General features: G+C 62.6%; 42 protein-coding genes and 1 pseudogene (2 of these 43 cut by a window edge). 35 read left to right on the top strand and 8 right to left on the bottom strand.

Going from position 1 to position 57,671, the window contains the following annotated elements; genetic code table 11:
• The 20 genes from HHL14_RS26345 to HHL14_RS26250 form a co-directional block, all read left to right on the top strand.
• Positions 1-5,528, top strand: the 3' portion of a protein-coding gene (locus HHL14_RS26345) for a type I polyketide synthase (protein ID WP_169500538.1). Its footprint begins 2,194 nt before the window's first position; the window shows 5,528 of its 7,722 coding nt (coding positions 2,195-7,722); its start codon lies off the left edge, out of view; its stop codon occupies positions 5,526-5,528.
• Positions 5,495-6,451, top strand: a complete 957-nt coding sequence (locus HHL14_RS26340) for a UDP-3-O-acyl N-acetylglycosamine deacetylase (RefSeq protein ID WP_169500518.1) — start codon at positions 5,495-5,497, stop codon at positions 6,449-6,451. Before HHL14_RS26345 ends, HHL14_RS26340 begins: the two co-directional genes overlap by 34 nt.
• A gap of 46 nt (positions 6,452-6,497) precedes the next feature.
• On the top strand, positions 6,498-7,829 hold the full coding sequence (locus HHL14_RS26335; RefSeq protein WP_169500517.1) for an aminotransferase class I/II-fold pyridoxal phosphate-dependent enzyme: 1,332 nt from the start codon (positions 6,498-6,500) through the stop codon (positions 7,827-7,829).
• A 24-nt stretch (positions 7,830-7,853) separates the two neighbouring features.
• Positions 7,854-9,035, top strand: a complete 1,182-nt coding sequence (locus HHL14_RS26330) for a polysaccharide biosynthesis/export family protein (RefSeq protein WP_169500516.1) — start codon at positions 7,854-7,856, stop codon at positions 9,033-9,035.
• A gap of 6 nt (positions 9,036-9,041) precedes the next feature.
• The gene (locus HHL14_RS26325) at positions 9,042-9,860 is read left to right on the top strand and encodes an ABC transporter permease (RefSeq protein WP_169500515.1); all 819 of its coding nucleotides are present in this window, start codon (positions 9,042-9,044) and stop codon (positions 9,858-9,860) included.
• Positions 9,857-10,519: an ABC transporter ATP-binding protein gene (locus HHL14_RS26320; RefSeq protein ID WP_169500514.1), complete on the top strand. Its 663-nt coding sequence runs from the start codon at positions 9,857-9,859 to the stop codon at positions 10,517-10,519. Before HHL14_RS26325 ends, HHL14_RS26320 begins: the two co-directional genes overlap by 4 nt.
• The gene (locus HHL14_RS26315) at positions 10,516-11,694 is read left to right on the top strand and encodes a chain-length determining protein (RefSeq protein ID WP_169500513.1); all 1,179 of its coding nucleotides are present in this window, start codon (positions 10,516-10,518) and stop codon (positions 11,692-11,694) included. The genes HHL14_RS26320 and HHL14_RS26315 overlap by 4 nt, the downstream gene beginning before the upstream one ends.
• A gap of 87 nt (positions 11,695-11,781) precedes the next feature.
• Complete coding sequence (gene wecC / locus HHL14_RS26310) at positions 11,782-13,041, top strand: UDP-N-acetyl-D-mannosamine dehydrogenase (protein WP_169500512.1); 1,260 nt, start codon at positions 11,782-11,784, stop codon at positions 13,039-13,041.
• Positions 13,042-13,046: 5 nt separating this feature from the next.
• Complete coding sequence (locus HHL14_RS26305) at positions 13,047-16,157, top strand: FkbM family methyltransferase (RefSeq protein WP_169500511.1); 3,111 nt, start codon at positions 13,047-13,049, stop codon at positions 16,155-16,157.
• 8 nt (positions 16,158-16,165) lie between these two features.
• Positions 16,166-18,271 carry a glycosyltransferase family 2 protein gene (locus HHL14_RS26300; protein WP_169500510.1) on the top strand — a complete coding sequence of 702 codons (2,106 nt, stop codon included), beginning with the start codon at positions 16,166-16,168 and terminating at the stop codon, positions 18,269-18,271.
• A 373-nt stretch (positions 18,272-18,644) separates the two neighbouring features.
• Positions 18,645-19,226 (top strand): class I SAM-dependent methyltransferase, encoded by a 582-nt coding sequence (locus HHL14_RS26295; protein ID WP_169500509.1) that lies wholly within the window; start codon positions 18,645-18,647, stop codon positions 19,224-19,226.
• Between the two features lie 111 nt (positions 19,227-19,337).
• On the top strand, positions 19,338-20,462 hold the full coding sequence (locus HHL14_RS26290) for a glycoside hydrolase family 5 protein (protein WP_169500508.1): 1,125 nt from the start codon (positions 19,338-19,340) through the stop codon (positions 20,460-20,462).
• 396 nt (positions 20,463-20,858) lie between these two features.
• Complete coding sequence (locus HHL14_RS26285; protein ID WP_169500507.1) at positions 20,859-22,028, top strand: nucleotide sugar dehydrogenase; 1,170 nt, start codon at positions 20,859-20,861, stop codon at positions 22,026-22,028.
• A gap of 260 nt (positions 22,029-22,288) precedes the next feature.
• Entirely contained in the window at positions 22,289-23,137 is an 849-nt protein-coding gene (locus HHL14_RS33850; RefSeq protein WP_206002520.1) for a glycosyltransferase, read from the top strand.
• Entirely contained in the window at positions 23,134-23,685 is a 552-nt protein-coding gene (locus tag HHL14_RS26275; protein WP_169500505.1) for a hypothetical protein, read from the top strand. Before HHL14_RS33850 ends, HHL14_RS26275 begins: the two co-directional genes overlap by 4 nt.
• 5 nt (positions 23,686-23,690) lie before the next feature.
• Positions 23,691-24,662: a polysaccharide deacetylase family protein gene (locus tag HHL14_RS26270; protein ID WP_230413204.1), complete on the top strand. Its 972-nt coding sequence runs from the start codon at positions 23,691-23,693 to the stop codon at positions 24,660-24,662.
• Positions 24,659-25,978, top strand: a complete 1,320-nt coding sequence (locus HHL14_RS26265) for a glycosyltransferase family 4 protein (RefSeq protein ID WP_169500504.1) — start codon at positions 24,659-24,661, stop codon at positions 25,976-25,978. Before HHL14_RS26270 ends, HHL14_RS26265 begins: the two co-directional genes overlap by 4 nt.
• Positions 25,979-25,983: 5 nt before the next feature.
• Entirely contained in the window at positions 25,984-27,069 is a 1,086-nt protein-coding gene (locus HHL14_RS26260; protein WP_169500503.1) for a CgeB family protein, read from the top strand.
• Between the two features lie 13 nt (positions 27,070-27,082).
• Positions 27,083-28,582: a glycosyltransferase gene (locus tag HHL14_RS26255; RefSeq protein WP_169500502.1), complete on the top strand. Its 1,500-nt coding sequence runs from the start codon at positions 27,083-27,085 to the stop codon at positions 28,580-28,582.
• 2 nt (positions 28,583-28,584) lie between these two features.
• On the top strand, positions 28,585-29,232 hold the full coding sequence (locus HHL14_RS26250) for a GNAT family N-acetyltransferase (RefSeq protein WP_169500536.1): 648 nt from the start codon (positions 28,585-28,587) through the stop codon (positions 29,230-29,232).
• A gap of 62 nt (positions 29,233-29,294) precedes the next feature.
• Here the strand turns inward: HHL14_RS26250 and HHL14_RS26245 are convergent, their stop codons facing one another.
• The 3 genes from HHL14_RS26245 to HHL14_RS26235 all read right to left on the bottom strand — a co-directional run bounded on the left by HHL14_RS26245 (position 29,295) and on the right by HHL14_RS26235 (position 31,714).
• A complete protein-coding gene (locus tag HHL14_RS26245) occupies positions 29,295-30,350 on the bottom strand; it encodes a glycosyltransferase (protein WP_169500501.1) in 1,056 nt (351 codons plus the stop codon).
• Positions 30,351-30,522: 172 nt separating this feature from the next.
• Positions 30,523-30,762 (bottom strand): hypothetical protein, encoded by a 240-nt coding sequence (locus HHL14_RS26240; protein ID WP_169500500.1) that lies wholly within the window; start codon positions 30,760-30,762, stop codon positions 30,523-30,525.
• A 265-nt stretch (positions 30,763-31,027) separates the two neighbouring features.
• A complete protein-coding gene (locus HHL14_RS26235) occupies positions 31,028-31,714 on the bottom strand; it encodes an HAD family hydrolase (protein ID WP_169500499.1) in 687 nt (228 codons plus the stop codon).
• 190 nt (positions 31,715-31,904) lie between these two features.
• Here HHL14_RS26235 and HHL14_RS26230 point away from each other — a divergent pair, with 190 nt between their 5' ends.
• The 7 genes and pseudogenes from HHL14_RS26230 to HHL14_RS26200 all read left to right on the top strand — a co-directional run bounded on the left by HHL14_RS26230 (position 31,905) and on the right by HHL14_RS26200 (position 37,242).
• Entirely contained in the window at positions 31,905-32,222 is a 318-nt protein-coding gene (locus HHL14_RS26230) for a YXWGXW repeat-containing protein (protein WP_169500498.1), read from the top strand.
• 371 nt (positions 32,223-32,593) lie between these two features.
• Positions 32,594-33,184 (top strand): annotated as a pseudogene (locus tag HHL14_RS26225) (RNA polymerase sigma factor); the annotation flags it as partial.
• Positions 33,181-33,600: a hypothetical protein gene (locus HHL14_RS26220; RefSeq protein ID WP_169500496.1), complete on the top strand. Its 420-nt coding sequence runs from the start codon at positions 33,181-33,183 to the stop codon at positions 33,598-33,600. The pseudogene HHL14_RS26225 and the gene HHL14_RS26220, both read left to right, overlap by 4 nt.
• The gene (locus HHL14_RS26215) at positions 33,597-34,151 is read left to right on the top strand and encodes a periplasmic heavy metal sensor (protein ID WP_169500495.1); all 555 of its coding nucleotides are present in this window, start codon (positions 33,597-33,599) and stop codon (positions 34,149-34,151) included. Before HHL14_RS26220 ends, HHL14_RS26215 begins: the two co-directional genes overlap by 4 nt.
• 96 nt (positions 34,152-34,247) lie before the next feature.
• Positions 34,248-35,792 carry a DUF1800 domain-containing protein gene (locus tag HHL14_RS26210; RefSeq protein ID WP_169500494.1) on the top strand — a complete coding sequence of 515 codons (1,545 nt, stop codon included), beginning with the start codon at positions 34,248-34,250 and terminating at the stop codon, positions 35,790-35,792.
• A gap of 5 nt (positions 35,793-35,797) precedes the next feature.
• Entirely contained in the window at positions 35,798-36,946 is a 1,149-nt protein-coding gene (locus HHL14_RS26205; protein WP_169500493.1) for a DUF1501 domain-containing protein, read from the top strand.
• Between the two features lie 47 nt (positions 36,947-36,993).
• Positions 36,994-37,242, top strand: a complete 249-nt coding sequence (locus tag HHL14_RS26200; RefSeq protein ID WP_169500492.1) for a hypothetical protein — start codon at positions 36,994-36,996, stop codon at positions 37,240-37,242.
• Between the two features lie 34 nt (positions 37,243-37,276).
• On the opposite strand, the gene HHL14_RS26195 is transcribed toward HHL14_RS26200, so the two are convergent.
• Together HHL14_RS26195 and HHL14_RS26190 are read right to left on the bottom strand one after the other, a co-directional pair.
• On the bottom strand, positions 37,277-37,792 hold the full coding sequence (locus HHL14_RS26195) for a flavin reductase (protein WP_169500491.1): 516 nt from the start codon (positions 37,790-37,792) through the stop codon (positions 37,277-37,279).
• Between the two features lie 143 nt (positions 37,793-37,935).
• Positions 37,936-39,330, bottom strand: coding sequence for an LLM class flavin-dependent oxidoreductase (locus HHL14_RS26190; RefSeq protein ID WP_169500490.1), 1,395 nt, complete (start codon positions 39,328-39,330; stop codon positions 37,936-37,938).
• A gap of 340 nt (positions 39,331-39,670) precedes the next feature.
• Here HHL14_RS26190 and HHL14_RS26185 point away from each other — a divergent pair, with 340 nt between their 5' ends.
• Positions 39,671-40,240, top strand: a complete 570-nt coding sequence (locus HHL14_RS26185; protein WP_169500489.1) for a helix-turn-helix domain-containing protein — start codon at positions 39,671-39,673, stop codon at positions 40,238-40,240.
• Positions 40,241-40,450: 210 nt separating this feature from the next.
• Here HHL14_RS26185 and HHL14_RS26180 read toward each other — a convergent pair whose 3' ends face one another.
• Complete coding sequence (locus tag HHL14_RS26180; protein ID WP_169500488.1) at positions 40,451-40,837, bottom strand: BON domain-containing protein; 387 nt, start codon at positions 40,835-40,837, stop codon at positions 40,451-40,453.
• A 567-nt stretch (positions 40,838-41,404) separates the two neighbouring features.
• On the opposite strand from HHL14_RS26180, the gene HHL14_RS26175 reads away from it, so the two are divergent.
• Together HHL14_RS26175 and HHL14_RS26165 are read left to right on the top strand one after the other, a co-directional pair.
• A complete protein-coding gene (locus HHL14_RS26175; protein WP_169500535.1) occupies positions 41,405-42,172 on the top strand; it encodes an IclR family transcriptional regulator in 768 nt (255 codons plus the stop codon).
• 642 nt (positions 42,173-42,814) lie between these two features.
• Positions 42,815-48,040, top strand: coding sequence for an autotransporter outer membrane beta-barrel domain-containing protein (locus HHL14_RS26165; RefSeq protein ID WP_169500486.1), 5,226 nt, complete (start codon positions 42,815-42,817; stop codon positions 48,038-48,040).
• 82 nt (positions 48,041-48,122) lie between these two features.
• Here the strand turns inward: HHL14_RS26165 and HHL14_RS26160 are convergent, their stop codons facing one another.
• Complete coding sequence (locus tag HHL14_RS26160) at positions 48,123-49,928, bottom strand: acyl-CoA dehydrogenase (protein WP_169500485.1); 1,806 nt, start codon at positions 49,926-49,928, stop codon at positions 48,123-48,125.
• Positions 49,929-50,218: 290 nt separating this feature from the next.
• Between HHL14_RS26160 and HHL14_RS26155 the strand changes: the two genes are divergently transcribed.
• From HHL14_RS26155 to HHL14_RS26135, 5 genes are all read left to right on the top strand, one after another.
• Positions 50,219-50,992 (top strand): SDR family oxidoreductase, encoded by a 774-nt coding sequence (locus HHL14_RS26155; protein ID WP_169500484.1) that lies wholly within the window; start codon positions 50,219-50,221, stop codon positions 50,990-50,992.
• A gap of 209 nt (positions 50,993-51,201) precedes the next feature.
• A complete protein-coding gene (locus HHL14_RS26150; RefSeq protein WP_169500483.1) occupies positions 51,202-52,425 on the top strand; it encodes an acyl-CoA dehydrogenase family protein in 1,224 nt (407 codons plus the stop codon).
• A 50-nt stretch (positions 52,426-52,475) separates the two neighbouring features.
• Entirely contained in the window at positions 52,476-54,197 is a 1,722-nt protein-coding gene (locus HHL14_RS26145) for a long-chain fatty acid--CoA ligase (RefSeq protein ID WP_169500482.1), read from the top strand.
• Positions 54,194-55,750 (top strand): class I adenylate-forming enzyme family protein, encoded by a 1,557-nt coding sequence (locus tag HHL14_RS26140; RefSeq protein ID WP_230413203.1) that lies wholly within the window; start codon positions 54,194-54,196, stop codon positions 55,748-55,750. The genes HHL14_RS26145 and HHL14_RS26140 overlap by 4 nt, the downstream gene beginning before the upstream one ends.
• Before the next feature lie 67 nt (positions 55,751-55,817).
• A complete protein-coding gene (locus HHL14_RS26135) occupies positions 55,818-56,723 on the top strand; it encodes an SDR family oxidoreductase (RefSeq protein WP_169500481.1) in 906 nt (301 codons plus the stop codon).
• Positions 56,724-56,870: 147 nt separating this feature from the next.
• On the opposite strand, the gene HHL14_RS26130 is transcribed toward HHL14_RS26135, so the two are convergent.
• Positions 56,871-57,671: the 3' portion of an ABC transporter substrate-binding protein gene (locus HHL14_RS26130; protein ID WP_169500480.1), read on the bottom strand. The gene runs 384 nt beyond the window's last position; the window shows 801 of its 1,185 coding nt (coding positions 385-1,185); its start codon lies beyond the right edge, outside the window; the stop codon is at positions 56,871-56,873.

Genomic DNA, 57,671 nt, shown 5'->3' with positions numbered 1-57,671 from the left:
TCGCCGCGAGCGGCGGCTTCTTCCAGATACTCGATCTCGATTACGCGTTCCATAGCCGTTGGATGGACGTCATCGAGCCGGTCGTGCGCAGCGGTCTCGCCGATCTGGCGCCGCGCGAAGGCACGAAGCGCTACGTGTCGACCGTCACCGGCGACACGCTTGCCGGCACCGCGCTCGACGCGGCCTACTGGTGGCGCAACATTCGTGAGCCGGTGCGTTTCGGCGACGCGCTCAGGCGGCTTGCCGGGACGGGGGTGCGTACGTTCATCGAAATCGCGCCGCACTCGATTCTGCGCCACTACGTCAAGCAGACGCTCGCGAGTCTTGATCTCGCGGGTGCCGTCGTGCCCACGCTCAAGCGTCATCACGACAGCGCGCAGATGCTCGCGCATTCGATCCTGTCGGCGGTCGCGCACGGCGCGCGCGTGGAGGTCGACCGCTTCGTGCCGCTCGCGCCGCAGGGCGCGCAGGCGGCGCTGCCGACCTATCCATGGCAGCGCGAACGCTACTGGCAGACGGCCACCATCGAGGGCTACAACCTCGTGAATCGCCGCGTCGATCATCCGTTGCTGGGCTATCGTCTGCACGAGCATGCGTTCGGATGGGAAAATCAGCTCGATCCGCAACGTGTGCCGATGCTCGCCGATCACGTCGTCGATGGCGGCGTCGCGTTCCCGGGCGCAGGCTATGTGGAAATGGCGCTGGCCGCGGCGCGCGTGTTCTTCGGCACCGCGGATGTCGCGCTCGAGAACCTCGAGATCCGCATGCCGGTCGTGTTCCAGCCGCAGCACGGCAAGCTGTTCCGCTTCGTGATCGATGCGCGCACCGCGTCGTTTACGATCGAAACGCGCGAACGCATGAGCGATGGCCTGTGGAATCTCAACGTGACGGGCCGCCTGCTCGAAAGCGGCAACACGCTGGGCGAATCGAGCGTGGTCGACGAAGCGGTGCTGTCGCGTATCGAAGCGAGCGTTCCGATCGACGGCGACACGCTCTATGCCAGTACCACCGCGATTGGCTTGAGCTACGGTCCGGCGTTTCGCTGGGTGAGCAAGGTCCAGGTGCAGGGCGACGACGCGCTGGCCGAACTGGAAGTACCGCGGACCCTCGGCGGTGAACAGGCACAAGCCCAGGCGCTGACCGGCTGGCTGCTGCATCCGGCGCTGATGGACAGCGGTTTCCATCCGCTCTTCGCCGTGCTTGGCCAGGCTGGCTCCTCGGCCGGTGACGCGCGCGCGGCCTTCGTGCCGGTCCAGATCGGCCGTGTCGACTTTTTGCGAGGCGACTCGGTGCGTCGCGTGTTGGCGCGTGTGCTGCGCCGCAGCCCGCATTCGATCGTTGCGTCGTTCGAATTCCTCGACGCGGACAACGCCATCGTCGCTCGTCTTTCCGCTTGCCGGTTCCGTCGTGTCGATCTCACGGGCCGACGCCATGCCGCGCCGGCGCGCTTTGCTTACGCGCTCGAAGCGCGTCCGCTGCCGGACGGTTTCTCGGCCGCCGCGCTGCCCGCGCCGGCGGCGTTGGTCGAACGCGCATGCACGCGTGTCGCGTCGTTCGAGGACAGTGCGGACCGTACCCGTCACCTGACCGAAACGCTGCCGTTGCTCGACGTGCTCGCGAGCCTGTACGCGTTGAATGCGCTCGACGCAATCGGCGCGTTCGCGCAGCCCAAACTGCCGCCGCAGGCCAACGCGTCGCTGCTCGCGCGGCTGGCGCAGATCGTCGTGGAAGACGGACTCGCGCGTTTCGAGGGCGAGCGTCTCGTGCGCGACGACGCGGCTTGCGCGGCCATGCCCGAACTCGACGCGCTGTGGCGCGACGTGCTGGCGAATTCGCCGGCGCATGTCGCCGAGCTGACGTTGCTGGCTCACGTCGGTGCGGCGTTGCCGCGTGTGCTGCGCGATGGCGCTTCTGCTGCCGCTTCCGCTGCCGACGCGCCGGCGTTGCTGTCGCCGACGGGGCGCAGCCTCGTCGAGCAGTTTTTCGATGCATCGCCTACGTGGTCGCATGCCCGCGCATTGCTCGCGACGTGCGCGCGGGAGGCGCTGGCCGCGTGGTCGTGCAATCGTCGCCTGCGTGTGCTGGAAATCGGCGCAACGAGCGGTGAGGTGCTGCAGCCGCTCGACCTCGGCCTGCCGGCGTCGCGGTGCGAGCAGGTGCTCGCGGGCACTCACCCGCAGCTCGCCGCACTCGATGCCGAAGCACACGCCCATGTTCAGACGCTGCTGCTCGGCGAAGGCGACGCGCTTTTCGCGCATTGCCGCGATGCGGCGCCGTTCGACGTAATCGTCGTCAATCGGATGCTCGGCGAACAGGCCCAGCCGCTGGCGGCGCTGAAGGCGATCGTCGGGCGCCTCGCGCCGGGCGGCATCGTCGTGCTCGCCGACGCGCGCCGCAGCCGCTTCTCCGACATCGTGTTCGGCACGGTGGGTCACGAGGTCGCGGCTCAGGCTGTCAGCGCGCTCGCGCCGGCCGCGCTTCATTCGCTGTGCGAGCGCGCCGGCCTGTGCGACGTCACGCGTCACACGGAGCAGGGGCTCGATCTCGAAGGTGCGCCGACGCTGCTGGTTGCGCGCAAACCCCCAGTTGCGCAACGGCCGCAAGCCGGTTCGAGCGAGGTATCGCGCTGGCTGATCGTGCAGTCCGGCGACGACGCATTCGACTCCGCGCTTGCGCAGGAGCTCGCGCGGCATGGCGGCCAGGTCAAGTCGACGGGCGTGCGGGAAGCGGCCGCATCGCTCGAACGCGGCAACCCGCCCACGCAGATCGTGTTCGTCGCACCGCGCGTCTCGCTCGACGACGCCAGCGGCGCCGACGTGATGCAGGCACAGCAGGGCGGCGCACTCGCGCTCGCCACGCTCGCACGGGACCTCGACGCCGCCGGTCTCGCCGCACACGTGCGTGTGTGCGTGGTCACGCGCGGCGGCGCGCCGTTCGTGCAAGGGCCCGCCACGGTAGCGCAACCGGACCAGGCGAGCCTGTGGGGTCTCGGCCGCGTGATGGCGAACGAATATCCGGCGCTGGCGCTGCGTCTCATCGACGTGGCAAGCACGGACAGCACACACAACGAGGCGCTGTCGCAACTGGCGCACACGTTGATGCACGACGACGGCGAGGAAGAGGTGCTGCTCACCGCGCAAGGCCGCTACGTGCCGCGCATGCTGCCGGCGCAAACGGCGCAACGGCAGGCGCCCCTCAGCGAGTCCAGCCCAGCGCGCGCAGGCGGTCCGGCACCCGCGGTGCTGGCGTTCGACATGCCCGGCTCGCTGCGCAACCTCGAATGGTTTGCGTTGCCGCCGCGCGAACTGAATCCCGGCGAAGTCGAGATCGCGCCGGTCGCGACCGGTCTGAATTTCCGCGACGTCATGTATGCGATGGGCCTGCTGTCCGATGAGGCGGTCGAAACCGGCTTTGCCGGCGCGACGATCGGCATGGAACTGGCGGGTCGGATCGTGCGCGTCGGCGCGGGCGTCGAAGGCTGGATTCCCGGCGACGCGGTGCTCGGCTTCGCGCCGGCTTCGTTCGCCACGCACGTGGTCACCCGCGCGAGCGCGATCGCGCGCAAACCCGAAGCGATTTCGTTCGAAGCCGCCGCGACGATTCCGACCACCTTCTTCACCGCCTACTACGCGCTGTGCGAGCTGGCACGGCTGCGTCGCGGCGAGCGCGTGCTGATTCATGGTGGCGCGGGCGGGGTCGGCATCGCGGCGATCCAGATCGCTCGTCACCTCGGCGCGGAAGTGTTCGCGACCGCGGGCGCCGACGAGAAGCGCGAATTCGTGCGTCTGCTCGGCGTCGATCGCGTATTCGACTCGCGCAGCCTCGCGTTCGCCGATGAGGTGCGCGCGTGCACCAACGGCGAAGGCGTCGACATCGTGCTCAATTCGCTCGCGGGCGAGGCGATGGTGCGGGGTATCGATACGCTGCGTCCGTTCGGTCGCTTCCTCGAACTCGGCAAGCGCGACTTCTATGAGAACAGCCAGATCGGTCTGCGGCCGTTCCGCAACAACATCAGCTATTTCGGCATCGACGCCGACCAGTTGATGGGCGTGCTGCCAGAACTCACCACGCGGCTCTTCGAGGAAGTGATGGCGCTCTTCAGGAGCGGCGTGCTGCATCCGCTGCCGTATCGCGCGTTCCCCGCCGCTCGCGCGGAAGAGGCGTTCCGTTATATGCAGCAGGCGCGCCAGATCGGCAAGGTGCTCGTCACGTATGGGGCAGGCACGCCGGCGCCCACGCGTGGCGTCGCGCAGCCCATGCTGCGGCTCGATCCGCGCGCGGCGTATCTGGTCGTCGGCGGTACGGGTGGTCTCGGGTATGCGAGCGCGCGCTGGATGATCGCGCGCGGTGCGCGTCACGTGACGCTCGCCAGCCGCGGCGGCGCGCTCGACGCTGCGAAGCAGCAGGAACTCGAACGCTGGCGCGTTGAGCAGGGCGCGAGCGTGAGCGTGGTGTCGTGCGACGTCACCGACGCGGCGGCGCTCGATCGTCTGGTCGACGCCATCGAGGCGAGCGGCACGCCGCTCAAGGGCGTGCTGCACTCGGCAATGCGCATCGACGACGGCCTGCTGCGCAACCTCGACGATGCGCGCATGCTCGCCGTGCTCGAACCGAAGGTCGCCGGCGCCTGGAATCTGCACCGCGCGACGCGGCGTTGCGCGCTCGATTTCTTCGTGCTGTATTCGTCGGCGACGACCTGTCTCGGCAATCCGGGCCAGGGCGCCTACGTGGCGGCCAACAGCTTCCTCGAAGCGCTCGTCGCGCATCGTCGGGCCGCCGCGCTGCCGGCTACCTTCATGGCGTGGGGGCCGATCGAGGACGTCGGTTTCCTCGCGCGCAACAGCACGACGCGTGAAGCGCTGCAGGCGCGCATCGGCGGCGCGTCGATCACGTCCGACGAAGCGATGACGGCGCTCGAACGCGCGCTGACGAGCGGCGCGGCCGGCGAGGCCGTCGTGCGTCTGGACTGGGCGGCGATCGCGCGCGGCATGCCCGCGGCGCAGGCGCGCCGCTACATGGCGCTGCAAGGCGGCGGCGCCACCGAGACGACCAGCGAAGACGGCGCGTTGCTCGAACAGCTGCGCGGCTTGCCCAACGCCGAAGCGGTGGCGCTGGTCGAGACCGCCTTGCGCGGCCATATCGCGCGCATTCTGCACATGTCGCCGGAACGCGTCGCGCTCGATCGCTCGGTGCTCGAACTCGGCATGGACTCGCTGATGGGCATGGAACTCGGCATGGCGGTCGAGGAGTCGTTCGGCGTGAAGCTGTCGATCATGGCGATTGCCGAAGGCGCGACCGTGCATACGCTGGCCGTGCGCATCGTCGACATGCTCGATGAGAGCGCCGGCGATGCTCAGTCCCGCTCGACCGATACGAACGCCGACGTCGCGGCGCTGGCCATGCGTCATGCGCTCGACGAAGACGAGGCGCGCGCGCTGCTCGAACGCAATCGCGGCGCCGCCAATCACATACACAATCAACAGGGAGACCAGTCATGTCAGTCGTCGATGCCGGCGTTTGCGGGGTAAAGCTGCCCGCGGGCTGGCAGGCGAGCGAAGGCACGCTTGCGCGCCCGCTCGAACTATCGGGGCATGGCTTGCACACCGGGCGGCGCGTGAAGATCCGCATTCTTCCGGTCGACTCGGCACAACGCGGGGGCGAACGGCATGGGATCGTGTTTCGCCGCATTCACAACGGGCAGGCGCTCGGCACCGTCGCTGCCGATCCGGCGCTGCGGCGCGGCCAGCCGCTCTGCACGATGCTGCGCGGCAACGATGGCCTCGGTGTGCGAACCGTCGAGCATCTGCTGGCGTCGCTGCTCGCGTGCGAGATCGATCACGCGATCGTCGAACTCGACGCCGAAGAGGTGCCGATTCTCGACGGCAGCGCGCAGCCCTGGATCGAGGCGATTCGCGCGTGCGGGCGTACCGTGCTGCCGCAACCGAAGCGCTTTTTGCGCGTGCTCAAAAGTGTCGGCGTGGCCGATGGCGAAGGCGACGCGCGTCGCGAGATGCGTGTCGAGCCGGCCGACCACTACGCGCTCAGCGTGCACAACAACGACCTCAAAGGTTTCGGCGACATGACGTGGCACGGCGTGCTCACGCCGCACGCCTTCGCCGACGAAATCGCGTCGTCGCGCTCGTACGGGCAGATCAAGTGGGCCGTGCCCGCGATTGTCGTCGGCTATCTGCGTGGCTGGCCGATCCTGCGCGGCGCACGGCTGTCGTGCACGGCGGCGATCGTCGGCAAACGCGTGGTCGGTGGACTGCGTCAGCCCGACGAGTTCGTCCGGCATCGCGTGCTGGATCTGGTCGGCGATCTCGCGCTCGCGGGTGCGCCGTTGCTCGGCCACGTCAGCGCGCGGCGGCCGACACATGAAATGAACTACCGGCTGCTCGCCGCGTTGCTGGGCACGCCCGGCGCGTACGAGTGGGTCGAGGCGCACGCGTAAGCCGCGCCGTACTTCGCCGTACTTATTACAGGCTGGATCGGATTACATGGGACTCGGAGACACACTACGGCAGCAGTTGGCGGCCAATGCACTGAAGCGTCAGCTGGATCGCGCAACCGATGCGGCCGCGACGCCCGGCGTGTCGGAAGCGCAGGCCGCAGCGTCCGCGCAGACGCGCTCCGCACGCAGCCGTTTCGAAGTGATGCCGCAGTATCAGCAAGTCCGCCTGATGCGCGAACTGGGCGAGACGCTGCGCGTCGAGTCGCCGTTTTTTCGCGTGCATGACGGTATCGCGGGCGCGACGACGCAGATCGGCGGCCGCGACTATGTGAACTTCGCGAACTACAGCTATCTCGGCTTCGCGGGCGATCCGGTGATCGCGTCGCGTGCGAAGGCCGCGATCGACCGGTATGGAACGTCCGCTTCGGCGAGCCGCATCGTGGCGGGCGAGCGCCCGGTGCATCGCGAACTTGAACGGGCGCTGGCCGCGTTCTATGAAACCGACGACTGCGTCGCGTTCGTGAGCGGCCATGCGACCAACGTGACCGTAATCGGCTCGCTGTTCGGGCCCGGCGATCTGATCGTGCACGATGCGCTCGCGCACAACAGCATCGTCCAGGGCGCGCAGCTGAGCGGCGCGAAGCGCCTCAGTTTCGCGCACAACGACTGGCAGGCGCTCGACGACCTGCTCACGCGCGTGCGTCGCGAGTATCGCAACGTGCTGATCGCGATCGAAGGTTTGTACAGCATGGACGGCGACCTTCCCGATCTCGAGCGTTTCTGTGAGGTGAAGGAGCGGCACGGCGCGTTCCTGCTGGTCGACGAAGCGCATTCGCTCGGCGTGCTCGGCGCGACGGGCAGAGGTATTCGCGAGCACTGCGGTGTCGCGTCGGAGCGCGTCGATCTGTGGATGGGCACGATGAGCAAGACGCTGGCGGGCTGCGGCGGTTTTATCGCCGGTTGCCAGCCGCTCGCCGACATGCTGCGCAATCTCGCGCCGGGATTTTTGTATAGCGTGGGTCTCGCGCCGGCGCTTGCCGAGGCGTCGCTGGCGGCGCTCGAAGCTTTGATCGCGCAACCCGAACGGGTCGCGCGCTTGCGGGAGCGGGGGCATCAGTTTCTGGCCGAAGCGCGGGCGGCTGGGTTGAATGTCGGCACGAGCGCGGGCTATGCGGTCGTGCCGGTGATTGCGGGCAGCTCGGTAAAGGCCGCGCAGTGGGCGAATGCGCTGTTCGAAGAAGGCATCAACGTACAGCCGATTTTCTATCCGGCCGTCGAGGAAAAGGCGGCGCGGTTGCGATTCTTTATCTGTTCGACGCATGAGGCGGAGCAGATTAGCCGGACGGTGGCAGCCGTGGCGCGGTTGGCCGCGGGTTGAAGCGAATTTTGAGTTGACAGGTCAATGAAGAAGAATTTTTGGGCAGTGTGTCTGCCGGTGGTGTTGACGCTTTCGGGATGCGGGACGTTTCCCGCGTGGTTGCCTGGATCGGGCGCGAGTCGCGAGCAGATTCAGGAAGTGAGCAGCGCGCCGGGTATCGAGGGCATCCAGTTGGTGGATGTCAACGACGCAGTGACGCGCAAGCTGGCTGCGGCCAAGCAACTCGATCAGTTTTCGAGCACCTTTGCCAGCAAGGTCGCGAACACCTACGTGATCGGCCCGGGCGACGTCATCGAGGTGACGATCTGGGAAACGCCGCCCGCGATGTTGTTCGGCTCGTCGGCACCGGTTTCGCTGCCGTCGCAAGCTCCGGGCGGATCGGCGGGCTCGGCGACCAGCGTGACGCTACCGACGCAAATGGTTGCCGCCGACGGCACGGTTTCGATTCCGTTCGCGGGCCGCATCCGGGTGGCCGGCCGTACCGTCGAGCAGGTCGAGTCGGATGTCGTCAGCCATCTCAAGGGCAAGGCGAATCAGCCGCAAGTGGTCGTCGGCGTCACGAAGAACAATGCGTCGAACGTCACCATCGTCGGCGAAGTCACGACCAGCGCGATGATGCCGCTCACGCCGAAGGGCGAGCATCTGCTGGATGCGATCGCGTTTGCCGGCGGTTTGAAGCAACCGATCAGCCGGACGGCGATCCAGTTGTCGCGTGGCGATACCACCGCGACGATGGCGCTGGATTCGGTGATTCGCGATCCGAAGCAGAACGTGGTCCTCAAGCCGGGCGACGTGGTGACGGCGCTGTTCCAGCCGCACACGTTTTCGGTGCTCGGCGCGACCGGCAAGAACGACGAAATTCCGTTCGAGGCACAGGGCATTTCGCTCGCCCAGGCGCTCGCCCGTTCGGGTGGCCTGAACGACAGCCGCGCGGATGCGCGCGGCGTGTTCGTGTTCCGCTTCGAGGACGCGAAGCTGGTGGACAACAAGGACGCGTCGGTCAGGACGACAAACGGCAAAGTACCGGTCGTCTACGAAATCAACCTGCGCGATCCGTCGGCGTTTCTGGTCACGCAGAACTTCCCGGTTCAGAACCACGACGTGATCTACGTGACGAATTCGCCTGGGGCCGAGTTCCGCAAGTTCCTCACGTATGTGGTGCTGGTTGCCGATCCGACGGTCGCGTTTACTCGTGATTTTCAGTAACGGGTTATGACTGTAAGAGTTCGTACACCGTTCGAGGTCACGTGGTCCGTCTGGCGCGCGATGTTTTTGCGCGAGGCGCTCGATCGTCTGTTCGAAGCGCGCGCGGCGTGGATGTGGCTGCTGGTCGAACCGATCGCCTATATCGCGTTGCATGCGTTCGGCCTGGAGACATTCCGCATTAATCAGGTGGGCGGAATGGCGATCAATATGTGGATCATCGCCGGGTTTATCGGCTTTCTGCTCTGGCGCCGGACGTGGACTCAGGTGTTGCACGGAATCGATTGCAACAAGGCTTTTTTTGCCTACCGGCAGGTCAAGCCTTTTGATGCCGCGATCGTACGGGCCACCCTGGAATTGCTCCTGATGGTACCGATCTCGGTGGTCATCATTGCGCTTGCGCTCGGGTTCGGTCACGGCATGACGCTCAGTATTCAGAACCCTGTCTGGTTGCCGCAGGATCCGCTGCTCGTGATCGTGAGTTTGCTGGGCCTGTGGTTGTTGGGGCTGGGGTTGGGTCTGGTGACGTCGGTCGTCATGAGCTTCGTGCGCGAAATCGATCACGTCTTCAAGATCATTTATCTGCCGCTGTATTACATCTCGGGGGCGTTGCTGCCGCTGTCGTTATACGTGCCGACGCCTTATCAGCGCCTCGTTGCATTGAACCCGGTTGTCGACGGTCTGGAAATGGTGAGGCTGGGCTTTTGGCCCGAATACCACGCTCTCAGAGGCGTCAGTCTTGGATATCTGTATGCGTGGGCACTCGGCCTGTTGCTGCTTGGGCTGATGCTCTACAAGCGTTTTTCCCGAAAACTGGTGATGCGGTGATATTGATCGAGAACGTCTACAAGCGTTATGCGACCGAGCACGGTGCCGGGCGCTGGGTGCTGCGCGGCATCGACATGGTTATTCCGCCCAGGCAGAGCGTCGCGCTGATCGGCAGGAACGGGGCCGGCAAATCCACGCTGCTGCGGATTATCGGCGGCATCGATTTCGCGACCAAAGGGCGCGTGGAACGCCGTTGCAAGGTGTCCTGGCCGATGGGGAACGGCGGCCTCGAAGGCACGCTGACAGGACGGCAAAACGCCAAATTCGTTTGCCGTGTGCATGGTCACCAGGACGAACTCGCCGACCGTCTCGCCTTCATTCAGGATTTCGCCGAATTGGGAAATTCCTTCGACGCGCCCGTGCGAACGTATTCGTCGGGGATGCGATCGCGTCTGCAATTCGCGCTGTCGTTGGCCTTCAATTTCGATGTCTATATCTCGGATGAAGTAACCTCGGCGGGCGACGCCAAATTCAGAAAAAAAGCCGCCGATGCATTCAAGAGCATGGCGAGTCAAGCGAGCGTCATCATGGTGTCCCATGACGAGGCGACGCTCAAACAGTTTTGTCAGTCGGGTATCTGGATCAACGATGGGCAGGCCCATTGGTTCGACGACCTCGACGAAGCATTGAAAGCCTATAAGGACAATCTTTTAGTATGAGCGATGCATCGGTAACTAACGCAGGTCTGGCGAACCGCGTGGCGGGCTTTTATGGAAAGTGGAAAAAAGAACTGCTTTCGATCAGGATCTTTCGCCTCATCGTTCGGCTGATCGTCGTCTTCGCGATTCTGTCCGTACCGTACTGGCTGTTCTTTGCTTCCGACCGTTACGTGTCGGATGCGGTCGTCGTTCTGCAGAGAACGGACCAGGTGAGCGGTCCGAGTGTGGGCGTGCCCGCGGGCCTTGCGAGTATCGCGGGAGTGGGCAACCCCAATAGCAGCGATCAGCTTCTGCTGAGCGAATATCTGCTGTCGGCCGATATGCTCAACAAACTCGATGCCGCTTTCGATCTGCGCTCCCATTACAGCAATTGGCACAGAGATCCCATCTCGCGCATGTGGCTCAGGAATGCGCCGTTCGAGTGGTTTTACAGCTACTGGCTGTCTCGCGTCGACGTTAGCTACGACGATTACAACGGCGTGCTGGATATCAAGGTTCAGGCCTACGACCCCAAAACCGCGCGGGCGATCGTGGATTTCATGATTCGCGAGGGCGAAGCGCATATGAACCTGATCGGCCATCAGCTTGCGCAATCGCAGGTCGATTTCCTGACGAAGCAGGTGACGTACGCGCACGACCGCCTTCTGGACTCGACGAAAAACCTGCTCGACTTTCAGAATCGACAGGGTCTGGTTGCGCCGCAAGCCACCGCCGAAAGCCTGAATGCACTGATCGACAAGCTCGAAGCACAGAAAACGGACGTTCAAACGCAGCTCGCATCCTTGCCCGCGACGCTGAATAAGGATCAGCCCACCATCGTGATGCTCAGAAAGAATCTGAGCGCGCTGGAGGCGCAGATTGTGCAGAAGCGGGCCGAACTGGCTTCGCCGTCGAGAAAAACGCTCAACTACACCGTCGAGGAATTTCAGCGTCTGCAAATGCAGGTCAGCTTTGCGCAGGATCTGTACAAGACGGCACTCTCGGCATTGGAGCAGGGCCGGATGAACGCTGCACGCATGCTCAAGATGGTGTCGATTCTGCAAGCGCCAACTACGCCGAGCTATCCGATGGAGCCGACTCGTTTCTACAACGTGTTGGTGACCTTGCTGATCGCGCTTGCGTTGATTGGCGTAGTGAAATTGCTGGAAGGGATCATCCTGGATCACGTGGATTGAGATTGCGTACTCAACCCTGTCGGAGGCAGCGAATCTCGATGGAAGCGGCAAGTCCGCCCAGCGTATTCGCGACATTGTGGTGAATGCATGTTAAATAGAATTTCAATCATTGGTCTCGGCTATATCGGCTTGCCGACTGCCACGCTGTTCGCGTCGCGCAAACTGCGTGTGATCGGGGTGGATGTATCGCAGCATGTCGTCGATACGATCAATCGGGGCAATATTCACATCGTCGAACCCGAGCTCGACATTCTTGTTCAGGCGGCAGTGGGCGCCGGTTATCTGCGCGCGACGATGCAGCCCGAGCCCGCCGATGCTTTCGTCATTGCAGTGCCGACGCCCTTGACCGAAGAGCAGAAGCCCGATGTGGGCTGCATCGAGGCTGCGGCGAAATCGATCGCGCCTGTGTTGACCAAGGGCAATCTGGTCATTCTGGAATCGACCTCACCGGTTGGCACGACGGAGAAACTCGCGCAATGGCTGGCCGAACTCCGGCCGGATCTCACGTTCCCGCAGCAGGCCGGAAACGAATCCGATATCCGCATTGCCTACTGCCCCGAACGCGTGCTGCCTGGTCGCATCGTGCATGAGCTGGTGGCGAACGATCGCGTGATCGGCGGGATGACGCAGAAGTGTTCGGCTGCAGCCGTGGCGCTTTATAAATCGTTCGTGCAGGGCGAATGCGTGGTCACGCAGGTGCGCGCGGCGGAAATGTGCAAGCTGGCCGAGAACAGTTTTCGCGACGTCAATATTGGCTTTGCCAATGAACTGTCGATGATCTGCGACGAGCAGGGTATCGACGTCTGGGAACTGATTCGCCTCGCGAACCGGCACCCGCGCGTGAACATTCTGCAACCGGGTTGTGGAGTGGGAGGACATTGCATTGCCGTCGACCCGTGGTTCATCGTGCATAGCGCACCGGAGAAGACGAAGCTGATCCGTGCCGCACGTGAAGTCAATGATGCGAAGCCAGCCTGGGTCGTGCAGAAAGTCGAGCAGGCGATTACCCGGCTGACCAGAATGGGCATCGCATTCGAAGAGATTCGCATCGCCTGTCTGGGCATCACCTATAAGGCGAATATCGACGACCTGCGTGAAAGTCCCGCACTGCAAATCGTTCGTGTACTGGCCAGACGCTACGAGCAGAAGGTGGCGGTCGTCGAGCCGAATCTTTCGCAACTGCCCGATGACCTGATTGGCGCGCGGCCACAACTATTAACGGTGGACGAGGCGATTGCCGATGCGCACATACTCGTTTTGCTCGTCGATCATGTTGAATTCAAAGAAGTGAAACCCGAGCTCAATAGCAGGCAAGTTCTTATCGATACCCGAGGCATCTGGAAATAAACCCAATGACGACAAACCAGAACAATCAGGCCGGTCTTGAGTCCCACCTCAAAGAAATGGGTGAGGAGAACAACCAGTTGCTTCTTGAACTCCATCGAGTCCAGGAAGAACTGGAGCAGTACTACCTGCGTAACGAAGAGCTCGAAAACGCCGGACGTTCGGCTTCGCCTGGTGACATTGCACTGGCGAAGGGTTGGGTGGATGACGAATTGCCTGATGTTCTCGCTGAAAGCCACCGCTTCCAGGCCTTGGTGGAAACGCAAAAGAAAATCTACCAGCTCGAAGCGCAAAACTCGCTGACGGCCAAACTGGGAAATATCCTGATCCGGAGCGTGGATTCGCCGGGTTCCCTACTGTCGGTGCCCGGCAAGCTGGGAAAAATCTGGTGGACATCGAGCCGGCAGACGCCTCCCAGGTTGCTGGGCGGAAAAGGTTTCGACAAGGTCATCGCGGCGTACAACGAAGGTGGGCTCGACGCCGTCGAGAAGTTGCTGGTGGGCGTTGTCGTTTCTCCGGCTATGCGCGCGAATGCCTACACGGCCTTGGCGAGGCATCTGGCGAGCAGCGATCGCGTCAAGGCGGCCGAGGCGGCACGGCGTGCGCACGCGCTCGATCCGAAGCCATACCGGCTGAAATGGCTCGCCTTCAAGCTGCATGACGCCGGCGATGTTGTGGAGGCGGAGGCGATGCTGGACATTTTGCCGCCAGATACCTCATTCAGCGATTCCGAGGCTCGCCAGGCTGGCCGCCTGCGTTATGAGGCCAAGAACGCCCGTCAGCGTGACGCGAAGCAGAAAACGGGATTCTCCGAGAGCCGCGCCGCGATGGCGACGAAACTGACCAACCTGGAGAAAGCGCGAGATGCTCAGGCGAAGCTGGCAGCGGAACGCGCGCGTGAGATCGACGGGTTGAAGAAGGTGCGGGCGAAGCTGGAAGCCGAGAAGTCGACACTGGCAAGGTGGCAGGCCGACACGGTGAGGCTGGCGGAAGAGCGCGCGCGGAAAATCGACGAGTTGAAACAGACGCAGGCGCGGCTGGAAGCCGAGAAGTCGGTATTGGCGGCGCGCCAGGCCGGCACGGCGAGTCTGGCCGACGAGCGCGCGCAGGAGATCGACGGGTTGAAGCAGGCGCTGGCGTGGTTGGACGCCGAGAAGTCTGCATTGGCGGAGCGTCTCGCCGAGACGGTGGATCTGGCGGACGAGCGTGCGCAGGAGATCGATGGGTTGAAGCACGCGCAGGCGCAACTGGAGGTCGAGAAGTCGGCATTGTCGGAGCAGCAGGTCGAGACGGAGAAGCTGGCCGAGGAGCGCGCGCAGGCGATCGACGGGTTGAAGCAGGCGCAGGCGCGGCTGGAAACCGAGAACTCGGCATTGGCGGCGCGCCAGGCCGACACGGCAAAGCTGGCAGACGAGCGCGCGAGAGAGATCGATGCGTTGAAGCAGATGCAGGCGAAGCTGGAGACCGACAAGTCGGCGTTGGCAGGATGGCAAGCCGACACGGCGAAACTGGCCGAGGAGCGCGTGCGGGAGATCGGCGCGTTGAAGCAGGTGCAGGGGAAGCTGGAGGCCGAGAAGTCGGCGCTGGCGGAACGTCAGGCTGAAACGGCGAAGCTGGCGGAAGAGCGCGCGAAAGAGATCGACGGATTGAAGCAGGCGCAGGCGAAGCTGGAGACCGAGAAGTCGGCATTGGCGGGGCGCCAGGCCGAAGCGGCGAAGCTGGCGGAAGAGCGTGCACGGAAAATCGATGAGTTGAAAGAGGCGCAGGCGAAACTGGATGCCGAGAAGTCGGCATTGGCGGGGCGCCAGGCCGAAGCGGCGAAGCTGGCGGAAGAGCGTGCACGGAAAATCGACGAGTTGAAGCAGGCGCAAACGAAGCTGGAGAACGAGAAGTCTGCGCTGGCGGCGCGCCAGGCCGACACGACGAAACTGGCCGAGGAGCACGCGAAAGAGATCGACGGGGTGAAGCAGGCGCACGCAAAGCTGGATGCCGAGAAATCGGCATTGGCGGGGCGCCAGGCCGAAGCGGCGAAGCTGGCGGAAGAGCGTGCACGGAAAATCGAAGAGCTGAAGCAGGCGCACGCGACGCTGGAGACCGAGAAGTCGGCATTGGCGGGACGCCAGGCCGAAGCGACGAAGCTGGCGGAAGAGCGTGCGCGGAAAATCGACGAGTTGAAGCAGACGCAGACGAAGCTGGAGACCGAGAAGTCGGCATTGGCGGGACGCCAGGCTGAAGCGGCGAAGCTGGCGGAAGAGCGCGCGCGGAAAATCGACGAGTTGAAGCAGACGCAGACGAAGCTGGAAGCCGAGAAGACGGCACTGAGAACCAGAAACCAGATTTCTGCAAGAAAAAATAAAGGCGATGATGATATCGATGATTTGATCGTCGACCTGGAAATGTTTTTCACCGGGAAGGCGATTGTTTACGTCGACGTTGGAGCGTATGTCGGCGGCGTCTTCCTGAAGATCAAGCGGATGGCGAAAAAATTCCGCATTCACGAAGCGCATTTGTTCGAGCCGAATCCCGTGAGCTACGAACAGTTGCTCACCAACCTGGCCGGCTCAAGCGGTTCGGTTGTGCACACCTACAACCTGGCGGTAAGCGAGTCGAACGAGGCGAACCAGCTAGTCAAAGCGGGGAGCATGACGAAGGCGCTGTCGAATGACGTTCAAATCAAGAATGGTCCCAGCGATATTTTCGTCGTGGATTGCGTCGGTCTCGATGCTCAAAAGTCGATTTTTACAGACGGCAAGATCAATCTGCTCAAGATCGACGTCGAGGGCAAGGAACTGGATGTACTCGCCAGCGCCCGTCAGCTACTGGCTACCCAGAGTGTCGACATTTTGTACATCGAGGTCGGCTTCAACGTCTCGGGAACGCAGCAAACCTATTTTGCCGAAATCGACCGCCTCCTCCAGTCATTCGGTTATCGCGTGTTGCGGATTTATGAACAGAAGGAAGAGTGGATGAGCGACTCGCCGCTGTTGCGTCGAGCCAATATCGCCTATATGAGCGAAAAGTTCGCTAATGCTCATCCGCTTACGCTGATGCGGGAATTGCAGGACCTGAAGGCGCGGCTAAACGAGCTGATGGCCAGCGACTCAAAAGATAAGAAATGAGGTGTTCGATGTTTGATGAAAAATCGTCAATGAAACTGGCTAATCAGTATTATGTGAATGGCCAATACAATAAAGCGCTGGAAAAATATTTTGAATTTAATGTGAGATATCCGCGCCTGTCTCACATAACCACATTGAATATTTCAATGTGCAAGAAGAAATTGAATATTCTGAAAGGGGGCGCTGCCGACCAGAAGCGCCCACGCATTAGCGTCATCGTGCCGTGCCACAACGTGGAAGCGTACATAGAAAAATGCGTGTCGAGCATTGGCAGCCAAACCCTCAAGGATATCGAGATTATATTGGTCGACGACGGTTCGACTGATAACACACGGAATATGCTTGAAGGTTTTGCGAAGGATGACAAAAGAATCATCGTTATATCAAATAGCAAAGCCAGTGGAAATTCCGGAACACCCAGGAATCAGGCCTTGGCTCGCGCTACTGGCGAGTACATCGCATTCGTGGATGCGGACGACTGGATTGACGAGGGAATGCTGAATTCTCTCTACCTGAAAGCCCAGAATGAAAATGCAGATATCGCAAGCTGCAACGGATTCATCCGCGAAAAATCAGATGGAACCGCGGAGATCGTTGAGACGAAATATAACGAGTCGACATGTCGGACCCAGGAGGACAGGAATAATTTATTCCTGAGTGCGCATTTTCCAATAGTCTGGTTCAGAATTTATAAAAGAGAATTTGTTGTAAAAAACAAAATAAGATTTGCGGAAACCCGCACATCCGCGGATGTGCCGTTTGCATTCAAGGCGCTTATGTCTGCCAATAAGGTGGTCAGCGTTGACGGGAAGTTCTATCACTATCTGTTCGATCGGCCCGGCTCGACCATTGATCGGCGAAAGGGCGAGGGGGCATTTGATCTGTTCAGGTCTTATGAAACTATCATGTCCGGCCTGACGGAAGCGGGTGCGCTGCATCAGTATTTCCAGTATGTGATTAAAAAGATACTGGGTGATTTTGAATATAACAGTAGATTTCTTCGCGATGATCTGAAGGACAGATTTAAGCTGTGCATGGCAGGGTTTATTGGAAAATATCATGTTGCTGATTTGAGCAAGGAGATGGTTGGCGAATATTGGCTTAAAAGGCATAACGACCATATTCGAACTTATGAGCAACAGATCGAGGCTTCGAAGCAGGAGCTCGCGACGGTATTGAATGGCGGAGGTCGCGCGGATATATCTGTAATCGTGCCGGCACATAATGTTGAAGGAAGCATCGATAAATGCCTGAAAAGTATTGCCGATCAGACGAATAAAAACATTGAGATTATTGTCATAAATGACGGATCGGAAGATGGAACCTCGGGTTTCATAAATAGATTCGCTTGTGCTGATAATCGAGTCGTCGTTATCGACTGTAATAGGTCGAGCGGTGCGCCTGGCGTGGCACGTAATATCGGCCTGGCAAAGGCGACCGGGAAGTATATCGGCTTTGTTGATTCGGACGATTGGGTCGAAGAGAAAATGTTCGATTCGTTATTTGCCGCGGCGAAAGAATTCGATCTGGACATCGTATCGTCGTCACATTTCACCCGGCACGAAGATGGGAATGTCAGGGTTTTTGGCATCAATTACAAGCAATTCAACGACGAGAAAGATCGGCTCGCCTCTCTGGAAAGCGGGTTCTTTTCCAATATCTGGAACAGAATTTATAGGGCCAGTCTTATCAAGGGCTGCGGAATTTTTTTTCCGAGCGTGTATGTGGCTGAAGATCTGTGTTTTTCCACCGCGGCACATCTGCTTAGCAGCAAGACCGGCGTGGTAAATGGAGCTTTTTATCACTACATCTACAACAGGCCGAATTCGACCACACATATAAGAACCGGTACGCGTGGTTTTGATATTATTCATTGCCTGGATAAGATGCTTGATTATTTTTCGAGCTACGGTTTTAGTGATGGCGAAATCAAAAAGATATTTGTCAATAAAATCAGATCGTTATGGTACACTCATGATCGACTTGATGAGAATTTGCGGGGAGAGTTTCTCGATCAGATGAAAAATAAGCTTATCGAGTTCGGTCGGCATATTGATTTCGCCTTATTTCCTGTTCGCGATCAGGCCCGTATTAGAGGGTTGCTGGAAGGATAATTTTTTAAATTATTTTTGTCATAAAAAATTAATTTGATCAGATCAGGTGAGTCACTGGTTTGCCGGTGGACTTGCCTGGATTCGATCGTTGCAGCCGGCAACGGGAATTAGTGAGATAGGTCGGGAACAGGAACGAGGTTCGGGCAGTTCGCAAGTTCGACGCGTGGCAGCGGATTTTGCGGGAGATTACTTCTGGAAATGGGCTCCATTGTCTTGGCGATGGAGCTCAATAAGCGGTTGGTTCATGGCCGATCCCGGTGTGGCGAGAAGGAAAGGTGACGTTCCCCACAATTGATGGGCGCATCTTCGAAAGTGTTTGCAACTTCGGGGTATCGGCTTTGTCGGTGATATTTGATATCAGAGTGACGATGAGATGAACAATTTTTCTTCAGGATCCTATTGGTCGGACCGTTCTGACCTGCTGTATTACCGCTATGTCGACTATATGATCAGAACGATAGGGCGCGATGCAAGTTCCCTGTTGGATGTTGGTTCTGGTAATTGTCCGTATCTGGAATGGTTTGACTGGATTCCCGGTCGTTACTCGATTGATCTGGAGAAACCTTATCAATCTGAGGATGTTGTGGGCATCAAAGGAAATATTTTTGATGTTCAACTGACAATGCACTTTGATGTATTAACCTGTCTGCAGGTCCTGGAGCATGTTCCTGACGCAGGTTCTTTTGCTCAAAGGCTTTTGCAGATGGCCAATACTTTGGTTGTGTCCGTTCCTTACAAATGGCCAAAGGGAAAAGATAAAGACCATGTTCATGATCCCGTCGATGAGACCAAGCTTGAAAAATGGTTCGGAAGAAAGCCGAACTATTCGATAGTAGTTCGCGAACCATTTTTATGGGTCTGTCATGAGCGCATTATTTGTATCTATGACAGTGATCCTGAAAAAAAATACGGAGTGAGTGACCGTTTCGAGAGAATAATGCGCATCGCTCAATAAAAAGTATTTTATTGAAATATTTTAAGAATTTTTGAAAATGAGATGTCGGAGTAAAACTCCGGAAGCTGCGATTAATTTTTGAATTGATTTTCTCTCGCAATAAGGAATTTGATGGGTATCCGTAAAGTTGCTGTAGCCTTTATGCTGTTCATGACGAGCTTTGGGGCTTTTGCCGAGATGTCTCCATCCATGGCTGTTGCGGATATGAAAGGCGTCAATATGCCGGGATGGGGCGAACTAATGTCTCAGCCCTATTTCTTTGAGAAAGAACTCCCATTTCTGCGTTCTGCTGGTTTGAACCACATTCGGATTCCTGTCAGCGAACACTGCGTATTCGATCAGCAGCCGTCTAATGACTGCAGTATCGAACGACTGAAGTCGTTCCTTGCTGCTCTTGATAAAAATGGATTTTCGGCGACGGTCGACTTCCACCCGACGCACGATTTTTTTCAGGAAGATAGTGCAACCTGGCACGCGCAGTTTCGTCAAGCATGGGCCGTGCTGGGAGAACGTCTCAGGAATACCGATACGCATAAGGTCGCGTTCGAGCTTCTGAATGAGCCGCAAACAACGATGTCCGACTGGAAAGGCGTAATAGCGGGCGTAGTGGCGGACCTGCGCTCCAGGGACCGTCAACGCACCATCATTTTGGGCGTGCCTAAGTTTTATACACCGCATGACCTGATGAGCCAGACGGCGATCGACGACCCCAATGTGGTGTACGCCGTGCATTTCTACACCCCAATGATTTTTACGCATCAGGGCGCCACCTGGATACCGGGTAGTTACTACCCCGCGGTGGGCAATGTTCAGTTTCCGGTTGAATTCAATACGCCGGAGCAGAAAGCGCTGTGTTCCAACGCAAGCGATCAGGCTGTCGCTGCATGTAAGGCTTATGAGGACGCGGCAAAAGAAGGGATGGATGAAGAAAAAATCACCAAAAAATTCGGTGATCTGCAATTCTGGGCCAAGAATCAACACACCCGCGTCGTGATTAATGAGTTCGGTGCGTTGCGTTATCGTGCACCGATTGAGTCTCGCGCAGCCTATCTTGCCGCGGTGCGAAAGGCTGCTGAGGCAAAGCACATGGGATGGGTGGTGTGGGACTATTCGCAGGGCTTTGGGATTACCGAGAAAAGTGCTTGCGGGCGGCGTCCGGTTACCCCTTTGTTTAGCGCGTTGGGTCTGGATACACACGGAACAAAGACTTATCCCATGTCGTGCAATCTTCAATAATCTGAAGAAGCTTTTGAGGCGATCGTCATTGGCTCGTGAAGGTGTCAGGCGCAACCTGGCGCATACGGCGCTCAATGCGATCGCCCAACCCGGCGGTGGCTAATGGAGGAGAAGAGGCAGCGGCGACCATCGGCGTTTGTTTGCAAAAAAACGCGGGGGATCGTCTAAAGACGCTCACGGGTAGCCGCTTGTGGATACCGGGTGAAAATTCGCGGGCGAGCGGAGCAGCATACCGGATCGGATCGCAGGCCTTCCCCGACCGTGATTCGGCGACACGGCCCGAGATCGCAATCGCGACGGTAATTTTGGCCTCATACCCAGCTTATGCTGTGACGCCAAAATTATCCTCAAGCCATCTGCGCGAGTTAAAATGATTTAACCGAATAAAGGAAGTAAATGAAAATCGCAATCGCCGGTACTGGCTACGTCGGCCTTTCTCTCGCTGTTCTACTGGCTCAACACAACGAGGTCGTCGCGCTGGACATCGTCGCTGAGAAAGTGGCGATGCTTAACCGCAAGGAATCGCCGATCGAGGACGCCGAGATCGAGGACTTCCTCGCGCACAAGCCTCTCAATTTCCGCGCCACGCTCGACAGGAAAGATGCCTACGTTGGTGCCGACTATGTGATTATCGCCACGCCCACCGACTACGATCCGGAAACGAATTATTTCAACACGCGCTCGATCGAAAGCGTGGTTCGCGAGGTAAAAGAGATCAATTCGACGGCGGTCATGGTGATCAAGTCGACCATTCCGGTCGGCTATACCGAACGCACGCGTGAAGCACTCGGCACGCAAAACCTGATCTTTTCGCCGGAATTCCTGCGTGAAGGCAAGGCGCTTTACGACAACCTGTATCCGTCGCGGATTGTCGTCGGCGAGTGTTCCGAACGCGCGGAAGTCTTCGCCAATCTGCTCAAGCAGGGCGCGCTGAAACAGGACATTCCGACGCTGTTTACCGGCAGCACCGAAGCAGAAGCGATCAAGCTCTTCGCCAATACATTTCTCGCAATGCGGGTCGCGTATTTCAACGAACTCGACACCTACGCCGCGCAGCATGGCCTCGATACGCACCAGATCATTCAAGGTGTATGTCTGGACTCGCGCATCGGTTCGCATTACAACAATCCGAGCTTCGGCTACGGCGGTTATTGTCTGCCGAAAGACACCAAGCAACTCCTGGCGAATTACAGCGACGTACCGCAGAACCTGATTCACGCCATCGTCGAATCGAATGGAACGCGCAAGGACTTCATCGCCGAAAGCGTGCTGAAGCGCAAGCCGAAAGTAGTCGGTATTTACCGGTTGGTCATGAAAGCCGGTTCGGACAACTTCCGTGCGTCGAGCATTCAGGGGGTGATGAAACGCATCAAGGCGAAGGGCGTTGAAGTTATCGTCTATGAACCGGCGCTGCAGGAGTCGACGTTCTTCCATTCGTCGGTCGTGAAGGATCTGGCGGAGTTCAAGCGGACAGCGGACGTGATCGTCGCCAATCGCATGACGGACGATCTGGCCGATGTGGCGGACAAGGTGTACACACGCGATCTGTTCGGCAGCGACGCATGAATGTTTGGCAAGCGGCCCGGAGCGAGTCGACCGGTTCGCCACTTCCCCGCATTCTGTTCTTCAACGTCAATGGCTCGGGCATGGGCCATCTGAATCGTTGTCTTTCCTATGCGCGGCGGTTGCGTGACCGTGCCCGACCGGTATTCTTTTCGTTGGCGTCGGCAGTCGAACTCATCGAAGAGATGGGATTCGAGGCGGACTACTTCGTTTCGCCATACTGGTCGACGAGCTCCACGTTTGCGTGGAATAGCGAGCTGGCTGTGCGCTTCGGCATGATGCTCGAAAGCGTACGCCCTGATGTCATCGTCTTCGACGGCACGTGGCCGTTTCAAGGTTTTCTGGCGACGTGCGAAACGTTCGGTTCGCCGGCGCTCGTCTGGTCGAACCGTGGTTTGCTCAAGGAAGGGGGCAAGACGGTGACCGTGGACGAGTCGCGCTTCGATCTCGTGATTCAGCCCGGCGAATTGGGCGCGCAGGCAAGCGAGACGCCACTCGAAGGCGGCGGCAAGCGTGCGGTCGTACCACCCGTGTGCGTGCTGGATGACGATGAGCTGCTCGATCGCGCGGCAGCGCGTCAAGCATTGAATCTTCCGCAGGAAGGCCGTTTCGTTCTGTTTGCACTCGGCCCAGGAAATCTGAAAGACGTGGCAGGGATCGGGCACGGTCTGATTCGTGTTTTCGAGGCCGCTGGATTCAAGGTGGTCTGGGTGCGTGCACCCATTTCGGTGCGCGATATCGAGTTGCCGGATGGCGTGATGCCACTGACGGTCTATCCGCTCGCGCGCTATTTGCGTGCGTTCGACGCCTTTGTCGGCGCCGCCGGTTACAACACCTGCTGCGAACTCGTGCAGGCGGGCGTGCCCGCGCTACTCGTACCGAACGACCAACTCGCCGACGATCAGGTGCGCCGCGCGCATAAGGTCGCTGACGTCATGCCGGCTGTCGTGTCCGCCTGCGAAACCGACGACGAACGCAGCGCAGCGGTCGGCAAACTGCTCGACATGCTGAACGGCAATGGTGCCAAACGTGTAGGGATCCCGATGAACGGCGCGGTGCTCGCAGCCGAAAAGATCCTCGCTTTGGCGGCAGGACGGGAGCGCATGCAGTGAGCGTGATCGCGGAAACCAAAGCACTGCGACGTCGGATTCGAGCGCTCGCCGCCAAACCTGAATGGGATGTGCTTGTCCGCTACGACCTGCTTGGCAAAAAGTCGCCGTCCACCTGGCATGAGCGCGTATGGCGGCGCATTCGGCATGTACTGGCATCGGTAAATCTGATTTCGCCGCACGTCACGCCGTATCCGTGGTTGCCGACCCTCAAGCACAGACCGGTTTCTGCCGATGTAAAGACGGTGATGATCTGGGCGCTCGGCGCCGAGCGTCGCGAGTTGCGCGCGGCCTGCGAGGGGTGGTCGAAAAAGCTTCAAGGCGGCGATGATCTGGCGCCAGTACTGGTGACGGATATCGCCGATTTCGCCTTTTATTCCCGGCTGGGTTGGCTGGTGGAATATGTGCCGTCGTTGAGCAGCACGGGCCCATCGCTACAGCAGAGAAAGCAGGCCTATCTCGCGTGGCGCTATCGCAATGCAACCGTCTTGCCGTTGAGCGCTGGTTTGGCCAGCGAGGCGGAGTGGCGTGCGTTGTCGAAATTGAGTTGAGAAAGATGCAAAAGAATCGTTATGCCATGTTGACGGTCGATACCGAAGCGCTGCCGAAACGCGCGCCGCACGATCACGTCAAGCGACTCATGTGGGGCGTACACGAGCGTGGCACGGCGGGCATTCGTGAAATGGCCGGGATCGGCGACGAGTTCGGCGCGAAGCACGTCTATTTCGTCGATCAATGCGGCGCGTGGTCGTATCTGGAAGAAACGCGTGAAGTCGTGCGATGGCTCGATTCCGTCGGTCAGGACGTGCAATTGCACACACACCCGGAATATCTGCCCGACTCGTTCTGGGCCGAACATGGACTCCCGCGCCGTCCGCAGTATATGAACCAATATACCGACGATGCACGTGCCGAGTTCGTCATTAAACATTTTGCCGAACAGATCTCGTCGCAAACCGGCAAGCCGATTCTCGCGCATCGGGCGGGCTCGTTCCGCTGGAATGCGGCTTCGATACGCGCGCTTAAGGCCGCCGGTGTGCGGGCATCGTTCAACAATTCGATGTGCGCGGTTCACGCGAAACAGGCGGTGTTCAGCGAGCCGACGAATCAGCCGTACGCGTGGTCGAACGGCGTGATCGAAGTGCCGATGACGGAAAAGAAGATCTTGCCGAAGGTGGGTAAAGAAGAATGGTGGGCGCGCCTCACCTATCCGGAGTCGCCTTACTTTCGCTTCCGTCCCTGGTGGGGAAAACTGCTGCTCGACGCGTTCAGCGGCAGCCCGACGTTTTCTATTTTCCTGCTGCATTCGTGGTCGCTGCTGTACTGGGACGAAAACGGCCACGCGACCTATCGCGACGATCAGCGAGTGGAAGGGTATCGCAAGCTCCTGCGTCGTTTGACCAAAGATTACGACGTGATCACGACCGCTGAATTTCTCGATCTGCACTCGCGCGGCAAGATCAGCGTGTCGCACACCGTCGATCTCGCACAAGCCGAACTCAAGAAACAGGGAACCGCGCGGACATGAGCAGGCCATTCGATTCTCTGCAAACGTTCGTTAGCGAGCCGTATCTGGGCTTGAGCCGATGGCTGACGGTCCGCACGCTGGATCGCAAGGCGCAACGACGTGCGGCCACCGCGCCATACGATGCCGATGCCGATGCCGGTGGGCTTCTGTATGTGGCGGCCAGCGCATTGCCGTATCACACGAGCGGCTACACGACGCGCACGCACGAGGTCATTCGGGCGATGGCGTCGGCGGGCGGCCGCGTGCATGCGCTGACCCGGCCCGGTTATCCATTCGACCGGATCGACCGCTTGCACGACGCGTTGAATGAAGAGACCCAGGTCGGCGAAGTCCGTTATCTGCATGCGGCAGGGCCGGCCAATAATCGCCCGGTGCTGCTGTATGCGATGCAGGCGGCGCGGGTCGTCGCGCAGTGGGCAAAGAAGCAGCGCGTGTCCGTTATTCATGCCGCGTCGAATCATGTGAACGCGTTACCGGCATTGCTGGCGGCTCGCCAATTGGGCATTCCGTTTCAGTACGAAATGCGCGGGCTGTGGGAGCTCACGCGGATTTCGCGCACGCCGCACTACGAAGGTCGCCAGGGCTTCAGGCAAGGCCTCGAACTCGAAGGGCTCGTTGCGCGGCACGCGGATCGCGTGTTCGTGATTTCGGAGCAATTGGGGCGCTTCGCACGTGCACGTTGGGGAATCGACAAGGAGCGCATGTTTCTGCTGCCCAATTGCGTCGAACCCGAGCGCTTCGCGTCGTTCGCGTCGCAGGAAATAGAGCATGACACGATCGGCTATGCCGGCTCGTTGATGGCCTATGAGGGACTCGACACGCTGATCGACGCGGTGGCGCAACTGCGCGCACGCGGCGTGCGGATTTCGGTCAGTCTGATTGGCGATGGTGAAGCGCGTGTGTCGCTCGAATCGCAGGTGCAGCGGCTCGGCCTGTCGGAACAGATCCGCTTTCTGGGCCGCATGGCGCCGCAGAAGGCACAGGAAGCGCTGAGTCGCTGCGCGCTGGTCTGTATTCCACGCAAGCCTTTCAAGGTCTGCGAGATCGTGCCGCCGATCAAACTCGTCGAGGCAATGGCCATGGGCAAGCCGGTCATCGTGCCGGATCTGCCGGTGTTTCGCGACGAAATGGGCGAGCGGCCCGCAGGCTGGTTTTTCAAGGCCGGCGATCCGACCGCGCTGGCGCGCGTGATCGAAACGGCAATGAGTGACCGCGCGGCGCTTGCCGCGATGGGCGAATGGGCAAAAGAATACGCGACCACACAGCGGTGCTGGCGCGACTTTGTTATCGAAGCACTACCGAAAAGTGCGGGGTAAGGGGAATGGTCGGCAGGGTTATTAGAAAACTGGGTTCGATCGTCTACGATCACCCGACGGTCGCCGAGGATGCGACGCGGCAGGGGCGCTTCGGCCATCTGAAGATCGCGCTCGTCACGGATTACTTCACCGCCGACTGTCTGTCCGCGGAATGCCGGATTCGCGTCATGACGCCGAAGAATTACCGCGACGTGATCAGTCATTGGCAACCGGATCTGGTACTGGTCGAATCGGCTTTTCACGGCGTGGACGGCAGTTGGCGTTACGAACTCGCCAAGCAGCCGAAATTGCTGCGTCTGACGAAACCCACGGCGATTTTCCGTCTGGTCGATTTCGCGAGGCAGGCGGGTGTTCCCACCGTGTTCTGGAACAAGGACGACGGTCCGTTCTTCGATGCGTTCATCGACGTCGCGAAGGCGTTCGACTACGTGTTCACGACCGATGAGGAATGCCTCGAACGCTATCGTCAGCAGGTGCCGGCGCATGTGCCCGTCAATGCGCTGATCATGCCGTTTCAACCGGCGTTTCATAGCTTCACGGGTTTCAATTTCACCCGCAATGAAGTCTGTTTCACCGGCAGCTACTACCGGCGCATCCTGAACGAGCGGCGTCGGTTTCTCGACATGGTTTTCGAAATCTGCGAGCAGAGCGAGATGCCGATCAACGTGTTCGATCGCAATCACGACCGGCTGTCGCGCCACCTCGAGTTCCGTTTTCCGAAGACGGCGCAGATGCGTTTGCACGGGAAGGTGGCGCATCGCGAGACCGCCAATGTCTACAAGTCGCACGCGGTATCGGTCAACGTCAACTCGGTGACGAGCTCGGAAACGATGTTCTCCCGGCGCCTGCTGGAAATTCTCGCGTGCGGTGGGATTGCGGTCACGAATCCGAGTCGGGCGGTCGACCGCCATTTTCGCGACTTCTGCCACGTCGTGAATACATACGAAGAGACGCGCGAACTATTCGCGCGTTTGCGCCATGGTCCCTCGCAGGAAGATCTGGATCGCGCCGAAGCCGGTGCGAACTACGTGCGACAGCATCACACCTGGGCACACCGGTTAGAGGAAATCTGCACCGTCGTGAAACTGTGAGGAACTGATCACGATGCTTGCGTTGCTTTCCTGGATTTGCCAGGCCGTATTTCTGGTCGTGGTCGTCTATTTTGCGGTGTACGTGCTGCTTGAGCTGCGCGTATTCCTGATTTCGCAAAAGGTCGAACGACAGAAGTTGACGGAACTCGTGCAGTCGGCGCTTAAACAGAACGCCGACAGCGAGGCGGAGAACTGGCCGCCGGTGAGCGTGTTATTGCCGGTCCGCAACGAATCCGAGGTGGTGGAGCGGCTGATCGATGCGGTGTGCCGCTTGCACTATCCGGGCGAATTGCTCGAAATTCTGGTGCTCGATGATTCGTCGGATGGCACGACCGCGCTCGCACGGGGACGCGTGGATTGGCATGCCGCGCAGGGCGTCGACATTCGTCTCGTCAAGCGCTCCGATCGGAAGGGTTATAAAGCCGGTAACCTGGTCAACGGCATTCAGCAATCGCGTGGCCAATTCTTTGCGATCTTCGACGCGGATTTCGTGCCGCCCACTGATTTCCTGCTCAAAACGATTCCATGTTTCAAGGACCCCAATCTGGGCTTTTTGCAAACGGGCATTGGTTACGAAAATCGCGACGTGTCGTTTCTTACCCGTTTCCAGGCAATGGAAATGGGACATCAGCAATACGTGACGGTGGGGCTGAGCGAAGACGGCGACATGGCGTCGCTCAGCGGAAGTTCGTGTGTTTGGCGCAGGGCTTGTGTGGATGCCTTGGGCGGCTGGAATGCGTCGACGGTGACCGAAGACGTCGACCTCGGGTATCGCGCCCAATTCGGCGAGTGGAAATACGCGTATCTGCGCGATGTCGTGTCGATGTCGACGCTGCCGGAGACCATCAGTGCCTACCGTATTCAGCGCGAGCGCTGGGGAAGAGGGCTGATCCACAGCGGTTTCAAGCATTTCAGGCAAATGCTCTCGCAGCGCATGCCGTTAATGAAACGGATGCACGCGATCTCGGTGATGTTCTCGTCGGTACTGCTGGCGTCGATTTATGTGTTGACCCTGCTGAGTCTGCCGCTGACTTATCTGATGCATTTCGATGGCGCCGGCATGCGGTGGGGCGCTCTCGCATTTTTTGGGCTGGTTGTGTTGTGGGGACTGGAAAATGCGTTCGGGGCACGCCGAGGCGCGCGTTTCAACAAGAAGCCTAACGTGTTGGGCGACCTGTGGGATACGTATCGCTATATCGCCATGTTCCTGCCGATGGCCTGGTATTACTTTGCCGGCGGCATGCGTGCGCTATTTGGCGTTCACGGTGATTTTCATCGCACGCCCAAAGGTAAGGATGGCTACAGGTTGGCCGTGCCGCGCATCAACTCCGTGTTGCTCGCGGGTGAGATTTTTACGTTCTTCTACGCGCTGACTGCAGTCGGGGTGGCGTGGCGAAGCGCGAACTACTTTTTGACTCCTCTCGACGTGACCGCGTGCGTCGGCTTCGGTATGGCGCTGTACTGGTCGTGGCAGGAGCGACACGCACATCGACGCAAGCAGCAAGACGATTGAACATGTCCATTAATCTAACGTTTCGACCGGCGCGTGCAAGCGATGCCGCCGCCTGCGCGCCGCTCGTCTTCGAGTCGGGTGAGCACGAGTTCGAGTTTTTTCTCGGCGTTCCGGCAGCGCGATGCATCCCGTTTCTCGAGTACTCGTTTGCGCTTTCGGCTGGACGGTTTTCGTGGCGTCGACATGAAGTCGCCGTCGATGCGCAGGGCAAGATCGTAGCGGTACTCGCGGCGCACGATGGTCGTCGCATTCTTGCCGACGACGCGCATATCGTCTGGACGCTCTCGCGTCACTTCGGTGTGCTCCGCACGGTACCGATGCTGCTGCGCGGCCTCGTGCTCGAAACGGAATTGCCCAAACCGAAGCGCGCGCAAACGCTCATCGCGCACTGTGCGACAAACGAAGAAGCACGCGGTACGGGAATTTTCAGCGCGCTATTCCAGCACGCTTTGCGCAGCGACGTCGCAGATCAGCGGGGGCTCGACGCGAGCGGGCGTGAAATCGTGCTCGATGTGCTCGTGAGCAACGAGCGCGCTGCGTCGCTTTATCGACGGCTGGGGTTCGTCGAATTGCCGAGGCGCAAACCGCGTTCGTCGCGCCTGCCGGCGCCATTGGAATCGGTGCGTATGCGCTTCGACGCGCGTAAATAGTTTTAATAGTTTTAGCAGATTCGGCTCGCGAGGCCATCACGCCTCGCGAGCCACGGCATCAATTACTGAATCCCAAACAGGACTTTCGGTGCGGTCTGTACCCGGCTTGTTTCCGTGATGATGGAGAGGCACTGCAATGCCTTCGGGATATTCAAATGCCCGTATCTGGCGACGAGACGCGCGCTGGCTTCTTCCATCGGAATCCGCGATTGCGCGGGTGAAGAACGCGTACCCGAGTCATTGTGCGAGTGAAGCACTCTTACCCAGTAGGCCTTGTCGCGAATGTTCACGACCCGTGTGTCCGGTATGTGATTGTGCACGGGCAGATCGAAAACGTACTCCTGCGACGTGGCGTTGCAGAAAACACCCAGACCGATTGCGATCTTCGGATAGTCGACGTCGCTGACCAGGTATTCGTTGTCCGTCACGCGTTGCAGATATTGCCCCAGATCGAAGGATAGGACCTGACCTTCTTCGCATGATGGCCAGACTTCGGCAACCGCGTCGACAAAGTCGGGGTTCAGTACGTCGTCATCGTCGATACGGAAATTGAAGCCGCATTTCCCTTCTGCTTTTTCGGCCAGCAGCGAGCGCGTCTCGTTGCGTACCACGTCGTTGAAACTCTCATCGGGTTCTACCGCGACGAGTCGCAACCATGAACGATGCCTGTTCTCGAGAGCGTGCAGGTTTTCACGAATCGGACCGGTTAGCGTGGACGAATAAGCCAGCAGATGGAAAAAATTCTCGTGCCGTTCAGCTGCCGTAATGAGGCTCGGTAGCGCAAAGTGATTGAACAGCGTCCATCGGCTCGCCAGTCTTTCCGGCTGATAGACGGCGAGCTGGCGTTTCAACAGATCCTGCTGATCTTTCAGTGCCGATGAGCCAATGATCGACAGCGGATCAACGGAAAACCGGGTGACACCAATCACTATGGGTTTAAGCATTCTATTTATGGTCTGAGCTTTTGCTGAGACATCGAGAAGATCTTGAAGCGGAAAATCTGTGGGCAACCATGCGTCTGACTTCACGCATCGCAATGCATCGCACACCGGCAGAATGTTATTGCGTTCCGCGGCATACGGGATGATTGCTTCCAGCTGGCACTGGCATGCAGCCATATGCGAGAAGATCCTGGGCCGTTTGATTTTAGGCCACGATTATACGGTCGCCGCCGACATCCGGATTCATATCTTCCGAAGGAGCGCATGAACGCGCGATGCGGCCCGATGGTCCCCACCTGGGCCACATGGACGACCGCGCCGTCGTTCACGACGGCGCGATGTCTCGTGCTTACAGCGGCACGATATGCCCGGGCTGCGGATAGCAGATCGGCGTATGCACCGGCAGGCAGCCGAGATGCACCGGCGGGTAGGGGTTGTAGTGCGGCGGCTTGCAAACCGGCGACGGTTCGTGATGGCAAGGGTACGGCTCTTCGCGCCTGAAACACGCGCTGCCGCCACGTACGGATTGCGCGTCGGCGCGCTCGAGGTCGTCGCAATGCGACAGGTCGCTGAAAACGAGGCTGGTCATGATGGATCTCCGGCAAGGGTGGAAGGGCGACGAACGCGCTAATCGCGCGCGTTCGTGCGTTCCAGTTGCACGCACCATGCCATGCGCCGGGCCGGGTGGCCGGCTATCCGCGAGAGCGCCGCGTGTGGCGGAGATCGGGTAATGATCGACGGCATCGGCAAACGTGGCAGGTGAACGCCGTCGACCAACCTGCGAGTCGCCGGTGTCGTCGAACCGCCAACACTTCGCGGCATCGGCAGACCAGGCGAATCGTCGAGTCAGCGCATCAGCGCTTCGCCCATCCCGCCAGCAAACCCGGCAACTCCGCCATGTCATGGAACACATGCACAACGCCCGCGCCATGCAGCGCGGTTGCGCTGCTATGCCCGAGTTGCGACGGGCAGTAACCGAACACCGTCGCGCCGGCCGCGACGCCAGCGGTCGCGCCAGTAACCGTATCTTCGATCACCGCGCAACGCGTCGGCTCGACACCGAGGCCGGCGGCAGCGGCGAGGTACACGTCGGGAAACGGCTTGCTGCGCGGCATTTCGTGGCCGCTGAAAATGCGGCCTTCGAAACAGTCGAGAATGCCGGCCTTCGCGAGCTGCAATTCGACCTTCACGCGGTCCGCGCCCGAGGCAACCGCGATGCGTCCGTTCAGCGTGCGCTGCAATGCGCGCACCGCGTCGGCCGCGCCGTCGATCGCCTGCAGTTCGTTATCGAGCGCCGTGTTGCGCCGCGCGCGAAATTGCGTGAGCCATTCGGGCGTGAGTGCGAAGCCGGTGCGGGCTTCGATGAGCGGCGCTTCGTCCTTGACCATCTTGCCGACGAAAATACGCATCGTCTCTTCGACGCTCAGATGCCAGCCCAGCTCGCCGAGCATCTCGGTGAGCACGCGGTTCGTGATGGGTTCGGAGTCGACAAGCACACCGTCGCAATCGAAAAGTACGGCGTCGAAGGGGAAATTGGCCATCGGGCAAGGTAGAGATAAAGGTCGTGGAACCGGCAAGGATACCGCACCGGCCTCCGTGTCGCGCCCGCCACAATTGTTCTTCCAATCTTTTTCTCCCACGCGCCGACGGATTTCTGCCGCTGGTCCGTTCAAGAAGAAACGGCGTCATTCAGCGCCCGGACTCCTTTCGATCCTCAACGGAGAAATTGCCATGGCCACGAGCCGCACGATTCGTCTGCTGGGTTCCACGTTCGCTGCCGCGCTTTGCTGCGCGGCCACGTTGACGACCACACCCGCGTCCGCCGAAGTGATCATCGCGCCGATGGCGCCCCCGCCGCCCCGCGTCGAAGTGATGCCGGCGCCGCGCGAGGGCTATGTGTGGGATCAGGGGCGCTGGCGCTGGGATCACGGCCGCTACGTGTGGACACCGGGCCACTGGCAGCCGGTGCGCGCCGGCTATCGCTGGGTGCCGGGGCATTGGGCGCAGCGCGGGCCGCATTGGCGCTGGATCGAAGGTCATTGGGCCTGAGTACGAACACGCAGCGCACGTCGCGTGACAGCGGTGTGATCCCGTCCCGCGCCGCGCGCCCGAACACGCGTTCGACACACACCTGAGCAGGTGTGCGGGCTCGCGCGGCGTCGATCTTCCACCGAATTCCACCGAAGCAGGTAGGCGATGAAAACCCTCATGACGATTCTGCTGGCGACTTTGCTCGCCGGCTGTGTGGTGTATCCGGCGCGGCCCGCTTATTACCGGCCGGCGGTCGTCGTATATTGAATGGCAGTGCGAGCGCGCGGCGTTGCCGATTCGCGCCAGGCGACACAGAACAACATCGATGCAAAGGAGCGGCGGCAAGTGAATCGCGTTGATCCCGTGAAGCGGTCCGCACCGACACGCGCGCTGTCGCAACGGAGCCGCGCGCCTTGAGCGACGCTCCGCCCGATCCGGACGCCGAGCTGATCGCGCGGGTGGGCCGCGAGGAGCCCGGCGCGGTCCGCTCGCTGGTCGCGCGCAAGCTGCCGCGGCTGCTGGCGCTCGCCACCCGCATGCTCGGCGACCGCATGGAAGCGGAAGACGTCGCGCAGGAGGTGTTCGTGCGCATCTGGAAGCAGGCCGCGCGCTGGCGCGACGGCGAAGCGAAGTTCGACACGTGGATGCACCGGGTCGCGCTCAATCTCTGCTACGACCGTCTGCGTGGCCGTCGCGAAGAGCCGAGCGACGCATTGCCCGACTCCGCCGATCCCGCTATGTCGCCCGACACGCGACTCGAAACGCTTGCCGAAAACGCCCGCGTGCGCGCGGCGTTGGCCGCATTGCCACCGCGTCAGCGCGAAGCGCTCGTGCTGACCTATTACCAGGAAATGTCGAACCTAGATGCCGCCGCCCTGATGGGCGTCGGCATCGATGCGCTGGAAAGTCTGCTGGCTCGCGCGCGCCGCAATCTGCGCGCTCAACTGGCCGGCAGCGGCCTTAGCAAGGACAAGTCATGACGCCCGAACGATTCCATCAGATCATCGCCGCCTACGGCGCCGAACCACGCCGCTGGCCCGATGATGAGCGCGCCGCCGCGCAGGCGTGGGCGCAAGCGCATCGCGTCGAAGCCGACACGCTGCTCGCCGACGCGGCTGGCCTCGACGCATGGCTGGCCAGCGACGAGGTCGAGCCGGCGGGGCTCGAACTGCAGCGACGCATCATCGACGGCGCGCCGCGCGCTCGCGCGTCCATGCGTCGGCGCTGGTGGTGGTCCGGCGCGGCGGTGGCCGGGGTCGGGCTGCTCGGCGGCGCGGCCGGCGCGTTCGCGGTGTCGTTCTTCGTGCTGAGCGGAAATCCGCCGCCGCTCGCGCACGAATCCTCCTATCTGACTTCGAGCTTCGGTGGCACCTCCGCCGATTGGAGCGGCGAATGAACGGGCGCTCGTGGAAAGTCGCGCTGCTGGGCTCGGCGGTGCTGAACGTGTTTCTGCTCGGCGCGATTGCCGGCGGTGCGTATCAATGGTTCGCCGCGCATGGCGCCAACCGGGCCGCGGCGCCGGAGCAGCGCGCGCTGCGCTTTGCCGCCGAGCCGCTGCCGGCGGAGCGGCAGCAGGCCTTTATCGACGGTTTGAAGGACGCGCGCCGCGCCGGGCGGCAATATGCGCGCGAGGCACGCGAGGGGCGTCACGAGGTCTTGCGTTTGCTGGCGGCGCCGCAGTTCGATCGCGCGGCGCTCGATGCCGCGCTCGCGCGCACGCGTGCGGCCGACAGCAGTCTGCGCGCGATGGTCGAAGCGAGCGTTGCGGATTTCGCGGCGACGCTGACGCCCGAGCAACGCGTCGAGTTCGCCGATAGCCTGCGGCTGCGTGGGCAATGGCGCGAAACGCAGCCGGCCGCGAACGCGAAGAGGCCGGCGAACGGGGCTGTGGGGCAGCGGGAAGATTCGCAGCAGAGCGCACCGGCCAACGCTGCTTCGGATGACTGAAAAAAATCGCGGCACGGCGACGGATTGCGTCGCCAGTGACGTTTAACGGCTAGGTAGGTGTTCTCGATAAGAGTTCTCGATGTCGATGAGGTTCGTATGGCCCATGCTCCCAACCTGAGCGCCGCGGCGATCGCGCTGAACCGCTTCGGCCTCGGCGCGCGCGCGGACGACACGCCGCCCGCCGATCCCAAAGCGTGGCTACTCGCGCAGTTCGAGCAGTATCAGGCGCGCCCGGCCGCGTGGGCGAACCAGCCCGATTCGATCGCGGTGTCGGGCGAGCTTGTAGAGCAGCGTATGGAGATCGAGCGGGAGCGTAAGCAGAAGCCGGGAGAGGGCGTAAGCGTTAGCGAAGGCATGGGCAATAACGCAAACGGCAATGCAAACGGAGGCGCAGCCAACAACCTGAACCATCCCGCAGCCGCCAGCCAACCGGATGCAAAAACTGCCAGGCAGGCCGAACAAAAAGCATTACGCGCCGAAGTTCTCGACCTCTACCGCGCGTCGGTCAATGCTCGCGTAACCAGTGCGCTGACCACACCGACGCCCTTCGTCGAACGGCTTGTGCATTTCTGGGCCAATCACTTCGCGGTATCGACGGAAAAACCCGGCGTCGCGGCGCTCGCCGGTTCGTTCGAAGCGGAGGCGATCCGCCCGCACGTGCTTGGCCGTTTCGAGGACATGCTGGTGGCGGTCGAGCGTCATCCGGCGATGCAGCTGTTTCTCGACCAGACCCGCTCGGTCGGTCCCGACAGCATGGCCGCGCTGCGCGCCGCGCAACGCGATCCCGACAATAAACGCGGGCTCAACGAGAATCTCGCGCGCGAGATCATGGAGCTGCACACGCTCGGCGTGCGCAGCGGCTACAGCCAGGACGACGTGACCGAGTTCGCGCGCGCGTTGACCGGCTGGAGCCTCGTCGGCAAACCGGGCAACGGCGGTGCCAACGCAACGCGCCGTGGTGTCGGGCCGCCGGCCGAACCCGGCAGCTTCGTGTTTCGCGCCGCGCTGCACGAGCCCGGCACGCGCACGATCATGGGCCATCGCTATGACGAAGCCGGCGAACAGCAGGCGCTCGCGATTTTGCGCGACCTCGCGCACGCGCCGGCCACCGCGCAGCATATCGGCGCGAAGCTCGCCCGTCATTTCGTCGCGGATAACCCACCGCCCGGCGTCAGCGAGCGTCTCGCCGATGCCTTCACGCGCAGCGGCGGCGATCTGCCGAGCATGTATCGCGCGTTGATCGACACGCCGCAAGCGTGGTCGTCGACGGCGGTGAAGTTCAAGACGCCATGGGAGTGGACTATTTCGTCGATGCGCGGACTCGGCTGGCAGGACCTCGGCAAGCTGCAGAGCGCGCCGATTTTCACGCAGCTCGGCCAGCCGGTCTGGCGTCCCGGCTCGCCGGCCGGCTACGACGATATCGCCGCGAGCTGGGCCGCGCCCGATGCGCTGGTGCGCCGCGTCGACGTCGCGCAACGCTTCGCCGCGCGCGTCGGCGACCGGCTCGATGCGCGCGCGCTCGGCCAGACGCTGTTGGCCGGCTCGCTCAGCGAACCGACCGCCACGGCGGTGGCGCGCGCGGAAAGCGCATCGACGGCGCTCGCGCTCTTACTCGTATCGCCCGATTTTCAACGGAGATGACTGCCATGCCGACACGTCGCCAGTTTCTGAACGTCGCCGCCATCGGTGCCGGCGCGCTGCTCGTGGCGCCGCGGATCGCGTTCGCGCACGTCGCGACCGAGCGCCGTTTCGTGTTCGTGATCCAGCGCGGCGCGGCCGATGGGTTGAACATCGTCGTGCCCTATGCGGACCCCGCGTATGCGAGCTTGCGCGGGCCGCTCGCGATCGATGCATCGACGGCCCCGCATCTCGACGGCACCTTCGCGCTGCATCCGGCGCTCGCGCAGGTCGCGAAGATGTATGCGGATCGTGAGGTGCTGTTCGTGCATGCGATCGCGTCGCCGTATCGCGATCGCTCGCATTTCGACGGGCAGAACGTGCTGGAGACGGGCGGCACGTCGCCGTATCAGGTGAAGGACGGCTGGCTGAACCGGCTCGCCGCGCAATTGCCGGCCACGCGCGACAACGCGATCGCGTTTGCGCCGACCGTGCCGATGGCGTTGCGCGGCGCGTCCGCGGTGACCTCGTATGCGCCGTCGGCGTTGCCGCAGGCGCCCGACGATCTGCTCACGCGTGTCTCGCAACTGTACGAGCAGGATGCGCAATTGCGGCCGCTGTGGGCCGCGGCGTTGGCCGCGCGCGGACTCGCCGGCGATGCCGGCGCGCGCGAGGACCCGGCTAGCCTCGGCAAGCTCGCGGCCAGTTTTCTCGTTCGCGACGACGGTCCGCGCATCGCGATGATCGAAACCGGCGGTTGGGACACGCATAGCGCGCAGAACGCGCGGCTCGCGAATCAGCTGAAGGCGCTCGATACGATGCTCGCCGCGCTACGCGACGGCATGGGGCCGGCGTGGCGGCAGACCACGGTGCTGGTCGCGACCGAGTTCGGCAGGACCGCCGCCGCGAACGGCACCGGCGGCACCGATCACGGCACCGGCTCGGTCGCGATGGTGCTCGGCGGCTCGGTGCAGGGCGGTCGGGTGCTGGCGGACTGGCCGGGGCTCGCACCGCATCAGCTGTATCAGGCGCGCGACCTGAAGCCGACCGCGTCGCTCGATGCGTTGATCGCCGGCACCGCGAGCGAAAGCCTCGGGCTCGATCCCGAACGTACGGCGGTGCAGTTGTTTGGGCGCACGCCGGCAGGCAGACCAGTGACGGGTGTCGTGCGGGCGTGACGCGTGAATGGCTCGACGGTAGCTCGATGATGGCGCGGAGGTGGGCGATGGACGAGCGGGGGTTCGGTGGCAGCGAGGCAGTTGGAGTGAGAAGGGCGAGCGATCGCGCGTGGCCGGAGAGCGCGAGGCTTAGGCCTCGGCCCGAGCCGTCGCTCGAGCTGAAGCGAACGGCTTTGCTGATTGCGTTGATCGTCGGCGCGGCCAGCGAGGCCATCGGGCTCGATCCGGAACGCGCGGCTGCCGCGCTGTTCGAACGGACGGCGACGGGGAGATCGAGTGTGGGGGTAAGGCGTTGAGGGGGAAGGTGGGTGGCATCGCGACCTGATGCCGCTACACCGCTGCATGCGCGGCATGCACCGAACGCTCGCCGACCCGATGATAGCGGCGCCCGTAATAGATCAGCGCGTCGCGCGTGCCATCGAGTGTGCGCGCGGCTTTCACCGCGCAGAAGAACACCGTGTGCGTGCCGACTTCGGTGACCGATTCGATCTCGCAGTCGAGCGACGCCAGCGCATGCTGCAACACCGGCGCACCGGTCGCGAGACGCTCCCATTGCGCGGCGGCGAAGCGCTCGTCGATCGGCAATGCGCTCGTGGCGAAGTGCGCGGCGAGCGACTGCTGCTCCGCGCTCAGCACGTTCACGCAGAGCTTGCCGTTGGCACGAAACGCCGCGTTGTTGCGGCTGCCGCGATTGATGCAGACGAGCAGCGTGGGCGGCTCGTCGGTGACGCCGCAGACCGCCGACGCGGTGCAGCCCGCGAGGCCGGCGTCGCCGTCGCTGGTGATGATGTTGACGGCCGCGCCGAGCCCGGCCATCGCGTCGCGGAACATGCTCTTGTCGACCATGGGGTGCCTCTTCTGAAAAGTTCTGCTGTTGCCGGGTGGTGCTGCGAGTGGTGTTCGGGTTGTGCGCCGCGTGGTGCGTTCAGCTCTGCGCACAGCGCGCGAAGCACCGCCGCTAAGCCGAACGCGCGCCGTGCGTCTCGCCGTCAGCCTTGCACGTTGTCGGCCGGCGCCGCCGCGCAGGCCGGCGAACGAAAACGCGCCGCCGTGTGGCTATCGGGCAGGCGGGCATGGCCGAACAGCTTTTCGCGCAACGTGCCGTCGCGATACGCGCGCTTGTACGCGCCGCGCTCCTGCAGCAACGGCACGACCAGCTCGATGAAATCGTCGAAGCATTCGGGCACGACGGTGCGCGACAGATTGAAACCGTCGACGCCAGTTTCCTCGGTCCACGCGATCAGCTCGTCGGCAATCTTCTGCGCCGCCCCGACGAGCGGCTGCTGACGGCTGCCGAGCACCATCTGTTCGAGCAGCTTGCGCTTGGTCCATTGCGGACCGGCCGCGCGCGTCATCGCTTCGACGTTCGACACGATCGCCTGGCTCTTGCCTGTTTCGATCGGCTCGTCGAGGTCGTAGCGCGCGAAGTCGATGCCGAGCGACGCGGCCGCATGCACGAGCGCAGCGTCGGAGCTCACGTAGCGCTTGTACTCCTCGTATTTCTCCTCGGCCTCGCGATCGGTGCGGCCGGTGATCACGGTCTGGCCGAGCAGCACCTTGATGTCGTCGGCGCGGCGGCCGCCGGCGACCGCGTGCGCGCGGATATCGTCGACGATCGCCTTGACCGCCGGCTTCGCCTGGCCGTTGACGAACACGCACTCCGCATGCGCCGCCGCGAACTGCTTGCCGCGCGCGGACGAGCCGGCCTGGTACAGCACCGGGGTGCGCTGCGGCGACGGCTCGGCGAGATGCATCGCATCGACGCGATACTGCTTGCCGTGGTGATGGATCACATGGACCTTCGACGCATCCGCATACACGCCTTGCGCGCGGTCGCGCAGCACCGCGCCGTCCTGCCAGCTGCATTCCCACAGCTTGTAGACCAGCTCCATGTATTCGTCGGCGAGGTCGTAGCGGTCGTCGTGCGCCATCTGGCCGGTCAGGCCGATCGCGCGCGACGCGCTGTCCAGATAGCCGGTCACGATGTTCCAGCCGACCCGGCCGCGGGTCAGATGATCGAGCGTCGACATGCGGCGCGCGAACAGATACGGCTGTTCGATCGACAGATTCGACGTGACGCCGAACGACAGATGGCGCGTGACTGCGGCCATCGCCGGAATCAGCAGCGTCGGATCGTTGACCGGCACCTGCACCGCGCCGCGGACCGCCGCGTCCGGATTGCCGCCGTAGACGTCGTAGACGCCGACCACATCGGCGAAAAAGATGCCGTCGAACAGGCCGGCCTCGAGCTTGCGCGCGTAGTCGGTCCAGTACTGCAGGTCCGTGTAGCGCGTGGACTGATCGCGCGGATGGGTCCACAGGCCTTGCTGGATGTGACCTACGCAGTTCATGTCAAACGCGTTGAGAACGATTTCCTTCGGCATGGTGTGTTCCGGCTAGGGTGACGGCGGCGGGCAAAAGCTTGCGGGCGCCGGGGTGGCAAGGTTGCGGCGGACGGCCGGTAATCCTGCTTCCTGCTGCTGGGGGCTGTCTCCGTTGCGTTTAATATAGTGGACGAAAAATTACTATGCAAGACTAAATTGAGAGAGCCAGCGGTTCAACGAGCCCGCGGTTCAAAGAGCCCACACTGGACGCTCCGATGCGCCGGTTTGGGCGCCGGCGGTCCGACGCGCTCCGCCACCATTCGCTACGATCCGCCACCCTTCGTTACGGTGGCGCATCGATATAATTTCGCGGTACCCACTTCCTCCCGACGATCCCGCCATGTCCGAATCCTCCGTCATCGATCTGAGCCAGGCGATCTCCGCGCGCGTGAAGACCGAGCGCGAGGCGCGCAACTGGTCGCTTGCCGAGCTGGCCGAACGCTCGGGCGTGTCGAAGGCGATGATCAGCAAGATCGAGCGCGGCGAGGCCAGTCCGACCGCGACCGTGCTGGGGCGGCTGTCCGGCGCGTTCGGGCTGACGCTGTCGACGCTGCTGGCGCTGGCCGAGCAGACCGGCGAGCGGCTCGTGCGCCGTGCCGACCAGTCGCTATGGGAAGACCCGGAAACCGGCTACACGCGGCGGCGCATTTCACCGCCGACCGGCGGCGTGCTGGAGCTGCTCGAAATCGAATTGCCGGTCGGCGTGCGGGTGCCTTATCCGTCCGATGCGTTCGCGTTCCAGCATCAGCAGATCTGGGTCACGCATGGGGTGCTGACGTTTCGCGAGGGCGTCCTGACGTACCGGCTCGAAGCGGGCGACTGTCTGCAACTAGGCGCGCCGGTCGAATGCGAGTTCTTCAATGCGGGCACCGAGGTGTGCCGTTATGTGGTGGGATTGGTGCGGCGCTGAGCCGGCGTCCTGCTGGAATGGACCGGGCCCACTCGGGCGTTCCGGCTGGCAGGACGGAAAAATCGCTGATCGGAAAACGGTGCCTGTAAGCCCGCGCCGGTAAGCCGGCGCTCCATGGCGCTCGGTAACCAGCGGGGAGGCGCCGCTCACGCCGCGGCTCGCAGCGCCTCCTTCACCGGATGATTCGATGTGGGAACTGTCTGGCGACGCTTAGCCCCCGCCGCCATTGCCGCCACCGCCGGCCGGAGCGTTCAGCGTGAGCCGGTTCGCGACGGAGGTCACGCCCGGCACCGTTTTCGCGACATCGCCGGCCTGCTGGATCATGCTGCCGTCAGGCACCGAGCCGCTCAGTGTCACCGCACCGCCACGCGCCCGCACGAACACGTTCGAGACGTTGAAGTTCGGCGTTCTCGCGAGTGCGCGCCGCACGTCGCGGCCAAGCTTGCGATCCGCCTGACGCGTTGCCGTCGGATTGGCGGCCGGCGCGGCTGCCGTGTTGGCGGCCGGTTGCGCGTCGGTCGCCTGGGCATAGGCACTGGACGCGGTCGCCACGCACAGCGCAATACCGAGCGCCTTCAAAAGTTTGACTGTTTTCACGTTTTCACCATCCTCGAGAAGTTGATGTCGCTTCGTTGCTGTCAAAAATGGCGCGCTTTTGTCGAGCAGGTCCAGACTCTGGGAAACGCCTGTCTTATAGAGGAATGTCGCTGCGGCGCCTCCGGCGCGCTTAAACAATACTCCAGGCCGTGCGCCGATGTGAAAAAAATGCGACGAATCGCGCGATCCGCACACGGTGATTCGCGATCCGCGTGACGGCTGCGCATGCCATGCCTGTGTGTGCTCAACATGTGCTCAACGTGTACCCAACACCTGGTTGTTACCCGATGTGCATACGATGCAGCCCGGCAACTGTTAAGAGCGGCCTGCATTTCAGACTATAATTCCGCATCCCGGATCGCTCGATCCGTCCGACGGTGCAGGCATGCAGCAGGCAGCCGTCTCGCGGGGAGACCGTTTGAGCCCGTTTGAGCCCGTTTCCTCTTGAACAAAACCAACTACATCCCCACCGACGCCGGCGCCGAACTTCCCGGCATCGATAGCGCACAAGCCGACGCGCAAGCCGCGAAAGCACCCGCCACGCTCGCAACCCGCACCGCCCACGAATTGCACAAGGACGACCGCCATTTCGTCACGGCGCTCGCGCGCGGACTCGAAGTGCTCGCGTGTTTCCGTTCCGGCGACAAATCGCTGAGCAACCAGGAGCTGGCCGCGCGTTGCAGGCTGCCGAAATCGACGGTCTCGCGCCTGACGCATACGCTGACGCTGCTCGGCTATCTGATCCATCTGAAGGAGAGCGGCAAGTACCGGCTCGGTACCGCGTCGCTGGCGCTCGGCAGCGCGATGCTCGCGCGGCTCGACGTGCGCAAGATCGCGCGCCCGGTGATGCAGGAACTCGCCGACATTTCCGGCGCGACGGTATCGCTCGGCACGCGCGACCGGCTCTCGATGATCTACGTCGAGAATTGCCGCGGCTCGGTCGCGCTGACGCTGACGCTCGAAGTCGGCTCGCGCATTCCGGTCGCGACCTCAGCGATCGGCCGCGCGTGGCTCGCGGCGATCCCCGAGCACGACCGCCTCAGCTTCATGGAGCAGGTGCGCGAACTCGATCACGTCGCGTGGCCGAAGACGCGGCGCGGCATCGAGAAAGCGCTCGAGGACTACCACACGCTCGGCGTGACGACCTCGTTCGGCGACTGGCAGAAGGACGTCAACGGCATCGCGCGCGCGTTCCAGCCGGGCGGCGAATTGCCGATCATGGCGATCAACGTGGGCGGCCCGTCGTTCAAGCTGTCGAAGGAATTTCTGCTCGAAGAAGTGCGGCCGCGTTTGATCGATGTGGTCACGCAACTGGAAATCGCGCTGTCGCATTGAGCGGTGGCGCGATTTATCATGTACTCTTATTAAAATAAATCAGAAATTTAATTTCCCGCTTCGGCTATTCCGGTTTTTGGCGAGAAGTGTTTGCAAGGGCACATTCGAAGCCGGATTTTTGTGATTGGTGTTTCTGTTTTTGTGGATTCTCATTTTTTCAAAATGCGAAGTTTCGGATAAAATCCATTCCTGAAAAATAGGTGCCCGATGCGATGGATCATTTTCTATCGCATTCCCTTTCTCTGAAAAACACGAAAAATCGCGCTGCGGGTTGGCAGGCCTGCCGCACTGCGTTAGCCTGAAGAGGCCATTCCGACAGGGCGGGGCGGGCAATTTCGTGACGCCGATGCCATCGCTGAATAGATGATCCAACACGGAATAACCACTCCGCGACGTTCCGCTATTCGCTTGCGCACAGAACAGTCAATTTATTCAGATCGCTGTATGCGAACTTTATGTAAAAAAGATTACGATTGACAAAATATAATAAAAAATCGGATTTTTTTGAGGCTTATTGACAATTGTCGATGTGATTATCCACTAAATTCAAGTGCAAATATATATGCATCTGGAATTTACACCATCGTCCCCGTGCGCATCCCGCATGGTTAATGTCTTTAAAGCCAAAGAAAACGACCGACCATGAATAAAACATTTTGTTCGATATGGAATGAGGCGCTAGCCAGTTGGGTTGCCGTTGCGGAAAACACGCACGCGCGCGGCAAGCGTAGTCGCGCCGGTGCGCCGGCACGGACAGACAATCTGAGCCGGCCTCCGGCGCAGGCGCTGCGGCGCATCGTCGTCGCGCTCGGGTGGGCCGTCGCGGCGATGTCGACGGGCACCGCATTCGCGTCGACGTGCGGCGACGGTTCGAGCGTTGCCAGCGGCGGCACCTGTGCGTTCGGCAGCTTCAGCCCGAGCGCGGACAGCAGTCAGGCCGGCGCCGCGACGGTGACGGGCGCGGATGTGGTGACCGTGTCCGGCACATGGACCGGCGCGCCCGGCAGCAGCGGCTATACCACGGTGCCGCTCGGCAGCACGACGATCGTTTCCGGCAATCCCAATCAGCAGAACCTGACGATTGGCAGCCAGACGCGAAGCGTCTCCTCGCCCGATGCGGTCACCGGCGCCAACATCGTCGTGGCGACCTACAACTCGGCCAGCTTTACCACGTCGAGCTGGAGCAGCGCGCCCGCGTTGCTCTACGGCGACGTCAACGGCGACCAGTACATCGACACCCGCGTCGGCACGGTCGCGAATACCGGCGGTACGCTCAATGTCAACATCGGCGACTCGGCGAACGTGCCGTCGGCGAGCGGCAATCTCATCGAAGCGGCCGCCAAGCAATCCAGCCTCGCCTACGCCGACGGGACCGGCACGACGCCGTCCGTAGTCAACTGGACCTCGCGCAATCAGGTCGATTTCTTCGCGTCGGCGCCGTCAGGCAGCGTCAACAACTACACGATCCATGTGCCGGTCTATGCCGGCACCTTCCAGGCGTTCGACGGCAGTACGTGGAGCGTCACCGACGCGACCTCGCTCGCCGCCTACAACAATTTTCTGGTCCAGTCGCTGCAAAGCGGCGCGCTGAACTCGCAATCGGCCTATAACGCCGCGTTCAATCAGGCCGTCAGTTTCTCGGCGCAGACCGTTCAGTACAGCAACAACCTGACGCCGGGCGACGAAGGCAACCTGCCGGTCGGGAGCGTGAGCGTGATGAGCGGCAGCGGCGCCAACGCGACGCTGCACGTCGCCGCCGGCGGCGAGCTCGATGTCGGCGGTCTCGCGTATGGCGTGCTTGCACAGAACGGCGCGAACGTCGTCAACGACGGTCAGCTTTCCGGTACCGCCACGCTCGTCGGGCTGCAAAGCGGCGCGCAGGGTGTCAACAACGGCGTGATGTCAGCGGGGTATGCCACGGACGGCGGCTTCGACACCAGTTCGACGAGCGCGCCGATCAACGGCAGCTACGCGGAAGGCTATGGCGTCGACGCGAGCGGGACCGGAACCCGTTTCGTCAACAACGGCATCGTCAACGTGGCCGCGTGGACCTACAACAATACCAACCCCGCGCAGCAAAACTACGGCGTGCTGGTCGCGGATAGCGCGACCGCCTCGAATGCCGGGATCATCAACGTCGGCGTGAACGCGACCAACATAACGAGCCAGGTGATCGGTGCGCTCGTGTCGGGCGGCAGCTTCACGAACCTGGTCGGCGGTACGATCTATCTCGGCCGCGCGGCGCAGTACGATGCCGCGTCGCCGGAAGCCGTCAGCGACGTGGCGCTGGCCGCGCCGTCGTTCGGGATCGTGCTCGACAGTTCCGGCACCGCGAGCAATCTCGGCAACATCACGATCGGCTCGCTCACGCAGAACGCGACGGCGCTGGCGAGCACGAATTCGACCTCGGGATCGCTGAACAATAGCGGCACCATCACGATCAACGGCGCGGCGTCTGGCCTACCGCTCACCAACATCGGCATGCTTGCGGACAACACCGCGGCCACCGTCACCAATACCGGCACGATTGCGCTGAACGGCGTCAACGGGATCGGCATCAAGGTGCTCGGCACCGGCGCGACGCCGACCTCGGTCACGTCGACCGGCACGATCGACGTGGCCGGCGGCGCCGATCCGGCTTCCGGCACGCGCAACTACGGCGTCTGGGCGGAAGGCGCGAAGGCGAGCGCGACAATCGACGGCGCTCTCAACCTGACCGGCATCGGAGCGATCGGCGTGACCGCGCGTTCGGGCGCGACCATCAACGTCAGCGCCAACGCAGTGCCCGATTTCATCTCCGGCACCAACCAGATCGGCTTCTACGCGTACGGCGCGGGCTCCAGCATCAACGTCGCGGCGCAGAATCTGACGGTTGGCACGGACAATTCGACGCTGTTCCGTGTCGCCAACGGCGCCACGTTCACCGGCTCGTCGAGCGCGGGCACGCTGACCATGAACGTCAACGGTCAGGGCGCGCGCGGCATGGTGGCGACGGGCACGGGCACTACGCTGTCGACGGGCACGTCGCTCTACGAGGTCAACGGCGTGAACGGTGTGGCCATCACCGCCGAGGGCGGCGCGACCGGCACGATCGACGCGGCGACCACGATCGACCTGAAGGCGAGCGGCGCGATTGCGGGCATCGTCGACGGGCAGGCGCACGATCTGACCGACGCGGCGAGCGGTGCGCCGGTCGCGACGCAACTGACCAACAATGCCGCGATCACGTCGTCGGCGGCGGGCGTGACCGGCTTCGTCGCGCAGAATCTCGGCACGCTGGTCAACAACGGCTCGGTCCAGTTGAACGGCGCGGGCGCCACGGGAGCCGTGGTGGGCACCCAGGGCACGGTCGATAACGCCGCGACGATCCATGTGGCCAACGGCACCGGCGTGCTGGTCGACGGTGCGACCGCGAGCCTGAACAACAGCGGTCTCATCGCGGCCGACGACGGCATCGCGGCCGTGCATCTGAGCGGGGCCGGCGCGTCGGTCGGCCTGACGGGCGCGGGCCGCATCGTCGCTGGCGGCACGGCGGACGGCATCCAGATCGACGCGACCGATACCGGTGGCGGCGTGAACGCCGGCGCGAATTCGATCGCGCTCAGCGGCACGGGCCAGGGCATCAACAACCTCGGCGCCAATTCGACGATCACGCTCGCCGGCACGCAGATCAGCACGACGGGCACGGCCAGCGACGGTATCGCGTCGACCGGCGCGGGCGCGACGCTGTCGGCGGACGCGGCGACCCGCATCACCACCAGCGGCGACAACTCGGTCGGCCTGTTCGTCACGGGCGCGGGCTCGAAGGTGACGAACGCGAGCGCGACGATCGCGACGTCCGGCCAGAACGCGACCGGCGTCGAGATCGGCGGCGGCGCGAGCGCGACGCTGTCGAACGCGCGGATCGCGACGACCGGCAGTCAGGCGGACGGCGTCGTCGCGCAAAACGGCGGCAGCGTGACGGATACCGGTTCGTCGATCAGCAGTGCGCAGGCGAATGGCGCGCGGGCGGATAGCGGCGGCGCGCTGACCCTGAACGGCACGAGCGTGAGCGGCGCGAGCGCGGGCATCGTCACGTCGGACACGCTCGCCAACGGCGCGGCCAACACGGTCACCGTGAACGGCGGCAGCGTCGCGTCGAGCGCCGGCCCGGCGTTCCTCGCCGATGGCGGCACGGCCGCGATCACGGTGCAGGGCGGGGCGGCGGTCACGGCCGGCAACGGCACGTTGCTGAGCCTGCTGAACGGCAGCAACGCGACGTTCACCGCGTCGGGCGAAAACCTGACGGGCGACATCCTGTCGGACGCGACCAGCACCGGCAACGTGTTCCTGACCGATCATACGGTGCTGACCGGCCGCGTCGATCCGGTCGCCATGTCGATCGACTCCACCAGTAGCTGGAACGTGACGGCCAATTCCACGCTGAGCAACCTGAGCAACGCGGGCAATATCGTCTTCGTCGCGCCGAGCGGCGACCCGACGCTCGCGGCGGGCTACAAGAGCGTGACCACGGGCGGTTACGTCGGCAATGGCGGCACCATCGCGCTGAACACCTGGCTCGGCGGCAACAGCTCGCCGACCGACCAGCTGATCCTGAACGGCGGCAGCGCGAGCGGCACCACCGGGCTGAAGATCAACAACACCGGCGGCACGGGCGCGCAGACCACCGGCGACGGCATCGCGGTCGTGGTTGCCGCCAATGGCGCATCGACGACGACCTCGGCATTCCATCTTGCCGGTTCCGTGCAGGCCGGCGCCTACGAATATCTGCTCTACCGCGGCGGCCAGAGCAACGCGGATAGCTGGTATCTGCGCTCCGACCTGCTGCCGGTTTCGAATCAGCAGCCGCCGGCGGGCTCCAGTGGCGGCGTATCGGGCGGGGGCGCCGCGCCGGTCGCGTACCGGCCGGGCGTCGCCGGTTACTCGATGACGCCGTCGCTGAACGCCGACTACGGCTTCGAGATTCTGAGCCGCCTGCACGAGCGCGTCGGCGACATCGCCAATCTCGAGAAGCTGCAAACGGGTAATAGCAACGGCGTGTGGGGGCGCGTCGGCGGCCAGACGCTCGACGCGAATTCGAACGGCCGCTTCGGCGCCGACGACCGGACCTTCTTCGCGCAATTCGGCAAGGACTGGACGCTCGATCAACCGTCGGGCGGCGGCAGCACCCATGCCGGCGTCACGATGACGTTCGGTTCGGCCAACGCAAGCTTCACGGACTCGGCGCGCGCCATCAGCCCGGACCTGTCGACCTCGACGGGATCGATGGAGATGCAGGCGCAAAGTCTGGGCGGCTACTGGACGCGTTATCTGTCGGACGGCACGTATTTCGACAGCGTCGGCCAGGTGACCCATTACCACAACGACTATAGCGACAGTACCGGCAACCCGGCTTCGCAGAACGGCTTCGGTATCGCGTTGTCGCAGGAAGTCGGCAAGCCGTTCCTGATCGGTTCGAGTTCGGTCGCGATCGAGCCGCAGGCGCAGTTGATGTATCAGTACCTGAAGCTCAACGGCTTCACCGATAACGTGTCGGACATTTCCGGCACCACGATGAACGCGCTGCGCGGCCGCGCGGGCGTGCGCATATTCAGGGCCAACCTGGAGAACGCCACCCACACGGGCGCGGCGACGCCTTACTTCACGGCCGACGTGTTGCACGATTTCCTCGCGCCGGGCCAGACGGTGGTCGGCGGCACGTCGTTCAATTCGGGGCTGGGTCGAACCTGGTACGAGCTGGGCGTCGGTGTGACGGCGGGCCTCGGCAAGTCGGGCGAGCTCTATGCGAACGTGAAATACGCGCGCAATCTGGGCGGCGAATATCGGCGCGGGTTCTTCGGCAACGCGGGCTATCGGTATAGCTGGTGATGTATAGCTGGTGATGTATCGCGGGCGCGCCGGCGGTTTTCTCCGGCCCCGGCGCGCCCGCAGTCGCTTTACAGCTCAGGAACTAGAACCACTGCGGCGACATGCTGAGCGTCGTGTCGTCGAGCGTGCGCAGCGGCGTCAGCATCGCCGCGACGCGCGGCAGCTCGCAACGGAAGAACCACTGACACGCGTGCAGCTTGCCGCGATAGAAGTCCTGATCCGCCACGTCGTTCGCGCGCGGCAGCGCGGCGTTCGCGACGAGCGCCTGACGCAGCCACGTCCACGCCAGCACCACATGACCGAAGGCTTCGAGAAACGCATTCGCGTTCGCGAGCGCGCGGTCGGTGTCGCTCGCGAGCGTGGGCAGCAGCGCTTCGAGCGTGCCGGTCACATCGCGCCACGCGGCGGCGAGCGTGTCGGCATGCGCGTGTAGCGGCGCGTGTTCGCGCGCGGCGTCGATCGTGCGTTGCAGTTCGCGGGCCAGCAGCTTGAGCGCCGCGCCCTGTTTCATCGTGACCTTGCGGCCGAGCAGGTCGATCGCCTGAATGCCGTGCGTGCCTTCGTGAATCATGTTCAGGCGGTTGTCGCGATAGAACTGCTCGACCGGATATTCGCGCGTGTAGCCGTAGCCGCCGTGAATCTGGATCGCGAGGCTGTTCGCTTCGAGACACCATTGCGACGGCCACGACTTGACGATCGGCGTCAGCAGATCGAGCAGCAGCGCCGCGTCCGCGCGCGCGGCGTCGCTCTCGCCGGTGTTCTGTTCGTCGACCAGTCGCGCCGCGTACAGGCTCAGCGCGTAAGCGCCTTCCACGTAGGCCTTTTGCGCGAGCAGCATGCGGCGCACGTCCGCGTGTTCGATCAGCGGCAGTTGCGGATCGAGCGGATTCTTGTTGGTCGGATGACGTCCTTGCGGCCGTTCGCGCGCGTAGTCGAGCGAGGCCAGATAGCCGCGATAGCCGAGCATCACCGCGCCGAGTCCGACGCCGATACGCGCCTCGTTCATCATATGGAACATGTACGCGAGCCCGTGATGCGGCTCGCCGACCAGTTCGCCGACACACTCGCCATGCTCGCCGAGCGACAGCATCGTCGACGAGGTGCCGCGCCAGCCCATCTTGTGGATCAGGCCCGCGAGCGCGACGTCGTTGCGCGCGCCGAGGCTGCCGTCGTCGTTGACGCGAAACTTCGGCACGGTGAAAAGCGAAATGCCTTTGACGCCCGCCGGCCCGCCCGGAATGCGCGCGAGCACCAGGTGCACGATGTTTTCGCTCAACTCGTGATCGCCGCCCGAAATGAAAATCTTGTTGCCGCGTAGCGAGTAAGTGCCGTCCGGGTTCGGCGTCGCCGTGGTGGTCAGGTCCGACAGGCTCGAGCCCGCCTGCGGCTCGGTCAGCGCCATCGTGCCGAACGCGCGGCCTTCGAGCAGCGCGCCCAGATATTTGCGCTTCTGCTCGGCCGAGCCGAAGCGCTCGATCACGTTCGCATTCGCGCTCGTCAGCATCGCGTACGACGAGGTCGCGATGTTCGCGCTCTTGAATAGCGACAGACACGCGAACGACAGTATCGCCGGCAATTGCATGCCGCCCAGCTCGTAGTCCTTGCCCGCGGCGAGAAAGCCGGTGGCGCGCAACGCGTCGAGCGCGTCTTTCACTTCATGCGGGATGCTCACGCGCTGGCCGTCGAACTGCGGCTCGTGCTCGTCGGAGAGACGGTTGTGCGGCGCGAATTTTTCGACCGCGACCGCATGCGCGGTGTCGAGCGCCGCGTTGAAGGTCTCGCGGCTGTGATCGGCGTAACGCGCGCGCTGCGTCAGCGTCTCGGCTTCGAGGACTTCGAACAGCTGGAATTGCAGATCCCGCATGTTGATGATCGACGCATCTTGCATCAGTGAAAGCCCGTCCAAAGGTAAGCCGCTATGCGGAACAGCGACGCGACACGCCGTGTCGGCACGCTTGCGTATGCTGCTCGTGTCAACGGTGAGGATCGATAGGAAAACGCGCTATACGGGTAAGTCCCGAGGAACTACGCGTCGGCGATGCGCGTCAGTTTATAACGAAAAAGTATGATCGTGCTTTTATTTACATGCCGAATTCCGACACGTATGATGGTCGAAGAATTGTGGAATTCAAATCTGCATTGCAGAACAACCGCATAGAACAACTGGAGGAGCGACGCATGTCAGTGAAGGATCTGTTTCAACTCGACGGCAAGGTGGCCTTGATTACCGGCGGCTCGCGCGGACTCGGTCTGCAGATGGCCCAGGCGCTTGGCGAAATGGGCTGCCGTGTCGCGATCAGCGCGCGCAAGGCCGACGAACTCGCCGAAGCGAAAGAGCATCTGCAGGGCCGCGGAATCGAGGCGCGCACCATCGTCAACGACCTGCAGCGTTTCGAGGGCATTCCGGCGCTGGTCGACGACGTGATGAACGCGCATGGCCGCATCGATATCCTGATCAACAACGCGGGCGCCACGTGGGGCGCGCCCGCCGAAGAGTATCCCGACGAAGCGTGGCACAAGGTGATGAACCTGAACGTCAACGCGCCGTTCTTCCTCGCGCGCGAAGTCGGCAAGCGCAGCATGATTCCGCGCCGCGCGGGCAAGATCATCAACGTCGCGTCGGTGGCCGGCCTGAAGGGCTCGCCGCCGGGCATGAACACGATTGCCTACAACACGTCGAAGGCCGCGGCGATCAACTTCACGCGCGCGCTCGCGGCGGAATGGGGCAAGTACAACATCAACGTCAACGCGATTTGCCCCGGCTTCTTCCCGTCGAAAATGTCGGCGGGGCTGCTCGACAAGCTCGAGGACACGATCGTCTCGCGCACGCCGTTGCGGCGTCTGGGCGGCGACGAGGATCTGATGGGGCCCGTCGTGTTTCTCGCGAGCGAAGCGTCGCGCCACGTGACCGGCCAGTATCTGGCGGTGGACGGCGGCTCGATCATCATCTGAGTCCGTCTGCGTATTCATGAGTACCCGTTCGCGCCAGGCGAAACCGGGCTAAGACCGGGCCGAAACCGCGCGGTGTGCCAGCGCGGTTTTCGGCAGGCCGATCGCGCGTGCACGACGGGTACTTCACGCTTGTATTCAAAACTGGCAGCTTTGCATCAGATCGGAGCGCGCGTGCTAACGCCGACGCCCGTCGACCAAGGAGACGTTGGATGAATTTCGAGTACTCGGACAAGGTCAGGAACCTGCAGAAGCGTTTGACGGCGTTCATGGACGAATACGTCTATCCCGCCGAGCCCGTGTTCGAAGCGCAGATGGACGCCGCGCGCGAAGCGGGCAATCGCTGGCAGCCCGCGCCGGTGATCGAGCAGTTGAAGGAGAAGGCGAAGGCCGCCGGTCTGTGGAATCTGTTTCTGCCTGAGTCGAAATACGGCGCGGGTCTGACGAACCTCGAATACGCGCCGCTGTGCGAAATCATGGGGCGCTCGCATATCGGCGCGGAGCCGTTCAACTGCTCGGCGCCCGACACCGGCAACATGGAAACGCTGGTGCGCTACGCGACGCCCGAGCAGCAACAGCAATGGCTGCTGCCGCTGCTCGACGGCACGATCCGCTCGGCGTTCGCGATGACCGAGCCGGAGGTGGCGTCGTCGGATGCGACCAATATCGCGGCGAGCATCGTGTGCGACGGCGATCACTATGTGCTGAACGGCCGCAAATGGTGGACCTCGGGCGCGAACGATCCGCGCTGCAAGATCCTGATCTTCATGGGCAAGTCCGATCCCGATCATGCGAGCCGCCATCAGCAGCAGTCGATGATCCTCGTGCCGATGGAGACGCCGGGCGTCAACGTGCTGCGTCATCTGCCTGTGTTCGGCTACGACGACGCGCCGCACGGTCACGCGGAAATCGTCTTCGACAACGTGCGGGTGCCCGCGAGCAACATGCTGCTGGGCGAAGGGCGCGGCTTCGAAATCGCCCAGGGCCGGCTCGGACCGGGCCGCATCCATCACTGCATGCGCCTGATCGGCCGCGCCGAGCGCGCGCTCGAAGCGATGTGCCGCCGCTCGCTCGGCCGGGTCGCGTTCGGCAAGCCGATCGCGGAACAGGGCGTGACGCGCGAACGGATCGCGAACGCGCGCATCATGATCGACCAGACCCGTTTTCTGGTGCTGAACGCCGCGTACAAGATGGACACGGTCGGCAATAAGGACGCGCGCCAGGAGATCGCGATGATCAAGGTCGCCGCGCCGACCATGGCCTGTCAGGTAATCGACTGGGCGATGCAGGCGCATGGCGGCGGCGCGGTCAGCGACGACTTCGGCCTCGCCCGCGCGTATGCGAGTTCGCGCACGCTGCGTTTCGCGGACGGCCCGGACGAAGTGCATCGCAACGCGATTGCGAGCATGGAGTTGGGGCGCTATCTCGCCCGCTGAGCGCCGCGCGCTGCTCGCCCGAGCGCAAACAGAATAAGCCGGAGACGCCTATGAACGAACACCATTACCCGCATTGGCCGCCCCAGGTGCCGAAGCATCTGTCGTTGCCGCACACCAATATTTTCTATAACGCCGAAGTCTCGGCGGCGCGTTTCCCCGACAAGCCGTTCATCGTCTATTACGACACGCCGATCACGTTCGCGGAGTTCAAGGACGAAGCCGAGCGGCTCGCCGGTTTTCTGCAGCAGCAATGCGGCGTGAAAGCGGGCGACCGCGTGCTGCTCTACATGCAGAACAGTCCGCAATGGATCATCTCGTACTACGCCATTCTGCGTGCGAACGCGGTGGTGGTGCCGGTCAATCCGATGAACATGAGCGCGGAGCTCGCGCACTATGTCGAGGATAGCGGCGCGACCACGATCCTCGCGCCGCAGTGTCTGTTCGACAACGTCGAGCCGCTGATCGGTAATGGGCAAGCGCAGGGACCGGGCCAGGGGCTCGAACACGCGATCGTCGCGACGTATAGCGATTATCTGCGGCGGCCGTCGCCGGTCGCGGTGCCTGAGTTCGTCGCCGCACCGCGCAAGACGTTCGAGCGCGCGGGCGTGACCTCATGGCAGGACGCGCTCGATCGACGTATCGCGCCCGGTCCGCTCACCGCCGGCCCCGACGATCTGTGCGTGATGCCGTATACGTCCGGCACGACTGGCCGCCCGAAGGGCTGCATGCATACGCATCGCAGCGTGATGAGCACGCTGATCGGCGGCTGCGTGTGGTTCGGCTCGGCGGCCGACGGCGTGCATCTATCGGTGCTGCCGTTCTTTCACGTGACCGGCATGCAGGGCGGCATGAATAGCGCGGTCTATTCGGGTGCGACGATCGTCGTGATGTCGCGCTGGGATCGCGACGCCGCCGCGATCTGCATGCAGAAATATCGGGTCAGCGCGTGGCAGTCGATCTCGACGATGATGGTCGACTTCCTGTCCAACCCGCGGCTCGGCGAATACGATCTGTCGAGTCTGTCCGGCGCGCGCGGCGGCGGCGCGGCGATGCCCGACGCGATCGCGAAGAAGCTGAAGACGCTGACCGGGCTCGATTATGTGGAAGGCTACGGGATGTCGGAGACGATCGCGGCCACCCACATCAATCCGCCGCAGCGTCCGAAGCCGCAATGTCTCGGCATTCCGGTGTTCGACGTCGATGCGCGCGTGATCGATCCGGTCTCGTTGCAGGAACTGCCGCGCGGCGAAACCGGCGAGATCGTCGTCAACGGGCCGCAGGTGATGCGCGGTTACTGGCGCAATCAGAAGGCGACCGACGAGTCGTTCGTCGAACTCGACGGCAAACGTTTTCTGCGCACCGGCGACCTCGGCCATATCGACGAGGATGGCTACTTCTTCATGACCGATCGCCTCAAACGCATGATCAACGCGTCCGGCTACAAGGTCTGGCCGGCCGAAGTCGAGGCGCTGATGTACCGGCATCCGGCGATTCACGAAGTCTGCGTGATCGGCGTGAAGGACGAAAAACGCGGCGAGACCGTCAAGGCGCTGGTCGTGCCGACTCCGGCGCAGGCGGGCAAGATCGGCGCGCAGGAGATCATCGACTGGGCACACGAGCAGATGGCCGCGTACAAGGCGCCGCGGATCGTCGAGTTCGTCACGTCGCTGCCGAAGTCGGGCAGCGGCAAGATCCTGTGGCGCAAGCTGCAGGAAGAAGACGCGGCGCGGACCGAAGCGGCGCAGGCAAACAACGGAGGCGTAGCGCGATGAACTGGCTCGATAGACTGATGGACGAACCGTTCGTTTGTATCACCGACATGCTGCGGCGCTTCGCGACGGAGCGCGGCGAGCATGCGGCGCTGATCTGCGGCGACGAGGTGCTCACGTACGCGGCGCTCGATGCACGGGTCGACCGCTTCGCGGCCGCGTTGCAGCGCGACGGCATTCAACCGCGCGATGCGATCGCGCTGTGCGCAACGGCGTCGATCGATTACGCGGTGGCTTTTCTCGGCGGCTTGCGCGCCGGGGCAGCGGTGGCGCCGCTCGCGCCGTCGTCGAGCGCGGCGAGCCTCGTCGGCATGATCGGCAATTCGGGCGCGCGGCTGCTGTTTCTCGATGAGGAAGTGAAGCGTCTGCTCGAACCGGTCGCGGCCGAGGTCCGCGCGACGCCGGTCGCGCTCGACGCGCACGCGGGCAGCCTCGCGCTCGACTCATGGCTCGCGCCGGCAGGCACGCAGCCCACGCCCGTGGCGATCGATCCGGCGTGGCCGTTCAATATCATCTACTCGTCGGGCACGACGGGCACGCCGAAGGGCATCGTGCAATCGCACGGCATGCGCTGGGCCTATGCGGTGCGCAGCCGGGAGCGCGGCTACGGACCCGACGCGATCACGCTGATTTCCACGCCGCTCTATTCGAACACGACGTTGGTGAGCTTCATGCCGACGCTGACGTTCGGCGGCACCGTCGTGCTGATGCCGAAGTTCGACACCACGCGCTACCTCGAACAGGCGCAACGGCATCGAGCCACGCACACGATGCTGGTGCCGGTCCAGTATCAGCGCCTGATGGCAGATCCGGAGTTCGATCGCTATGACCTGTCGAGCTTCGAGGCGAAGTTCTGCACCAGCGCGCCGTTCGCGGCGAGCCTGAAGGCCGATATCGTGCGGCGCTGGCCCGGACGTCTGACCGAGTACTACGGGATGACTGAAGGCGGCGGCTCGTGTCAGCTGGAAGCCGACCGGTGGCCGGACAAGCTGCATTCGGTCGGCCGGCCGATGGAGGGGCACGACATCCGCCTGATCGACGAGCACGGCAAGGAAGTCGCGGTGGGCGAGGTCGGCGAGGTGGTCGGCCATTCGCCGGCGATGATGACCGGCTACTACCGTCAGCCCGACAAGACCGCCGAGGCAGAGTGGTACGACCCGAGCGGCAAGCGCTTTATCCGCTCCGGCGACATGGGCCGTTTCGACGCGGACGGTTTCCTGACGCTGCTTGATCGCAAGAAGGACATGATCATCTCCGGCGGTTTCAACGTCTATCCGAGCGACCTCGAAGGCGAGCTGCGTCAGCATCCCGACGTCGCGGACGTGGCCGTGGTCGGCGCGCAGTCGGAGCGTTGGGGCGAGACGCCGGTCGCGTTCGTGGTGCCGCGTCCGCATGCGCGGATCGACGAGGCCGCGCTGCTCGAATGGATCAATGCACGCGTGGGCAAGATGCAGCGACTCTCCGCGCTGACCTTTCTCGACCACCTGCCGCGCAGCGCTATCGGCAAGGTGCTGAAACGGGAGCTGCGCGAGCAGTTCTATCCCGCAGCGCGATAGGTTGCCGCTCGCGCGGCATGATCCGACGTTACATCGCATTCCATAACAATCTGCAATGGGACAACGCATGGACAATTTCGCAGGCAAGGTCGCGGTGATCACCGGCGCGGGCTCCGGCTTCGGTCGCGAGTTCGCGCGGCTCGGCACGAAGCTCGGCATGCGGCTCGTGCTCGCCGACGTGCAGCAGGACGCACTCGACGAAACGCTCGCCGAAGTCAGCGCCGCCGGCGCACAGGCGATCGCGCGCCGCGTCGACGTTTCAAAGGGCGATGAAGTGGACGCGCTCGCGCGCGCGACGCTCGACGCATTCGGCGGCGTGCATCTGGTGTTCAACAATGCGGGCGTCGGCGGCAGCGGCGGCCTCGTGTGGGAGAACACCGAGCGCGACTGGCAGTGGCTGCTCGGCGTCAACCTGTGGGGCGTGATTCACGGCGTGCGCGCGTTCACGCCGCTGATGCTCGAGCAGGCGCAGCGCGATGCCGGCTATCGCGGGCATATCGTCAATACCGCGTCGATGGCGGGGTTGCTCGCGCCGCCGCTGATGGGGCCGTACAACGTGTCGAAACACGCGGTGGTGGCGTTGACGGAATCGCTGTATCAGGATCTGTCGCTGGTCACGCAGCAGGTGGCGTGTTCGGTGCTGTGTCCGTATTTCGTGCCGACCGGCATCGCGAATGCACAGCGTAACCGGCCCAGCGAACTCGCGAACGACACGCCGCCGACGCTGTCGCAGTGCGTCGCCCGCGCACTGAGCGAGAAGGCGGTCAGCTCGGGCAAGGTCAGCGCGGAAGCGGTGGCGGCGCTGGTGTTCGACGCGATCCGCGACGAGCAGTTCTATATCTACTCGCATCCGCACGCGTTGAATGCGGTGAAGACGCGCGCCGAGGATATCGTCACGCCGCGCAATCCGACCGATCCGTTCGCGGAGCGGCCGCAGGTGCGCGAGCAGATCGTCGCGTCGCTGCGGGGGTAATAAGGCAGGGCCGGAGCAGGGCGAACGCGAGGGCGGCGATTCTGGCTGCCCGATGAACTGAAAAACAGGCTGAAAAGCTCGCCGCAAAAACAGAAAGCGCCGTGAATTTCACGGCGCTTTTTTATGCTTCGGATTCCGGAGAAATACTTACTTCGCCGCCGTCAACGAACTGAGCGTTGCCTCCTTCAACTGGCCGCCCTGAATCACCGCCGCGAGCGGGTTGCCGATCACGAAGCCGCCGCGATCGTCGACGCCGGTCACGCTCTGCGGATTGTTCTGCTGCGGCAGCGCCTTCACGGCCTTATCGAATTGATTGCGGATCGCGGTGGCGTCGCTGGTGGTGCCGGCGAGCTTCATCGCGAGCGCGGTCGCGTACACGGCCGTGTAGTTCAGCGACACTTCCTGGCTCGGATCGCGGCCGTTATGGGACTTGCGGAAGCGCTCGACGAACGACTTCGCGTTCGGCGTCGTGTCGTCGACGAGCGGCAGCACACCGATCGCGCCGTTCAGCGGCGTATAGCCGTTGGTCACCTTCGCGACTTCGTCGAGCTTCGCCTGGTCCATGATGATGAAGCCGCCCTTGAAGCCGAGTTCGCGCGCCTGCTGCGCGACCAGACCGGTCGGCTCCGACGGTCCGCCGATGAACATCACGTCGGGCTTCGCCGCGAGCACGCGGCTCACGCCGCTGTAAAAGTCGGTGGCGCGGTTATACGACATCGCGTTGTCGGCGACGATCGTGCCGCCGGCCGCTTCCCACGCGGGCTTGAACGCGGCAACCCAGACCTTGCCGTAGTCGGTATCGGTCGCGGCGAGCGCGGCCTTCTTGCCGTAGGTCTTCATTTCATACTTGATGAACGAGTCCAGATACGACGTGAAGGCTGGCGGAATCCGCACGGTCAGCTTGTTGCCGCGCTCGCTGATCTGCGGCACGCTCGTGTACGACAGCAG

The sequence above is a fragment of the Paraburkholderia antibiotica genome, from assembly GCF_012927125.1.
Taxonomy (GTDB): domain Bacteria; phylum Pseudomonadota; class Gammaproteobacteria; order Burkholderiales; family Burkholderiaceae; genus Paraburkholderia; species Paraburkholderia antibiotica.
This window is presented reverse-complemented; position numbering and strand designations above follow the sequence as displayed.

Bases quoted from the DNA above. Each gene is read 5' to 3' on its own strand.
- HHL14_RS26205 (WP_169500493.1), top strand. From the start codon at position 35,798: ATGCCGACACGTCGCCAGTTTCTGAACGTCGCCGCCATCGGTGCCGGC.
- HHL14_RS26260 (WP_169500503.1), top strand. From the start codon at position 25,984: ATGGTCGGCAGGGTTATTAGAAAACTGGGTTCGATCGTCTACGATCAC.
- HHL14_RS26210 (WP_169500494.1), top strand. From the start codon at position 34,248: ATGGCCCATGCTCCCAACCTGAGCGCCGCGGCGATCGCGCTGAACCGC.
- HHL14_RS26240 (WP_169500500.1), bottom strand. From the start codon at position 30,762: ATGACCAGCCTCGTTTTCAGCGACCTGTCGCATTGCGACGACCTCGAG.
- HHL14_RS26270 (WP_230413204.1), top strand. From the start codon at position 23,691: ATGCAAAAGAATCGTTATGCCATGTTGACGGTCGATACCGAAGCGCTG.
- HHL14_RS26340 (WP_169500518.1), top strand. From the start codon at position 5,495: ATGTCAGTCGTCGATGCCGGCGTTTGCGGGGTAAAGCTGCCCGCGGGC.
- HHL14_RS26195 (WP_169500491.1), bottom strand. From the start codon at position 37,792: ATGGTCGACAAGAGCATGTTCCGCGACGCGATGGCCGGGCTCGGCGCG.
- HHL14_RS26145 (WP_169500482.1), top strand. From the start codon at position 52,476: ATGAACGAACACCATTACCCGCATTGGCCGCCCCAGGTGCCGAAGCAT.
- HHL14_RS26140 (WP_230413203.1), top strand. From the start codon at position 54,194: ATGAACTGGCTCGATAGACTGATGGACGAACCGTTCGTTTGTATCACC.
- HHL14_RS26135 (WP_169500481.1), top strand. From the start codon at position 55,818: ATGGACAATTTCGCAGGCAAGGTCGCGGTGATCACCGGCGCGGGCTCC.
- HHL14_RS26190 (WP_169500490.1), bottom strand. From the start codon at position 39,330: ATGCCGAAGGAAATCGTTCTCAACGCGTTTGACATGAACTGCGTAGGT.
- HHL14_RS26295 (WP_169500509.1), top strand. From the start codon at position 18,645: ATGAACAATTTTTCTTCAGGATCCTATTGGTCGGACCGTTCTGACCTG.
- HHL14_RS26285 (WP_169500507.1), top strand. From the start codon at position 20,859: ATGAAAATCGCAATCGCCGGTACTGGCTACGTCGGCCTTTCTCTCGCT.
- HHL14_RS26200 (WP_169500492.1), top strand. From the start codon at position 36,994: ATGGACGAGCGGGGGTTCGGTGGCAGCGAGGCAGTTGGAGTGAGAAGG.
- HHL14_RS26230 (WP_169500498.1), top strand. From the start codon at position 31,905: ATGGCCACGAGCCGCACGATTCGTCTGCTGGGTTCCACGTTCGCTGCC.
- HHL14_RS26305 (WP_169500511.1), top strand. From the start codon at position 13,047: ATGACGACAAACCAGAACAATCAGGCCGGTCTTGAGTCCCACCTCAAA.
- HHL14_RS26160 (WP_169500485.1), bottom strand. From the start codon at position 49,928: ATGCAAGATGCGTCGATCATCAACATGCGGGATCTGCAATTCCAGCTG.
- HHL14_RS26300 (WP_169500510.1), top strand. From the start codon at position 16,166: ATGTTTGATGAAAAATCGTCAATGAAACTGGCTAATCAGTATTATGTG.
- HHL14_RS26185 (WP_169500489.1), top strand. From the start codon at position 39,671: ATGTCCGAATCCTCCGTCATCGATCTGAGCCAGGCGATCTCCGCGCGC.
- HHL14_RS26330 (WP_169500516.1), top strand. From the start codon at position 7,854: ATGAAGAAGAATTTTTGGGCAGTGTGTCTGCCGGTGGTGTTGACGCTT.
- HHL14_RS26220 (WP_169500496.1), top strand. From the start codon at position 33,181: ATGACGCCCGAACGATTCCATCAGATCATCGCCGCCTACGGCGCCGAA.
- HHL14_RS26265 (WP_169500504.1), top strand. From the start codon at position 24,659: ATGAGCAGGCCATTCGATTCTCTGCAAACGTTCGTTAGCGAGCCGTAT.
- HHL14_RS26335 (WP_169500517.1), top strand. From the start codon at position 6,498: ATGGGACTCGGAGACACACTACGGCAGCAGTTGGCGGCCAATGCACTG.
- HHL14_RS26150 (WP_169500483.1), top strand. From the start codon at position 51,202: ATGAATTTCGAGTACTCGGACAAGGTCAGGAACCTGCAGAAGCGTTTG.
- HHL14_RS26255 (WP_169500502.1), top strand. From the start codon at position 27,083: ATGCTTGCGTTGCTTTCCTGGATTTGCCAGGCCGTATTTCTGGTCGTG.
- HHL14_RS26325 (WP_169500515.1), top strand. From the start codon at position 9,042: ATGACTGTAAGAGTTCGTACACCGTTCGAGGTCACGTGGTCCGTCTGG.
- HHL14_RS26290 (WP_169500508.1), top strand. From the start codon at position 19,338: ATGGGTATCCGTAAAGTTGCTGTAGCCTTTATGCTGTTCATGACGAGC.
- HHL14_RS26250 (WP_169500536.1), top strand. From the start codon at position 28,585: ATGTCCATTAATCTAACGTTTCGACCGGCGCGTGCAAGCGATGCCGCC.
- HHL14_RS26155 (WP_169500484.1), top strand. From the start codon at position 50,219: ATGTCAGTGAAGGATCTGTTTCAACTCGACGGCAAGGTGGCCTTGATT.
- HHL14_RS26165 (WP_169500486.1), top strand. From the start codon at position 42,815: ATGAATAAAACATTTTGTTCGATATGGAATGAGGCGCTAGCCAGTTGG.
- HHL14_RS26315 (WP_169500513.1), top strand. From the start codon at position 10,516: ATGAGCGATGCATCGGTAACTAACGCAGGTCTGGCGAACCGCGTGGCG.
- HHL14_RS26245 (WP_169500501.1), bottom strand. From the start codon at position 30,350: ATGGCTGCATGCCAGTGCCAGCTGGAAGCAATCATCCCGTATGCCGCG.
- HHL14_RS26215 (WP_169500495.1), top strand. From the start codon at position 33,597: ATGAACGGGCGCTCGTGGAAAGTCGCGCTGCTGGGCTCGGCGGTGCTG.
- HHL14_RS26235 (WP_169500499.1), bottom strand. From the start codon at position 31,714: ATGGCCAATTTCCCCTTCGACGCCGTACTTTTCGATTGCGACGGTGTG.
- wecC (WP_169500512.1), top strand. From the start codon at position 11,782: ATGTTAAATAGAATTTCAATCATTGGTCTCGGCTATATCGGCTTGCCG.